Source organism: Curtanaerobium respiraculi (assembly GCF_024609215.1).
GTDB lineage: Bacteria > Actinomycetota > Coriobacteriia > Coriobacteriales > Eggerthellaceae > Curtanaerobium > Curtanaerobium respiraculi.
This window is the reverse complement of sequence record NZ_JANIPD030000042.1, coordinates 1-57,671: the sequence shown is the minus strand read 5'-3', so window position 1 is coordinate 57,671 and position 57,671 is coordinate 1. Positions and strand designations below refer to the sequence as shown.

The 57,671-nt window shown below is 58.9% G+C and carries 44 protein-coding genes and 1 tRNA gene; 26 read left to right on the top strand and 19 right to left on the bottom strand.

What is annotated here, in order from left to right; genetic code table 11:
• Positions 1 to 248: 248 nt before the first annotated feature.
• Together mazG and NOV21_RS10120 are read right to left on the bottom strand one after the other, a co-directional pair.
• A complete protein-coding gene (gene mazG / locus NOV21_RS10125; protein WP_283170931.1) occupies positions 249 to 1,160 on the bottom strand; it encodes a nucleoside triphosphate pyrophosphohydrolase in 912 nt (303 codons plus the stop codon).
• A 532-nt stretch (positions 1,161 to 1,692) separates the two neighbouring features.
• Positions 1,693 to 1,866, bottom strand: coding sequence for a DUF362 domain-containing protein (locus NOV21_RS10120; protein ID WP_283170930.1), 174 nt, complete (start codon positions 1,864 to 1,866; stop codon positions 1,693 to 1,695).
• A 219-nt stretch (positions 1,867 to 2,085) separates the two neighbouring features.
• On the opposite strand from NOV21_RS10120, the gene NOV21_RS10115 reads away from it, so the two are divergent.
• Positions 2,086 to 2,355: a hypothetical protein gene (locus NOV21_RS10115; RefSeq protein WP_283170929.1), complete on the top strand. Its 270-nt coding sequence runs from the start codon at positions 2,086 to 2,088 to the stop codon at positions 2,353 to 2,355.
• A gap of 1,406 nt (positions 2,356 to 3,761) precedes the next feature.
• Here the strand turns inward: NOV21_RS10115 and NOV21_RS10110 are convergent.
• Positions 3,762 to 5,111, bottom strand: coding sequence for a hypothetical protein (locus tag NOV21_RS10110; RefSeq protein ID WP_283170928.1), 1,350 nt, complete (start codon positions 5,109 to 5,111; stop codon positions 3,762 to 3,764).
• Between the two features lie 381 nt (positions 5,112 to 5,492).
• Here NOV21_RS10110 and NOV21_RS10105 point away from each other — a divergent pair, with 381 nt between their 5' ends.
• Both NOV21_RS10105 and NOV21_RS10100 read left to right on the top strand, forming a co-directional pair.
• The gene (locus NOV21_RS10105; RefSeq protein WP_283170927.1) at positions 5,493 to 6,329 is read left to right on the top strand and encodes an XdhC family protein; all 837 of its coding nucleotides are present in this window, start codon (positions 5,493 to 5,495) and stop codon (positions 6,327 to 6,329) included.
• 355 nt (positions 6,330 to 6,684) lie between these two features.
• Entirely contained in the window at positions 6,685 to 8,226 is a 1,542-nt protein-coding gene (locus tag NOV21_RS10100) for a sodium:solute symporter family protein (RefSeq protein WP_283170926.1), read from the top strand.
• 97 nt (positions 8,227 to 8,323) lie between these two features.
• Here NOV21_RS10100 and NOV21_RS10095 read toward each other — a convergent pair whose 3' ends face one another.
• The 5 genes from NOV21_RS10095 to NOV21_RS10075 all read right to left on the bottom strand — a co-directional run bounded on the left by NOV21_RS10095 (position 8,324) and on the right by NOV21_RS10075 (position 15,572).
• On the bottom strand, positions 8,324 to 9,289 hold the full coding sequence (locus NOV21_RS10095; RefSeq protein WP_283170925.1) for an XdhC family protein: 966 nt from the start codon (positions 9,287 to 9,289) through the stop codon (positions 8,324 to 8,326).
• Positions 9,290 to 9,367: 78 nt separating this feature from the next.
• Positions 9,368 to 10,750: a selenium-dependent molybdenum cofactor biosynthesis protein YqeB gene (yqeB, locus tag NOV21_RS10090; protein WP_283170924.1), complete on the bottom strand. Its 1,383-nt coding sequence runs from the start codon at positions 10,748 to 10,750 to the stop codon at positions 9,368 to 9,370.
• Positions 10,738 to 11,454: a selenium cofactor biosynthesis protein YqeC gene (yqeC, locus tag NOV21_RS10085; RefSeq protein ID WP_283170923.1), complete on the bottom strand. Its 717-nt coding sequence runs from the start codon at positions 11,452 to 11,454 to the stop codon at positions 10,738 to 10,740. The genes yqeB and yqeC overlap by 13 nt, the downstream gene beginning before the upstream one ends.
• Before the next feature lie 176 nt (positions 11,455 to 11,630).
• The gene (locus NOV21_RS10080) at positions 11,631 to 14,501 is read right to left on the bottom strand and encodes a molybdopterin-dependent oxidoreductase (RefSeq protein ID WP_283170922.1); all 2,871 of its coding nucleotides are present in this window, start codon (positions 14,499 to 14,501) and stop codon (positions 11,631 to 11,633) included.
• 147 nt (positions 14,502 to 14,648) lie between these two features.
• The gene (locus NOV21_RS10075) at positions 14,649 to 15,572 is read right to left on the bottom strand and encodes a DMT family transporter (RefSeq protein ID WP_283170921.1); all 924 of its coding nucleotides are present in this window, start codon (positions 15,570 to 15,572) and stop codon (positions 14,649 to 14,651) included.
• Between the two features lie 609 nt (positions 15,573 to 16,181).
• On the opposite strand from NOV21_RS10075, the gene ettA reads away from it, so the two are divergent.
• The gene (gene ettA / locus NOV21_RS10070) at positions 16,182 to 17,870 is read left to right on the top strand and encodes an energy-dependent translational throttle protein EttA (RefSeq protein WP_283170920.1); all 1,689 of its coding nucleotides are present in this window, start codon (positions 16,182 to 16,184) and stop codon (positions 17,868 to 17,870) included.
• Between the two features lie 250 nt (positions 17,871 to 18,120).
• Here the strand turns inward: ettA and NOV21_RS10065 are convergent, their stop codons facing one another.
• Positions 18,121 to 19,419, bottom strand: a complete 1,299-nt coding sequence (locus tag NOV21_RS10065) for a molybdopterin-binding protein (protein ID WP_283170919.1) — start codon at positions 19,417 to 19,419, stop codon at positions 18,121 to 18,123.
• A 56-nt stretch (positions 19,420 to 19,475) separates the two neighbouring features.
• Positions 19,476 to 19,646 (bottom strand): hypothetical protein, encoded by a 171-nt coding sequence (locus NOV21_RS10060; RefSeq protein WP_283170918.1) that lies wholly within the window; start codon positions 19,644 to 19,646, stop codon positions 19,476 to 19,478.
• Positions 19,647 to 19,687: 41 nt separating this feature from the next.
• Between NOV21_RS10060 and NOV21_RS10055 the strand changes: the two genes are divergently transcribed.
• Positions 19,688 to 20,212: a DUF234 domain-containing protein gene (locus NOV21_RS10055; RefSeq protein ID WP_283170917.1), complete on the top strand. Its 525-nt coding sequence runs from the start codon at positions 19,688 to 19,690 to the stop codon at positions 20,210 to 20,212.
• Positions 20,213 to 20,341: 129 nt separating this feature from the next.
• Here the strand turns inward: NOV21_RS10055 and NOV21_RS10050 are convergent.
• Positions 20,342 to 20,417, bottom strand: a tRNA-Ala gene (locus NOV21_RS10050).
• A gap of 113 nt (positions 20,418 to 20,530) precedes the next feature.
• Here NOV21_RS10050 and NOV21_RS10045 point away from each other — a divergent pair.
• Positions 20,531 to 21,595: an AEC family transporter gene (locus tag NOV21_RS10045; RefSeq protein ID WP_283170916.1), complete on the top strand. Its 1,065-nt coding sequence runs from the start codon at positions 20,531 to 20,533 to the stop codon at positions 21,593 to 21,595.
• A 120-nt stretch (positions 21,596 to 21,715) separates the two neighbouring features.
• On the top strand, positions 21,716 to 22,888 hold the full coding sequence (locus NOV21_RS10040; protein WP_283170915.1) for an iron-containing alcohol dehydrogenase: 1,173 nt from the start codon (positions 21,716 to 21,718) through the stop codon (positions 22,886 to 22,888).
• Between the two features lie 677 nt (positions 22,889 to 23,565).
• Here the strand turns inward: NOV21_RS10040 and NOV21_RS10035 are convergent.
• Complete coding sequence (locus tag NOV21_RS10035; protein ID WP_283170914.1) at positions 23,566 to 24,399, bottom strand: Mrp/NBP35 family ATP-binding protein; 834 nt, start codon at positions 24,397 to 24,399, stop codon at positions 23,566 to 23,568.
• 304 nt (positions 24,400 to 24,703) lie between these two features.
• On the opposite strand from NOV21_RS10035, the gene fusA reads away from it, so the two are divergent.
• A complete protein-coding gene (gene fusA, locus NOV21_RS10030; RefSeq protein ID WP_283170913.1) occupies positions 24,704 to 26,767 on the top strand; it encodes an elongation factor G in 2,064 nt (687 codons plus the stop codon).
• A 381-nt stretch (positions 26,768 to 27,148) separates the two neighbouring features.
• Here fusA and rd read toward each other — a convergent pair whose 3' ends face one another.
• Both rd and NOV21_RS10020 read right to left on the bottom strand, forming a co-directional pair.
• Positions 27,149 to 27,316 (bottom strand): rubredoxin, encoded by a 168-nt coding sequence (gene rd / locus NOV21_RS10025; RefSeq protein ID WP_283170912.1) that lies wholly within the window; start codon positions 27,314 to 27,316, stop codon positions 27,149 to 27,151.
• 273 nt (positions 27,317 to 27,589) lie between these two features.
• Entirely contained in the window at positions 27,590 to 28,990 is a 1,401-nt protein-coding gene (locus tag NOV21_RS10020; protein ID WP_283170911.1) for a response regulator transcription factor, read from the bottom strand.
• A 266-nt stretch (positions 28,991 to 29,256) separates the two neighbouring features.
• Between NOV21_RS10020 and NOV21_RS10015 the strand changes: the two genes are divergently transcribed.
• From NOV21_RS10015 to NOV21_RS09985, 7 genes are all read left to right on the top strand, one after another.
• Complete coding sequence (locus NOV21_RS10015; protein WP_283170910.1) at positions 29,257 to 31,167, top strand: phytoene desaturase family protein; 1,911 nt, start codon at positions 29,257 to 29,259, stop codon at positions 31,165 to 31,167.
• Between the two features lie 75 nt (positions 31,168 to 31,242).
• The gene (locus NOV21_RS10010) at positions 31,243 to 32,454 is read left to right on the top strand and encodes an ATP-binding protein (RefSeq protein ID WP_283170909.1); all 1,212 of its coding nucleotides are present in this window, start codon (positions 31,243 to 31,245) and stop codon (positions 32,452 to 32,454) included.
• 142 nt (positions 32,455 to 32,596) lie between these two features.
• Positions 32,597 to 34,420 carry a glutamine--fructose-6-phosphate transaminase (isomerizing) gene (glmS, locus tag NOV21_RS10005; protein WP_283170908.1) on the top strand — a complete coding sequence of 608 codons (1,824 nt, stop codon included), beginning with the start codon at positions 32,597 to 32,599 and terminating at the stop codon, positions 34,418 to 34,420.
• Between the two features lie 112 nt (positions 34,421 to 34,532).
• On the top strand, positions 34,533 to 35,036 hold the full coding sequence (gene acpS / locus NOV21_RS10000) for a holo-ACP synthase (protein ID WP_283170907.1): 504 nt from the start codon (positions 34,533 to 34,535) through the stop codon (positions 35,034 to 35,036).
• 171 nt (positions 35,037 to 35,207) lie between these two features.
• Positions 35,208 to 36,077: an NAD(P)H-hydrate dehydratase gene (locus NOV21_RS09995; protein ID WP_283170906.1), complete on the top strand. Its 870-nt coding sequence runs from the start codon at positions 35,208 to 35,210 to the stop codon at positions 36,075 to 36,077.
• Positions 36,078 to 36,119: 42 nt separating this feature from the next.
• The gene (ligA, locus tag NOV21_RS09990) at positions 36,120 to 38,219 is read left to right on the top strand and encodes an NAD-dependent DNA ligase LigA (RefSeq protein ID WP_283170905.1); all 2,100 of its coding nucleotides are present in this window, start codon (positions 36,120 to 36,122) and stop codon (positions 38,217 to 38,219) included.
• A gap of 159 nt (positions 38,220 to 38,378) precedes the next feature.
• Positions 38,379 to 38,537 (top strand): response regulator transcription factor, encoded by a 159-nt coding sequence (locus NOV21_RS09985; protein ID WP_283170904.1) that lies wholly within the window; start codon positions 38,379 to 38,381, stop codon positions 38,535 to 38,537.
• A gap of 174 nt (positions 38,538 to 38,711) precedes the next feature.
• Here NOV21_RS09985 and NOV21_RS09980 read toward each other — a convergent pair whose 3' ends face one another.
• Positions 38,712 to 39,452: a TlyA family RNA methyltransferase gene (locus NOV21_RS09980; protein WP_283170903.1), complete on the bottom strand. Its 741-nt coding sequence runs from the start codon at positions 39,450 to 39,452 to the stop codon at positions 38,712 to 38,714.
• A gap of 105 nt (positions 39,453 to 39,557) precedes the next feature.
• Here NOV21_RS09980 and nagB point away from each other — a divergent pair, with 105 nt between their 5' ends.
• On the top strand, positions 39,558 to 40,289 hold the full coding sequence (gene nagB / locus NOV21_RS09975; protein WP_283170902.1) for a glucosamine-6-phosphate deaminase: 732 nt from the start codon (positions 39,558 to 39,560) through the stop codon (positions 40,287 to 40,289).
• A gap of 501 nt (positions 40,290 to 40,790) precedes the next feature.
• Here the strand turns inward: nagB and NOV21_RS09970 are convergent.
• Together NOV21_RS09970 and NOV21_RS09965 are read right to left on the bottom strand one after the other, a co-directional pair.
• Positions 40,791 to 42,155: a PFL family protein gene (locus NOV21_RS09970; protein WP_283170901.1), complete on the bottom strand. Its 1,365-nt coding sequence runs from the start codon at positions 42,153 to 42,155 to the stop codon at positions 40,791 to 40,793.
• A gap of 192 nt (positions 42,156 to 42,347) precedes the next feature.
• Positions 42,348 to 43,235 (bottom strand): LysR family transcriptional regulator, encoded by an 888-nt coding sequence (locus NOV21_RS09965; protein ID WP_283170900.1) that lies wholly within the window; start codon positions 43,233 to 43,235, stop codon positions 42,348 to 42,350.
• Between the two features lie 120 nt (positions 43,236 to 43,355).
• Between NOV21_RS09965 and NOV21_RS09960 the strand changes: the two genes are divergently transcribed.
• The 3 genes from NOV21_RS09960 to NOV21_RS09950 all read left to right on the top strand — a co-directional run bounded on the left by NOV21_RS09960 (position 43,356) and on the right by NOV21_RS09950 (position 44,204).
• A complete protein-coding gene (locus NOV21_RS09960) occupies positions 43,356 to 43,643 on the top strand; it encodes a hypothetical protein (RefSeq protein WP_283170899.1) in 288 nt (95 codons plus the stop codon).
• Positions 43,644 to 43,676: 33 nt separating this feature from the next.
• Positions 43,677 to 43,916: a hypothetical protein gene (locus NOV21_RS09955; protein WP_283170898.1), complete on the top strand. Its 240-nt coding sequence runs from the start codon at positions 43,677 to 43,679 to the stop codon at positions 43,914 to 43,916.
• Positions 43,917 to 43,985: 69 nt separating this feature from the next.
• Complete coding sequence (locus NOV21_RS09950) at positions 43,986 to 44,204, top strand: NAD(P)-binding protein (RefSeq protein WP_283170897.1); 219 nt, start codon at positions 43,986 to 43,988, stop codon at positions 44,202 to 44,204.
• Positions 44,205 to 44,281: 77 nt separating this feature from the next.
• On the opposite strand, the gene NOV21_RS09945 is transcribed toward NOV21_RS09950, so the two are convergent.
• Positions 44,282 to 45,058 carry a MerR family transcriptional regulator gene (locus NOV21_RS09945; protein WP_283170896.1) on the bottom strand — a complete coding sequence of 259 codons (777 nt, stop codon included), beginning with the start codon at positions 45,056 to 45,058 and terminating at the stop codon, positions 44,282 to 44,284.
• A 761-nt stretch (positions 45,059 to 45,819) separates the two neighbouring features.
• On the opposite strand from NOV21_RS09945, the gene NOV21_RS09940 reads away from it, so the two are divergent.
• Both NOV21_RS09940 and NOV21_RS09935 read left to right on the top strand, forming a co-directional pair.
• On the top strand, positions 45,820 to 46,437 hold the full coding sequence (locus tag NOV21_RS09940; RefSeq protein WP_283170895.1) for a TetR/AcrR family transcriptional regulator: 618 nt from the start codon (positions 45,820 to 45,822) through the stop codon (positions 46,435 to 46,437).
• Between the two features lie 50 nt (positions 46,438 to 46,487).
• The gene (locus NOV21_RS09935; protein WP_283170894.1) at positions 46,488 to 50,957 is read left to right on the top strand and encodes a 2-hydroxyacyl-CoA dehydratase; all 4,470 of its coding nucleotides are present in this window, start codon (positions 46,488 to 46,490) and stop codon (positions 50,955 to 50,957) included.
• 339 nt (positions 50,958 to 51,296) lie between these two features.
• On the opposite strand, the gene NOV21_RS09930 is transcribed toward NOV21_RS09935, so the two are convergent.
• A complete protein-coding gene (locus NOV21_RS09930; protein WP_283170893.1) occupies positions 51,297 to 52,109 on the bottom strand; it encodes a class I SAM-dependent methyltransferase in 813 nt (270 codons plus the stop codon).
• A 445-nt stretch (positions 52,110 to 52,554) separates the two neighbouring features.
• Between NOV21_RS09930 and NOV21_RS09925 the strand changes: the two genes are divergently transcribed.
• The 5 genes from NOV21_RS09925 to NOV21_RS09905 form a co-directional block, all read left to right on the top strand.
• Positions 52,555 to 53,328: an NAD-dependent protein deacylase gene (locus tag NOV21_RS09925; protein ID WP_428978396.1), complete on the top strand. Its 774-nt coding sequence runs from the start codon at positions 52,555 to 52,557 to the stop codon at positions 53,326 to 53,328.
• A gap of 421 nt (positions 53,329 to 53,749) precedes the next feature.
• The gene (gene rsmI / locus NOV21_RS09920; RefSeq protein ID WP_283170892.1) at positions 53,750 to 54,604 is read left to right on the top strand and encodes a 16S rRNA (cytidine(1402)-2'-O)-methyltransferase; all 855 of its coding nucleotides are present in this window, start codon (positions 53,750 to 53,752) and stop codon (positions 54,602 to 54,604) included.
• Positions 54,605 to 54,690: 86 nt separating this feature from the next.
• A complete protein-coding gene (locus NOV21_RS09915) occupies positions 54,691 to 55,242 on the top strand; it encodes a M48 family metallopeptidase (protein WP_283170891.1) in 552 nt (183 codons plus the stop codon).
• Between the two features lie 683 nt (positions 55,243 to 55,925).
• Positions 55,926 to 57,044 (top strand): coiled-coil domain-containing protein, encoded by a 1,119-nt coding sequence (locus NOV21_RS09910; RefSeq protein WP_283170890.1) that lies wholly within the window; start codon positions 55,926 to 55,928, stop codon positions 57,042 to 57,044.
• 227 nt (positions 57,045 to 57,271) lie between these two features.
• A partial coding sequence (locus NOV21_RS09905) for a hypothetical protein (RefSeq protein ID WP_283171800.1) occupies positions 57,272 to 57,671 on the top strand: 400 nt, incomplete at its 3' end.

Genomic DNA, 57,671 nt, shown 5'->3' with positions numbered 1-57,671 from the left:
CGCTGCTCGGCCACCTGTCGGCGATGCCGTCGCCACGCACCGATTTTCCGCCTTCGGTTCGACTCCGGGATTCCGCCGAGCGCTTGCGATGCGAAGGCGTCCCCGCCCCAGGTATCTAGAAACTCCTATCGATCTGTTCGAGCATACAGCGTATCGTTTCAATATGTTTATCGAAATACTACATGCCGTATGAGCAGCAGCCTCGGAGGGAGTTTCTAGACAGCCCGCCGAGCCGTTCTTCCTGACGGTTATCCGACCTCGCGCTTCGCCGCGTTCCAGAGCTCGTTCAGCTGCTCGGTCGAGTAGTCCTCGATGCGGCAGCCCGCGGCATGGGCGGTGGCTTCCATCTGCTCCCACCGCCGCGAGAATTTGTCGCAGCTGCGGCGCAGAGCGGTCTCGGCGTCGATATGCTCCCGGCGTGCGACGTTGACCAGAGCGAACAGCACGTCGCCGAACTCCATCTCGGCTTCCGCGCTCCGTTCGGGAGCGGCTTTGAATTCGTCGACCTCGCTTTTCACCTGACTCCAGACGTCCTCAGTCGATTCCCATTCGAATCCCACGCCTACCGCCTTGCGCGAGATGTCCTGCGCGCGCATCAGGGCGGGTTCTCCGCGGGGCACGTCCTCCAGCAAGCCGCGCGGGGCATCCGGATCGAGTCCCGCGGCGCGCAGCTTCTCCGTCCGTGCGGCATCTTTCTGCTTGCGTTCATGGGATTTCACCACCTCCCACAGGTCGAGCACCTCGTCGGCGGTGCGGGCGTTCTCCACCTCCGCTTCGGTCAGCCCGGCGGCCGCCATGGCGGCTTGCGCTCCGAACACATGGGGATGGCGGCGCACGATCTTCTCGTTCACGTCGTGCGCGACGTCGTCGATGGTGAATTCGCCGGCGTCCGCCGCTATCTGCGCTTGGAGAACGACCTGCAAGAGGACGTCGCCCAGCTCCTCTCGCATATGGCCGGCGTCGCCCTCCTCGATCGCCGCCACCGTTTCGTACGACTCCTCGATCATGTTCTTCGCGATGGAGGCGTGGGTTTGCTTCATGTCCCAGGGGCATCCGCCCTGCGGGCTGCGCAGCGCCGCAATCGTTTCCACGAACGCGTTGAATTCGGGATGGTCGGCCGCGGTGGCCGGATCCGGTACGGGGAGGTTGTTCTCTGCCATGGACAGCTCCTTTGAGGCTTTCGATGCTCGATGCTCCATGATAGCGAAGGAAAACGCTTTCGGAAAATCGCTTACCTCGAGAGCCAACTTCGCGGGTATTCAACTTTTGCGTTACCTGAATGCTCGAAAACGACCTCCCGGGCGCCAACTTCAAGGGTTTCCAGCTTTTTCCCAACCTGGATGTGCTGGCCTCTAACGAGAATAGTCTGCATTTTCGCAGGTCATAGCTGATAGCTTTCAATCCTGTCCGCTTGCGCAGCTTTCGAAAAGGCTGAAAACAAGCGAAGTTGGCCCTGGAGGGCTGTTTTTGAGTCATCCAGGCTTGCAGAAAGCAAGATACCCTCGAAGTTGGCTATCGGGGCGTTCCTCTCTCCCCGTATGCATGTCGCATGCCGAAACAGGCTCGTTTTGGGATGCGAGTTCGCTCTGCCTCATCCCCATGCAACCTGGCCGGGTCGGCTCCTGTCTCATGTCGATGCTGCAGGAACGTGCCGAACCGCCTTCTGCGGTTGCCGGCCTTTTATTGCACAAGCTAGAGCGTAATCGCCTCGGACGGGCATTCCTCGATGCACGACCCACACTCTATGCAGTCGTCGGGGTTGACAACCTTTGCCACATCTTCGACGACGATCACATCGTTCGGGCACACCTCTGCGCATGCTCCACATGCGATGCATTCTTCTGTGTTAATAGTTGGTGCTGTCATGATTTTTCCTCCTATATTCTTTCTGCCGCTTCTCGCGCAGCGGCCGCGCTCTTTTCCCATAAATGCAAATATGGGATAAAGGGCATGCATGGGTGGAGGGCACTTGGTGTTCGTTCCAGAAGTTCGGCTCTTCGAGAAAGGCAGGCGCCTCTGGCCCGCAGGCGGACGTGGATTAGGCAGGATGTCGTCCGGCGATGGATGTCTAATGAGGTTACGCCTGTGGAGACCAGAGGGGACCTTCGGCCTCGAGCCAAGCGGGCGTTCATGCAGGCCGCGGACAGCGTTCGCGGGCACGACCCCTACTTCGGCGACTACTACGACAAGAAGAAGAGGGTTGACAAAAAACACCACTACGTCGTCTTCTCCGGCGCGGCACGCAAGCTGATGGGCGTGTGCCTCGGGCTCATGAAGGAGGGCAGGCCGTACGAGCCGGCCCTGCCGGGAAACCACCGGCCGGGCCATCTCAAAGAGATCGGGCAAGCCGATTAGAACAACTGCATAAGCGTCGGCACGAACTCATGTCTAGGGCAGTGCCAGCATGCGTGCCCTTTATCCCATGTTCACTTCTCAAGGTTCTTTTTGATAATCTCGGGATTACCCCTTGATTTAAAAATGCAAGCCTCAAATGACGGACGATGGCTCTGACGGATTGAAGATGACGGATGTTTTTAACTTCTGTGCATTTTGAATGCCTCGGGGAAGAAGAGGGCCATGAAATCCATGCATCATTATGAATCAAATGACATCAACTGAATTCTCAAACCATAAGGTAATAAGAACGTCAGCTTCATTGAAGCCAGTGACCGGTCTGGTTAAACATTGGTTACCACGAGATAACTAGGTAGTGTCGTCATGAGATATGAAGCCATAGCGAAATACACTTGGCCTGGACAGCTGCGACGAAAGAATCCAGGCGCTCCGCTTCGCGTAATACGTCAAATCTTAGCAACAGGGCTTCTCGGGACACGCCCTGAGCGAACAAAAGTACGCACAGTCCGTGGCAGCGACCGTGGCCAGGATTCCTATCGCACACATCACGCAATCCTTCTCTTGAGCTCAATCGCCGTGAGGATGAACGCCTCGGCTTTCTCGGCGACTTTCGGTTTCGAGCGGCTTCGCACCCTCGCTCTTGCGTGCAATATCCTTGAGCGCGCCAGCAACTATGAAACTCATCGATCCATTCTCCATTCACTCTGATTGGCACCGAACCGACTGGCCGCATCAGCTCTTAAAGGACTGGAACATCCCGATCACCTTGCTGCAATGTCCTATCTCCTCGCTGACGCGCGTCTGAATATTGTTGAGTGCAGGTAAATGTGGTTGCTCGTACGGAAAGTCGAGACGCGTGAGCGCGTTCATTTTGACTTTGTCTTGCTATTCGAGGATCAGTCCCAAGTACCGCGCGCAACGTGCTGAGGCTTACAGGTTTGAGTACGTCGGTTGCATTGTCGACCCGGTGCATGGGTAATCCCCGCATCTAGAATCTAGACTTTTTTACGATGACAATCACTGTATGGTCGGCGCGGGAGTACAGCTCGCTTAACTCGTCAGGAAAACATGTTCCACCCCGGAACTTCGGGGTGGAACATGGCTATCTCGCCTACGATAGTAGCAGAGTTGTGCTCATAGCAGTCGTCGCGGCAGTTGCTCTCGCCAAGGATTTCGTCGGGTCAGATGTCCACAATCGTGTTCACTACCAGCTCAAGCTAGCGATGCAGAATCTGGTCAATATCGATCGTCTCAGACCTTATGGGCGGAGATATCTTCGAGTAGAGCGTCTAAAGGTAGTCGCTGCCCTTTCACCGAATCGTTTCGCCTCCATCAGCGATTCTAGGTAGCGGCCATTCCACGTATAACACCGCCAGTGACATCAACATTCGGTGCACAGTCAATGGCTACAGCAGACCCGCTTCACATTCGTCAAGATACTCGGAAAACATTTCTTCGAAATCGTATACAGTCAGGTTGTCACCTTTCCAAAGATTGGAGAACCCGTTTTCGATCGACTTGCGAAACCCCCTGTTCTTCACTTGGCAGACAGCCGATTGCTTGTCTACGGGAAATGTCAGAAAACAGCATCCTCGAGCATCGAATAGAACAACAGGAAGAAAACGATGCTTGACGTCGCGAACTATATAGTCCCCAGTTACCCTGATTTGCAGGTTCGGGTATTGCTGTATCATATTCCACATACCATAAAGATACTGCAAACGCTGTTGTGCGCCGAGCACGATGTACTTACCCCCTGCGAAAATGGACCCATCATAAACGAGCGAGTGCATCGCGTATCCATAGATCAAACACTGTATCTGCTCGCCTGCATCAAGCGCGCATACATGGCTATTACGCTGCGATTCACATCGTTGCGCCGTGTCGGCATCCATGTTATGTGTAATGTTTGCAAGCAGTTCGTCGCTGCAGAACTGTGTTCCCAACACTCCCAGCAACTGATAGCTGTACGCTCGCCAAAAAAGAGCGTCCGAGCACTCTACGGATTCGGTATGCCCGATTGGGATGCAATGGAACAGTTCGGTCGCCGTGGGCATGATTTCTCGATTTAGCGCGTTTACCGCCAAGGAGACATCGTCGCATATTGCCTCATGCAACCAGCACTTATGCGCCCAACACTGGGCAGAATATAAGAATTGGTCGCTCAACAAGACCATGCCGAACTGAGACACCAGGGCACAATAGCAATACAGCTTTACATGCGATTGGACCATAAACAGGTTGATAATGGCAACAAGGGTCTTTCCGTTCTCGATGCCGTCCAAACCGAGTTCCGGCAGCAGCACATAAATCCCACCGCTATCGAAACGCAAGTCGCGGATATAATTGGCGACGTCAATAAGGAAAATAAGCTCACCATTGTCCAGATTTTTTAAATCGACGAACATTGTCAACTTGCAGACATCGGTTGCCTTGCGGAGATCCTTCAGCCGGTCGAAGATGGCCGTCTTCCGATCGAACACTCCCCGTTCGGTAACGGGAACACCTCTCGTAGACCGCTGCTCATCCTCTTCGTATGCGTTGTACAGGTCATGGAACAACTTATCATGCTGTTCGTGTTTCTTATCATCATTCCCATCTTCGCAATCGGATGCCACTTTTGCAATAAGCGAGCAGATGTCTCTTGCCGATGCCGCGGCAGGCAGTATGTCGTTATTAACCCATTTGCTAATGTATGATACGTCGTATCCGACCGCATTTGCGATGATGCGATATTTCAATCCGTATTTGTTCATTATCTCCTTGCAGCATTTCCCGAAAGCGCCCATTGCACTTGCCCCCTTATCGCTCATCCCTTATTTCAAAGAGCAAAAGATACTTCTGCAACCCCTGATGCAATGCTCGTAAAACACTACTGAAATCTTCAAGATGTAAAATATACCAATATCAAGCAGGAGGATACGATAGCCCAAGACAGCATCGCAAATCATCGGTAAGCGATTTCCCCTACTGCTTCTCACTGATACCAGTTGCCGTTCCCTAGAGGATACAAAGAATTCATCTTTTGATTCAACTGGCATCTTTTTTCTTCATACGAACGTGGTTTTCACCTGATCCCACCTCATGGCATAGTTAGATTCCAATAGGAGGAACTCACTTAAGGATGGGGGCGCTCAGTGAAGAACAACGCCGCGTATCGCGCGTACGAGAAGCTGGAGAAAGGTTACGACGTCGTTGTCGCGCGGATAGTGGAGACAGTGAGTGCCAGGTCGTCGCCGCGCCACAATGGTGCCACAATGGCCTTCGTTGCCGATGGAAGGAACTGGGGCACCGTCGGTGGCGGTTTGCTCGAAGCGAAAACTACCGAAGAGTGCATGAAGACCTTCAAGACCAAGGAAAAAAGCCATCTTTGCCACTTCAATCTAGATGGACTAGACACAGAGGCGTTGGATATGGCATGCGGTGGAGAGGTTGACATCCTTATCGAATACTACTCAGCTGACAACCCCAATGCACTCAAATTGCCTATGCAATTAGAGGAAACTGCCCTTATCTTTGGAGCGGGGCATGTGGGATTAGCGCTTGACCCGGTTTTACGCTACATCGGGTTCAATATTATCGTGCTCGACGATCGAGAAGAATTCGCAAACCACGATCGCTTCCCTCACGCAAAAGACGTGGTAGTAATCGATTCGTACGAAGACGGCTTTCGCACTATCACGACAGACGAGAACACCTACATCATCATTGTCACGCGCGGGCATAAAGGAGACTACGCCATTTTGAAAAGCGCGTTGAAGCAAAATCATGCCTACATAGGCATGATTGGAAGCCATAAGAAAACTGCAACCATATTCGATATGCTACGCCGGGACGGAGTAAGCGAAGATGCACTGCAAACCGTATATGCACCCATCGGAGAAAGAATCTTCGCAGAAACACCTGAAGAGATTGCCATTAGCATAGCCGCACAAATGATTAGGGTTCGGTCGGGGCATGGCAATCGGTTGTAACACGGGCGCGATTCGATAAATAGTTGTGAAAGTCACAAGAACGGAAAAAATTTGGCTGGCAGCGGTTATCGTGTTGTACGCGGTCTTCAATATCCCTGGCCTACCTCCCTACGGCCAGGCTGTACCAACCATCATCTATGCTTTGGCGACCATAATCCCGTTATGGACCGCTGTTTACATTGGTCTTGTGAAAGTATGCCGTATCTACAAGTTAAAGGACAACGAGGTCCCGCACAAAGCGAAATAAGTGCTACGACATCATGATGTCGTAGATGCTGATGGTCAGACAATGTTTTCTTTCTCAGTTTAAACACAAGCACATGCGCACGAGTGCGAAGGTAATGGAGCATAGACCATGCTGAGTTCCACAACGATTTGGGTAACATTTGCTCTTTATATTTGTTTTCTCCTGAGCGTGGCTGCGTACGTCACTGTACGGGATAGGAAACGAAAGGACGGCGGCAATTTGCTTACCGCCACTGTCCCTTGGCCTGTTTTGATCATGACCTACCTCGCATCATTAATGAGCACTTGGGTTTTCTTTGCCGGCCCTGGTGCGTATTACCGCAACGGGTTAGGCTACTGGGTAGCGGAACTGAGTTACATATGTCTGTTCCCGGTAATCTCCCATTTCACTATGAACAAGGTATGGGCCTACAATCAGCAAAAAGGTCGAAAGCTTATCACCCCATCCGATTTTTATTACGAACGATTCAAAAGCCCAGCGCTTCGCACCATACTCGGACTGGTATTCCTCGCCTGCTCGTTTCCGTACATCGCCTCAGTGCTCGTCGCCATCTCTCAGGCGGCACAATATGCGACAGGCGGAGCCATTAGTTACGCAAATGCCGTCGTGGTCATTGGCATTACAATGACCGTATTTGTATGCATTGGCGGTATGAAATCCGCCGCGTTCGCCGATACCATTCAAGGACTGTTCTTCATAGCAGCCCTTTGGGTCATCGCTATCTCCTGCCTGGTCGTCGGTTTCCATGGCTCTCTCAACGAGGCGTTGCAAACGATTTGGCGCAACCCCAACACTGCTGGATTCTTCTCGTACCCGGGACCTTCAGGCACAACCACGTACGCATTCCGTTTCGGCTATCCGTTTTCCTGCGCAATAGGCTGGACCATCATGCTGCCGCACGTGTTCGTTCGATCAGGATACTTCGGCAACAGCTTGCATTCTCAGCGCAGGTTGTCCTTCGCCACGCCCGTATTACAGGTGTTCGTATGGACGGGAACCATGCTGATAGGGCTTATTGGCTTGGCGCTTGTTGACAGAATGACCAGCAGCGAAAGCGAACTGATAATCCCTTATCTAATCAACAACATTGTGTTCGATGCCAACCCGCCACTTGCAGTGTTCCTGATGTTGACGTTCTTCGTGGGGGCAACCGCCGTCGGTCTTTCCACGGCAAATGCGTTTTTAGGTGTTTCTTCGGCCATCGTAGAGTCAGATTTGCTGAAAAACACATTTCACCTGAATATCACCCCAAAAAGCGAGAAAATTATTGGACGTATCATCATTATCATTCTTGGCACGACATCAACGTTGATTGCTATCAATCCCCCACAGCTGATATTCACACTGATCATGTTTTCCATAGCCCTGGTAATGCCCCTATTTCCTGTCATGGTATGCGCATTGTACTGGAAGCATGCAACTAAACAGGCAGCGATTGCCGCCACCCTTGTAGGAACAGCACTCGTGATTATGACGTACGCTGTATGGGATATGGGCAACGTGTGGTATGGCACCATCGGGCTGCTCGCATCGACCGTCGTCATGATCGTGGTCAGCCTAATAACGTATCAAGACAACAAAGAGACAGAATCGTTCTACACGACGCTTGAGGACGCTATGAATCGGTTCTACACCATCGACGAAAAATAGCCCCGGCAATCGCTTCTCTAGCAGGAATACTGGAATGAATTTTCACTCCGATGAGGAAAACTTTCACTTCGTATAGTGAAGACGCATTCGACCTCAATCAATGCGAGCAGCCGTTCTGCAGAAGTTCGGCACGTACTCGTATGACCTCGGAAGCAATGCTGATTGCAATCTCCGCTGGCGTTTCCGCTTTAATGTAGTCACCTATTGGTGCGTGAACGGTCTTATCAGTGGAGACGTCGATGCCTTCCTCTTCCAACATCCGAAAGATCGATGCAACTTTCCGGCGGCTTCCGAGCAAGCCAATATAAGCGTGCGGCTTTTTCAGCGCAGCGCGCAAGAGACCAAGGTTCTTCTCCTGTTTGTAGCCCATCAGGAACACGTAGCTGAATTCATTGAGCTCAACCATATCCAATCCATGTTCAAGCGTAGGAACCTTCCATACCTGAGTCGCAAAAGGAAATTTGTCACGACTTACCATGCTCTCGCGATCGTCGACCATGACTATATCGAAACCGATACTCCGAAGAACAGGCTCCAATGCACTCCCTACGTGGCCACACCCGAAAATGTATGCTGTGGTTACAGGCAAAGGCATTTCATCGTACTCGAACGGGCGCTCCTTGCTGTAATATCTGACAAGGATTTTCACCGATCCACCGCTGTTGTCGCGCTGTCCATTGATATGCGAGCTGACGCCAACATCGTAGACATGCCACGATTCTCGTTCGCGAAACGTATCCCGGCATATACGTTCGATGAGCGATTCGATGCGGCCACCGCCTACGGTACCGAATTTCGATCCATCTTCCACAAGCAGCATCGACGTGCCTCGATGCCGCGGCACCGACCCCCTCGTCTCGATGATTCGAGCGGTTACGATATCCTGTCCTGAAACGAGCGCTTCACGTGCTCGTTGCTCTATGGGTTCGAAACTGCGCAAAGGCGCTGATCCGACCGCATTCTTATGTACGCAGCTATTAAGAGTCACGTACGAACCATGTCTGCCCGACCCAATCTGCATGAAATTCGAAGTCGTTTCCATGTTGCGAAGTTCAGTTGGCACGACACTCCTTTCGCAGCCATTGCGAACGGCCGGTCTTTCATCAACCAACATAGACATAGTGACTTTCCACTTTCCCAGTCACATCTTGCAATGCAGGAGATGCATGACCGCTTCGAGCGTTCCGCCGCCGATGCTTAAAGCTTTATCGGATATACTGAAGCAGTGTCCGTAGACGTCTCTCGGATCGATATCGGCCATCTTCAAACCTTGGCATACTTCGCTTCCATCCGCGATTATCCCGCGCAGATAGCCGGTAAGGCTCGCCGTCAACGGCGTATCGCCTATCATTGCTAGACATTCTCCACACTCGACATAGTCGCCGATGTCGTGCATCAAGTTCACAACGCCCGATGCAGGTGCATGCATCACCCGCTCCTTGGTGTATCCCCCGATATTCCCGGGGATACCGGTATCGGGAATGGCACTCCCGTCGTAAATAACTCTTCCGAGCGTGTGACCACGCATCGTCTCCACCACTGCATGGCAGTCTACGCCGGCGGTGAATCCGGGACCTAGTCCCACGACCACTGGCGCCATATCGATTGTCGTACCCAGGTTACGCTTGGCTAGTATTGCGTCGACAACAACATCCGGTCTCAGTTTTGTCACTAATACCGCATCAGGGTCGACGAACACGGGAATCTCACCCTGCCCGAACGCTTTTGCCATGTCGAAGGGTGTGGCGCACAGAACCGCCCGTTGCCCTTCAACGATGCACTCACCCGACAGCAGTGCTTGCGCATACGAAACTTTACGACGGATAACGGTCGGGTGCGCTATCTCCATCGCAGCTACTAGGAAACCAGCCTCGTGCAGTCGATGTATCGAGCCGGTCGCGATATCGCCCGCCCCCCGTACAAGCACCAGTTTACGGTGCTGCAACACTGCGTGTAAGTAGTCTTCTTGCGTGTCGATGTCCACATCGCCCTCATCATCCGCCTCTACGTACTCGACCGACTCAGGATAGGCTTTTAGGATCTGGCTCCCGCCTTTGTCGCCCTTCAAGGCCGCTAGCTGATTAAACCATGCAGCGCCGAATGCAACGGGATGACAAATTTTGCCATTGCAGCTCACTGCGATAATCGCGTCGTATCGACCTTGCAGCTTCTCCATTACCTCGTAAGCAACGTTCATTCTGATTGAAACCTCATCGGCTAAGAGCATGAGAACGCCCTCGCATTCTGGTGCGTTGGCTTTAAGCCATGCGATGCCTACGGTGATCGAAGACGCAAGTCCCGCCTCGGGGGTTTCATTGATTGCTACCTGAACGTTTTCCGGAAATGCAGTGTCCGCAGCGATTTTGGGCTTGGTCACCACAAGAACATTTTCGCAGAGCCGACTCGCTGTTTCCAACGACCTCTCGAGAATGGTATGCTCTTCGAGTGGCAACAGCAGCTTTTCCTCTTTCATCCTCGATGACAATCCAGCTGCCAACACCATCGCATACATCACGATTCCCACCGTCTTTCATGGAGCGATGTGACCAGACACGCATCAAAATAAGAGTGGCCGATGTCGCGCATGCAATACGCAGCTTCTTCACGACCACCATCGATCTTGTTGACAACGAGAACCTTGCGGCAATGAAACGGAGCGAGCTTGTTGTCTCTAAACCAGCGCAACTGCTCCGTAAACTCCGCCTCATCGAAAACTCGCCCCACCTTGTCGGGAGGGCAGCGATGGAACAAGGTATCATTCATTGCCTCCCCGAACGTCTCACACCCAATCACATGGATGATCAGCGTGGTCGATTGGGGAATGACCGGTTCGTTTGCCCTGTAGAATTTGTACGGTCTCATTGCTGCGCCATCTGCCTCGTTTAGTATGGTGGAGTTGTCAAGCACGGCATGCATCAGGTCAAGGCCGGGGCCATCGAACCCCTTCACCTTGCACCCGGCCGCACTCTCCGAGGCAGCAAACGTCCGTCTATTGCCGATAGCCCTGACCGCTACAGCTGCGGCAGCAGGGTTCTGTTCGACGACAACTGCACCCTTAAACTCCTTCGGGCGCTGCATATGGGTTGTCGTCGAAACCACGGCATTGCGGCCAGTTGTTGCAAGCTCGTCGCAAAGCAAATAAACCATAGTCGTCTTACCGCCCGCACCCGTCACGGAGACGAGATCGTGCTTACCAATTCCGAGCAGTTCATAAAGCGCCTTGGACATTGCATACCTCCTGCCTTTCTATGCCGCGAACACATCCAACGCATGCCCTTCTAGGCGACGGCATTCACCCCTTTGCACTATTCCTCGATGAGATGAAATGCCGTCGCAGCTCCGAACTGTTACGTATAATCGGCGTTTACGCAGTGCAAATAATCGCTAGCAATACGTAGTTCCAGCTATTTAACCGCTTTGGATTGGTTGTACGCGAGAATCTTCTTAGCGGCATACTTGATCTCCTCGAGATGGTCGTTAACTGGCAATGTGTTGATGCGGATGCCCACGGCATCGTGAATGGCGTTGCAGACAGCAGGGGCCGGTGTGAGTACTGCAACCTCTGCGATACCTTTTGATCCGAAAGGCCCAGTCTGGTCCGTCGCCTCGGTAAAGTGCACTTCGAGGTTCGGCGGATAGTTGTCGAAGCGGGGTATCTTTACCTTGCCCAGGCTGTTCGTGACATTGATGCCATTTTCGACTTTGAAGTTCTCCGTCATCGCGTAGCCTGTTCCCATAATGAGCGCGCCTTCAATTTGCTGCTTAGCTGCATCGGGATTGATGATGCGCCCGCCATCGACGACGGCACCCATGTAAGGAATCGTGACCTTGCCCGTCTCCGGATTGATTTCAACCACAGCAATGGTGGTATTGTACGAAACAGTCTGATGTGGGTTATACTCAGAAGTTGGGATATGATTGTCCTCGTTCGTGTTTTCGGCAACGGGATTGCTCTTGGGCAACTCGAAATCGACCGTAACCGAGAGGGGGTCTTTCAGCTTACTCGCAAGCTCTACCAAAGTCAGAAGCTTATCACCCGTCTCTGTGGAGACGAACGTGCTGTTCTCCAACTTCATGGCATCTTGCTCGATGTTCAACAGCGACGCTGCAGCTTCCACCAGGTCCTCGCGGAATTGCTCGGCAGCTTTTATGGTTGGATGACCCCACAGATACACGCCGCGAGATGCCATGACTCCTCCACCGTACGGCACTTTCTGCGTATCGCCAGCACAAATATCGAAGTCGTCCCAGCTTATACCCGTTATTTCTGCTGCCATCTGAGCCAAAGAAGTATGCGAACCTTGTCCCATCTCGGTGCACGCAATGCCAAAAAACACGCGACCGTCGGGTTTGAGCGTGAAGGTTGCACCTGCAACTTCTGCTGGACCCAATCCACCTGCAACGCTTCGCCAACCGCTGGCGATGCCCAACCCTACGATTTTTCCTTCTGCGCGCATTGCTGTAAGCTTCGGATTGAGCTTTTCGATGAGGCGATGGGCTCCCTTGATCGTATTCTTGTAGTCAATGCCCTGCGTGTTGGGATATTGGCCTGTCGTCATGGGCAGATTGCGATCGAGTGCGTTCACGCGGCGCAACTCCAACGGATCCATGTTCAGTTCTTCAGCGAGTTTATCAATCGCCGATTCTGCGCCAAAATGACTCTGGATGGCACCGAACCCGCGCATAGCGCCAGCGATCATATTGTTCGTATAGACACCCTGGAGATGGAGATTTAAGTTCGGAACATAATACGGACCTGTACAGTAGCTGAGCCCCTGCTCGAGAACACGCGGACTCCAGCTTGCGTACGCTCCAGCATCGGAGGTGATCTCCACGGTCATCGCTTTTATTTTGCCCGTTTCGTCCGCACCAATTTTGTATGTCATGTTGTAACCATGCCGCTTGGGATGAGTGCGCAGAGAATCCCTACGGGAAAGAACCATGCTCGCGGGTCTGCCCGTCTTAAGCGTTGCAATGGCACAGGGTGCATGCGTGGTCAGCTCCGTCTTGCCGCCAAATGCGCCGCCTGCGGGCATATGAATGATACGCACATCGTCCACGTCCATTCCGAGGATTGCCGCGAGCTGGTCGCGATCGGCAAATGGGCTCTGGTTCGGTGCATACACCGTGATCTTGCCATCCTCATCAATCGTGGAGATGGCACCATCCGTTTCTATCCACGCATGCTCCTGCCGCTGGGTAACGTACGACTCCTCGACAATGGCAGCACAATTCGCAAACTCCCCGTCAACATTTCCACGGTGCAATTTCACGTCTTTGCAGATGTTACCCCTCTCACCGCTGATAAATGCCATGGGATGCGGGGGATTGTCGATGTCGGGAATCAGCACAGCATCCGGCGCCAATGCTTCTTCGATACTGCCGATAACAGGCAGTTCATCGTATTCGACTTCAACTTTCTTTACGCCCTCTTCGGCAGCTTTATTCGATTCGGCGAACACAACCGCTACGGTATCGCCAATATATTTCACACGTTTATCGCAAAACACCGGCTGGTCAGGGCAAAGCACTCCGAAGCGGTTCTTCCCCGGAACATCCTTCGCTGTCAGAACCAGCACGACGCCGGGAACATCGTACGCGGGTTTCGTATTAATAGACAGAATCTTCGCATGTGGGTATTCCGCATAGACGGCTTTTCCATACAGCATGTTGTCGAATTGCATGTCAGCATAGAATCTCGTACGGCCCGTCACCTTGTCGGGAAGATCGCGACGAGGAATGGATTTGCCGATGAAGCTCTCCTTACTCGTCGAAAGATCAAACGGATGATACACCGGCGCTTCATCCCCGCGCATGACTGCAGCTGCCTTCTGCACCGCCATGACGACACGCGGATACGTACCACAGCGGCACAAGTTCAGCCGCAGAGCCTTTCGAATCTCATCCTCGGTTGGATCGGGTTTTTCATTGAGTAAGCCCTTCGCCGCCATTAGGATACCAGGCGTACAGAACCCGCATTGCACTGCATTATACTCGATAAAGGCATCTTGTAGCGGGTCGAGCGTACCGTCTGCAGCTTCAAGCCCTTCAACAGTGACGACGTTCTTGCCGTCCATGTCCTTCATGAATGTAGCGCATGATTTTTTTGCCTTCCCATCGATAAGAACGGTACAGGCGTTGCAGACTCTCTCTTCGCATCCGCGCTTTGTTCCCGTCAGATGCAAGTCGTTACGCAGATAATCGAGCAAGCTGAGTTTCTCATCCTCTGCTGGTTCATAACTGTACGATTCTCCATTGACCGTAAACATTACCATTATTCGATCCTTCCACTCAGCAAACGGATTGATTGCGCCTTCATGAACGGGTGTACTTGCTTTGGAGTCCAGATGTGCCCGTTGCCGATACCTTTTAGATTTATTTGTTCACGTCGGAGAACTGCTCTTCCCCATCAGATGTCAGAGTCAACTTTTTTCCATCAACTTCTTGATAACGGTGCCATCAGAAACCATGACGCCTAAGAGAATAAGCACCGTACCGCCAATCATGATGCCAGTAATGACGTCACCCAAGATAAAAGCCGACCCGATCATAGTGGCGATCGGCGTAATGTAAGTAAATTGGCTCGCCCAGACTGAACCTTTCTTGCGAGCGACAAGTCCCCAACCCACATGGCAGAATGTCTGCGCAACCAAGGCAAGGAACAACAAGTTGAGAACGGCTTCGGGATTAAAGAATGCGTTTGTATCGATAGGAACGCCCTGAATCAGCATGACGGGAATAACGGTGATAACGCCATAGCCCATAACGCGACGTGTAATGTAGTTCTGCGAGTAATCGCACTCGTTCTTCAGTAGACGCAGGATGTTTGTGTAAATGCCCCAGGAGGCTGCACTTCCTATTGCAAGCAAGCAACCAAAGAGCTGGGCATCGAATTCGAAATGTCCGCCTGTCGACACGATTGAGGCGCCCACCGTTGCAACCAAGAATCCGAAGATGACACGACCGGAAATCTTCGAGCCACGCATAAACAGAGGCACAAACAACGCAGTAAATATCGGCGACAGAGAAGACAAAACCGAAACGTTCGACGTCGCCGTGTACAGAAGCGCGGTATTGCTCAAACATACGTACAACGTGGTTCCGCACAAGCCTGCGGCCAACAACAACAATTCGATCTTGAGTTTCGTATGCCGGTGAAAATGCGGATATACAATCCACATCGAGAGATATGCGATACAACACCGTAAGAACAATATTTGCGCTGGGGTGAAATACCTCAGCGTTACAGTGAACGAGACGAACGTAAGACCCCACAACGAACAAACGACTGCGGCTAAAATTCCGATGCCAAGAGACCCCGATTTACTTCCGGTTCGTTTTTCCACTTCAAACCCCTCTCATCTGCTCTGCCGAGATGAATACCAAGGACTCATTTACCGTTAAGTCACACTTTGGATCACAGAGAAATAGCTGGAGGCGTGAATAGCTGGCTTCATCGTGAATCATTGGGAATTCAATTGAATTCCAGCAGGTTAAGATGAAAAAGGAATGCAACAACGAAGAGGCGGCAAAGCCTACGGTAAAGCCTATCGCATTGATTGCAGCTGGACTCGCAAAGTACGCCTATCGCGTGGGCCTGCGGGTTGGTATCGTCTGCCATGGAGGTCTCATCTCCTTCTTTAGTTCTAGGCAAACCAAGGAATAAGGGATCTTCTTTCGTTTTCCTCCGATTTCTCGGATGGCCCTACGGGCCACACTCCAAATCGGAAGACTTCGTCATACTCCCAAAATCGTTATGTTAGGATCGCGGCGATCAAGCGTTGATTCTTATACAGAGTTCCGTAAGAAACCGCTTAGGGCGCTTCCTTCAGCATACAGAAGAAGGGTAGTCGGGTCGTCGAGTGCTTCGATGCTGAAGGCCGGTCATGCTTTTGCGGTTGCGGGCGATTCCCGTACAATGCTCTCAAGGCATTCCAGTATATAAGGAGCAGCAAGTGGCGGAATTCATCTACCAGATGCACAAGGCACGCAAGGCGCACGGCGACAAGGTGATCTTGGATGATGTGACGATGGCGTTCTATCCCGGCGCGAAGATCGGCGTGGTGGGCCCCAACGGCATGGGCAAGAGTACGCTGCTTGCGATCATGGCCGGGCTGGAGGACGTGAGCGCTGGCGAGGCGCGGCTGACCCCGGGGTACAGCGTGGGTATATTGAGGCAGGAGCCCGAACTTGACGGGACCAAGAACGTGCGCGAGAACATCGAGATGGCGTTCGGCGACGTGCTGGCGAAGATCGCGCGTTTCAACGAGGTGTCGGCGGAGATGGCAGACCCGGAGGCGGATTTCGATGCGCTCATGGACGAGATGGGCAAGCTGCAAGATGCGATCGATGCTGCGGGCGGCTGGGATCTGGACAGCCAGCTTTCGCAGGCGATGGATGCGCTGCAGTGTCCCGACCCCGACGCTCCCATCGATATCCTTTCCGGCGGCGAGCGCAGGCGCGTTGCCTTGTGCCGCCTGCTTCTAGAGGCGCCCGATCTGCTGCTCCTGGACGAGCCAACCAACCACTTAGATGCGGAGAGCGTGCTATGGCTAGAGCAGTTCCTGAAGAACTACGAGGGGGCCGTGCTGGCGGTGACGCACGACCGCTATTTCCTGGACAACGTCGCGGAATGGATCTGCGAGGTCGACCGCGGCACGCTCTATCCGTACAAGGGAAACTATTCCACCTACCTGGAGACCAAGGCAGCGCGCCTGGAGCTGCAGGGCAAGCAGGATGCCAAGCGCGCGAAGAAGTTGAAGTCGGAGCTGGAGTGGGTGCGCAGCAGCCCGAAGGCGCGCCAGGCGAAGAGCCGTGCCCGCCTGGAGCGCTACGAGCAGATGGCGGCCGAGGCGGCGCACGCGAAAGTCGACTTCGCCGAAATCCATATCCCGGTCGGGCCGCGTTTGGGGTCGAAGGTCATCGAGGCGGAGCATTTGCATAAGTCGTTTGGGGATCGCGTGCTGATCGACGACCTCTCGTTCAGCCTGCCGCGCAACGGCATCGTCGGCGTGATCGGCCCCAATGGCGTCGGCAAGAGCACGCTGTTCAAGATGATCGTGGGCGCCGAGGGCGTGACCGGCGGATCGCTTGAGATCGGACCGTCGGTGAAGATCAGCTACGTCGACCAGGGGCGCGCGGGGCTCGACTCGAAGAAGAGCGTGTGGGAGGTCGTGAGCGGCGGGCTCGACTACCTCAAGGTGGGGGAGGAGGAGCTTCCCAGCCGCGCGTGGGTGGCGGCGTTCGGCTTCAAGGGGAGCGACCAGCAGAAACCCTCCGGGGTGCTTTCCGGCGGCGAGCGCAACCGGCTGAACCTGGCGCTCACGCTGAAGCAGGGGGGCAACCTGCTGCTGCTGGACGAGCCCACGAACGATCTGGACACCGAGACGCTCGAAAGCTTGGAGGAGGCGCTTTTGGCGTTTCCGGGGTGCGCGGTTGCCACGAGCCACGACCGCTGGTTCCTCGACCGCGTGGCGACGCACATCCTCGCCTGGGAGGGCACGGATGAGGACGCCGGCGCCTGGTGCTGGTTCGAGGGCAACTTTGCCGACTACCAGGGGAACCGCGAGCAGCGCCTGGGACCCGATGCGGGCAAGCCGCACCGCCTGCACCGCAAGCTCACCCGCGATTCCACGATGAGGTAGCGCGGCTCCGCCGTGTGAAGGCCGGAACGTTGCAGCGGGTTGGCATGTGCGTATATGCGCCCCGGCGCGGCGAATGGCTGATGCTGGGAAGGGGGCCTCTTCCATGGCACGATGGTAGCGGACCCACTTTCGACAGGCTTTGCTACTTTGGCAGATCCCTCGTTCCCATCGATGAGTTCGAGTTCGCAGAGCGGGATGAGCCTGCGCCGATGGAATGCACGGTGCTGCCACGTGATGGCGGCTGCGCGCCTCAGCGGTATTCGATTGCGATAACGTCTCCGGCGTGCGGGGTTCGCCCGACGTCGTCGGTCGGTACCAGGGTGTAGGCGTTTGCCGCCGCTGCCTCCTTGCTCCCGGGGCGCCCGGGCAGAGGGGTGGCGTGCAGCATGCCGTCCGCTCCTGCCTCGACCTTCATCATGCGGATGGCGAAGAACCCCTTGGGCCTCGCTTTGGACGGCCGCTGCTCGCCGGCCGCCTTCGCCTTGCCGGCAGCACCAGGGGATTTTTTCGCGGGCAAATCGTCGGTCAGGATTGCGGGGGTCTTGGACAGAATCGGGTCCAGCCCCAGGTAGGCGCGCATGAGCGGTCGCAGATAGAAATCAAGCGTGGGGCTCGCCCCGCCCGAGGGCCCGCTGATCCCCACGACCACCGTGCCGTCGACCACGGCGAAGCTGCTGTGGTGGCCGGGGCCGTGGTTGGTTTCGTGGCAGATCACCTCGCCCAGTTCCTCGAGCACCTCGCACGTCCAGTCGTCGCTGCCCTTGGACGATCCTGCGTTGACGACCACGATGTCGGAGATCCGCGCCGCGCGCTCGATCGCCGCGCGGATTTTGGAACGTACGTCGGGTACGATGTCGAACGGCACGTACACGCCGCCCCATTGCTCCACTTTGCCGCGCACGAGGAGGCTGTTGGTCTCGAAGTTCTTGCCCGTTTCGGCGAACTTGCCACTTGCGGGTTCGAGCGCGGGGGCGCCGGCGGGCACGAGCTCGTTGCCGGTGGGGATGAACGCCACGCGGGGCTTGCGCGCCACGGCGGCGGTCGCATGGTTGCCGGAGGCGATATGTGCGGCGACGTCGGGCGTGATCACGGTTCCAGCGTGTTCCAGCAGGTCGCCGACTTGCAGCCTGCTCCCCGCAGGATGCGTGCCGGCTCCTCGGGCGCTCGGGGCGGCATCGATGGCCACATGCTGCTCGTCCTCGCTTACCCGCACGTGCTCGACCACGATCGCGGTATCGAAGCCAGCGGGCATGGCGACGCCGGTGTTCGCGAATTCCCAGTCGACTCCCCTCACCCAGCTGCTCGTGTCGGGCATGCCGTTCTCGAAATCTGCCCAATGCACGGCGATCGAGTCCATGTTGCAGGTGAGCGCGCTAGGGACGGGGGATAGCGCAACCACATCTTCGGCGAGCACACGCCCGAAGCTTTCGGCGAGCGGCACCAGATCGATGGGCGGACGCCGATCCTCCGCCGTGAAACCGCTTGCTTCGAGCGACTTTCGCACCGCTTCCTCGCGCGTGAGTTCGATGTGTCCGGAATGGTCTCGCATGTGGAATCTTCCTCTCGGGTCGGGTTTTCCGCCTATTATATCCAATAGAAGATAAATTAGAGAAACTCCGAGAACATGATCACGAACGGAGTCGGATCGCCTCTGTTCAGTTTGCGCTCGCATGTCGAGAAACCTGTGTAGTACTCGCGGATCTTGTTCTTGATCGAATATGAAAGCCTGAAGCCGACGAGCGGATCGTAAGCGTTCGCCAGCGCGTAGCTGCTCACGAATCTGCTCGTTCTACAATGCCACGGCGGCACATTCCGATTTGCGGCGGCGTAATTTCTTCACTTATTGGTACCGCTTTGCGAGTCCCTATACAGATGCGGTCGAGCGCGGGGCTGGCGATGCGGTGGCGGCATCCGCATGCGAGGCCGGGGCGCTCGAAACCTACGCTGGTGAGCAGTTCGAGGCCATCTGCATGCAGTGGGTGTTCAAAGAGAACGCCCATGGGCGCTTGGGATTCCTGGCCACCAAATTCGGGAAGTGGTGGGGAGGAGATCCGCTGCTCCATGAACAAGTCGACATCGATGTGCTCGCGATGGGGGCGCATGGCCACGACATGTTGATAGGAGAATGCAAGTGGCGCGACAGCTTTGACGAGACCGAGGCGATCGCCACCCTCGAGCATCGGGCGGATATTGTCGCGCAGGATGCGAAAAGGCACTACCTCCTGTTCACGAAAAGGCCTGTTTCGAGCGGAACCAGGGAAAAGCTCGCCAAACGCGGTGATTTCGCTGTAGTTACCTCGGCAGATTTCTTGTCCGCTCGAGAGGATGCACGCGGGTTGTGATGTCATCTTGTGTATGTTTATAGAAGGCCCCAAGCCTTGAAATCTCGGCTTGGATCTGCTTTGCCTATTGGCAAAGGCCTGCTCATATTCAGCAAAAAGGCCAGCGACAAGCCGCTGACCTGGTATTATTGGTGGAGCATAGGGGGATCGAACCCCTGACCTCATGACTGCCAGTCATGCGCTCTCCCAGCTGAGCTAATGCCCCAAAAGCACGACGGATATAGTAGCAAACCCCCTGCGGCGGTCAAGCCCGCAGACTGGTTTCTCCATAAGTTATCGAGCGGGTCGGCGCAGTGCCGATGCCCGCCAAGCGCTAGAATGGAATCCGCTGAGTTCGACGGCCGGCAGCCAGATTGCACGGCGCTGTCGATCACGCCATCGGAACGGAATTCGGTCGGATTCGCCGAACGGCATCGATCGAGGCAGGGGAGGGGGGGAAAGACCACGCAAGCGTTCGATTTGGCCTTAGGCGCGGTTGCCCCGCTCTTTTTCCTCATGGTGCTGGGCTATTGTCTGCGGGTGGCGCATATCTGCTCCATCGAGGTCTTCAACGGAATTAACAAGCTGGTTTTCAAGGTGTTTCTGCCGACCATGCTGTTCTGGTCCGTCTACACGTCGGATTTCGAGGCATCCTTCCAACCTAGGCTTCTCCTGCTGGCCGTCGCCCTGGTCACCGCATCCTGGGGCGTCGTATCCCTGATCCTGTGGAAGGCCGTGCCCGATCCCGCCCGCCGCGGGGTCATGATCCAGGGCATGTGCCGCGCGAATTACGTCATCTTCGGCATCCCCATCGCCACCGCCCTGTTCGGAGCGGAAAGCATCGGCGTCACGGCGGTGCTGATCGCCGTGATCGTGCCGTTGTTCAACGGATATTCGGTGGCGGTCCTGGAGGTGAATGGAGGCGGCTCGGTCAATATGCGCGGGCTGATCCTCGCCATCTTCACCAATCCCCTGATCGATGCCACGATACTGGCGCTCTTTGCGGTCTTTTCCGGGGTGCGCCTGCCCGGCGTCGCCGAGGTGGCGATCAAGGACGTGGGCGGCATTGCCACGCCGCTCGCGCTCATCGTTATCGGCGGCACATTCAGATTCTCCCGCGTGGGGAAGAATGCCCATGCCCTTTTCGCCACGGTGTTGGTCAGGCTCGTGGCGATGCCAGCCGCCTTCATAGGCATCGGGGTAATCACCGGATATCATGGCGTCGAGCTTGGGGCTCTGCTCGCCATGAGCGCCAGCCCTACGGCGGTGAGCAGCTACCCCATGGCGCGTGAGATGGGTTGCGATGACGAGCTTGCGGGCCAGATGGTGGTTGTCAGCACCTCGCTCTCCGTGGTGACCATGTTCCTGTGGATATTCGGCTTGAACCTTGCCGGCCTGCTGTAGGGGAGCGCATGACCCTTCCGGCGGACGGCGTCTTTTCGCCCGGTCGTGCCGACTGCCAAGGGGGTTTCGGGCTTCGCGTCCGCTATACTAGCGACATCATCTCTTCGAAAGGACGGCATCATGCAGGATTTCGAGTTCTTCTCTCCCACCCATTTCGTTTTCGGCCGCAACGCGGAGCAGAAGGCGGGCACCATGCTCGCCGAGCGCGGCGCTTCCAAGGTGCTGGTGCATTTCGGCGGGAACAGCGCGCGTGCGAACGGCACGTTGGACAGCGTGGAGGAATCCTTGAAGGAGGCCGGCGTTGATTTCATCGAGCTTGGCGGCGTGCGGCCCAACCCCGAGATCGGGCTCGTGCGCGAGGCCGTCGATCTGTGCAAGAAGGAGGGGGTCGACTGGGTCTTGGCTGTCGGCGGCGGATCCGTCATCGACAGTGCGAAGGCGGTGGCGTTGGGCGTCCGCTACGGCGGCGACGTGTGGGACTTCTTCGGCACCGGGAAGGACCCCGAGTCCGTTCTGCCGATCGCGGTAGTGCTGACCATCCCCGCCGCCGGAAGCGAGGGAAGCCCCAATACGGTGATCAGCAACGATGAGCTCGGCCGCAAGACCGGCTACGGCAGACCGATGCTGCGCCCGCAGCTCGCCTTCATGAATCCCGAGCTCACGTTCACGCTGCCGCCGTACCAGAGCGCCGCCGGCATGGTGGACATGTTCGCGCATCTGCTTGAGCGCTTCTTCGATGATCTGGGCGCGGTCCCCGTGACGGACAACCTGTGCCTTTCGCTGATGAAGACCATCCGCGCCGAAGCGCCGCGCGTTATGGCAGAGCCGGACAATTACGATGCCCGGGCCAACATCATGTGGGCGGGCATGCTGTGCCACAATGGGGTCGCCGGCGTCGGCCGCCATACCGATTGGGCGACCCATGGGCTCGAGCACGAGCTTTCTGCGCTGAATCCCCAGATCACCCATGGTGCGGGGCTTGCTGTGATGTTCCCCGCGTGGATGGAGTACGTCTATCCCGAGAACCCGGCGCGCCTCATCCAGTACGGAGCGGAGGTGTTCGGACTGACCCCCACGGGCGATACGGATGCCGACGTGTACAACGCCATCGACGAGACGCGGTCGTTCTTCGCGAGCTTGGGCATGCCGACGTCGCTCGAGGAGCTGGGCGTGTTCGAGGATGATATCGAGAGCATGATCCCCACGCTGCTGGAGAACAAGGGCGAGCCGTTCGGCAGCTTCATGAAACTTTCGATGGACGACGCGCGGGAAATCTACCGCCTTGCCCTCTAACTCGTAAGAACAGAGCGATTTTTTGAGCGCTTTTCGAACTTAGGAGCCGAAATCCTTCGTTTGCGGCGCTCGGCAATGGCTTTCGGGCGTGTTCTTCCGCGCGCTTATCGACGTTTTCCCAGGTCGTGAAATATCGAGAGTTCGAAAACGAAACGCGAGCGCGGGCAAATGGCTCCCAAGTTCGAAAAGCGCTCAGTTTTTCGAGCTTTTTCTCCGAGTTGGGGTGGGGATGTGCCGAAGAGCGAATCGATTGCTTGTTCAGGTGCCGTTGCGGGAGTTTTCGGTTCCAAGCGTTCCACGTGCGCTGCAGTTGCATCGGTTGTGCAGCTGTGATCGCTTGGGGGATTCGAAGCATCCGAAATCCGATCGGACGCTAATCCCAGGGGTTGCGCTCGAACAGGGGCTCGTGCCAAGGTCGGTCGCGCGGATCGGCTGCATGCGCTTTGCGGTTGGTTTTCGCGGCGGAGGTGCTGGACTGCTTGCGTTGTCGAGATGTGGGGCGCGCTGCTCCTCCTGCTCTCCTTGCGAATCCGTCTCGTTTTTGCCCGGTTTCAATATCGCAGCGACGTTGCCGGGATCATTCAGGCGTTGCAGGCTCCCTTTTGCTTCGTTCGGGCGAGGGGAAGGGACGCCCTCGGGCGTCCCTTCCCCGTCTGGACGGATATCGTCCGTAGCCGTCATGCGCGCGCGGGCACGGCGGCGAGGGCGTCGATCACGGGGTCGAGGGCGCCCTCCACGTCGTATTCCTCAACCTTGCCGGCATCGCAGAGCTTCGCGAAGTCCGGGTCGATGGGGAGCGTGGCGTACACGGGGATATCGTAGCGCTTGGCCACCTCGGCGCCTTGCGGCATGCCGAAGATGTAGTGCTTCTCGCCGCAGTTCGGGCAGGTGAAGTACGCCATGTTCTCGACCAACGCGAGCACGGGCACCTTCATCTCGTTTGCCAGATGCACCGCTTTGCCGACGATCATGGCGACGAGCTCCTGCGGGGCGCTCACGGTGACGATGCCGTCCAAGGGCAGGCTCTGGAACACGGTCAGCGCGACGTCGCTCGTTCCCGGGGGCATGTCCACGAACAGGTAGTCCAGCTCGCCCCAGTTGGTCTCGTTGAAGAATTGCTTGACGGCGTTCGATACCACCGGACCGCGCCAAGCGACGGGCATGTCGTCGGCGGGGAGCATCAGGTTGGTGCTGATGATCTTTATGCCGCTCTGTGCTTGGGCGGGGAAGATGCCGTCGGCATCGGCGGTCAGCGGGTTGGTGATGCCGAACGTCCGGGGGATGCTGGGGCCGGTCACGTCGGCGTCCAGGATGCCGACCTTCTTGCCGCGCTTTCGCGCTTCGGTGGCAAGCAGGCTGGTGACCAGGCTTTTGCCGACGCCGCCCTTGCCGGATACAATGCCGATGACGTGGTGGATCCTCGAATTCTTGTTGGGCTCCAGGATCGCGGGTCCCTTGTGCCCGTTGAGAAGCCGCTTCTCAGCTTCCGTCAATTCTGGTTGATCAGCCATGTCGTACCTTCTCTCTTGACTAACGAAAGTTGTTTCACGCGAGCATCCTATCACAAGGAGCCTGCCGGCGACCGGTTGTCCGCATGCGCGCTCGGAACAGGGCCTCACCGGGCCTGGAAGGGCGTGCGCCCGCTCCCATCGAACGCGAGCTGCCGATAGGGGCCGCCACATGCCGCATGCCTTCGCTTCGGGCTCCGACCCTAGTTCGAGCATCCCTGCAGGCCAAAATGTGGAGGAATTTTGCAAGCGTTGCGCTAAACTGGAGCAACGTAGCAGTTTCCTTCGCGAAAGTCAGGTGGTTCTTATGGCAGCTCCCGCTACCGAGCATGTACGAAACATCGTCCTGGTGGGCCAAGACGGCGCCGGCAAAACGTCTCTCGGCGAGGCCATGCTTCACATTTCGGGGAAGACGCCTCGCATGGGCACGACGCACGACGGCAAGTCCTATCTCGACTACGACCCCGAGGAAATCAAGCGGAAGTTCACCCTGGGCACCAGCATCGCGCCCATCCCGTATAAGAACTACAAGATCAACTTGCTGGACACCAGCGGCCAGCCCGACTTCATCGGCGATACCCTGGCGACCATGCAAGCAGCCGAAATGGCCATGTTCGTCATCGACGCCGTGGCCGGCCCGCAGGTCATGACCACCCGCCTGTGGCGCGAGGCGCAGAAGATGCGCATTTCGCGGAGCATCTTCATCAACCATATCGACCGGGAAGACGCGAATTTCGAAATGGCGATGGCTCATCTGCATGCGCGCTTCGGAAGCCGCCTGGGCGCCGTCACCGTGCCCATCGGGGAGGAGGAGAACTTCAAGGGTGTCATCGACATCCTGCGCATGAAGGCCCGCTATTTCGTGGAGGGCGACGAGCGCATCGAGGATATCCCCGAGGAATACGCCGCCCAGGCGAAAGCCGCCCGCGACAAGCTCTGCGATCTGGTCGCCGAGGCCGACGACGAGCTGATGATGAAGTATCTGGAAGGCGAAGAGCAGCTGACGCAGGAAGAGCTGGAGCGCCTGCTAGACAAAGCGATCGCGCAGGGCATCTTCATCCCCGTGTTCGTGGGTTCCACCATCATCGAGCAGGGCATCCAGGGACTGATGGAAGATATCTGCACGTATTTCCCGCACCCGCGCGCGCACGGTCCGATCATGCTCGCCGACGGCGGCGAGACGTTCGTAAACGAGCATGGCGAGCCGGCGGCGTTCATATTCAAGACCATGGCCGACCCGTACGTGGGGCGCTTGAGCTTCCTGAAGGTCTTCAGCGGCAGGCTCGAGCCGGGCGTCGAGCTCACCAATGCGCGCACGAACAAGCGCGAGCGCCTGTCGCACCTCTATATCATGATGGGCAAGACCACCGAGGACGTGAAGAGCGCGAAGGCCGGCGACATCATCATCGTACCGAAGCTGGAATCCCATACGGGCGACACGCTCAGCTCGTCGGGCGAGATGCGCGTCGAGCCGATGGAGATGCCCGAGCCGCTGTATCCGGTGGCGATCGAGGCCGATAACCGCAACGACGAGGACAAGCTGGGCTCGTTCCTGGCTCGCGCAACGGAAACCGATCCCACGATCAAGATCGAGCGCAACGAGGAAACGCATCAGACCGTCATCCACGCCCTCGGCGAAGCCCAGATCGACACGCTGCTCTCCCGCTGCGAAGCGCAGACCGGCGTGAAGGCCAGGACCGTTCCCGTGCGCATCCCGTACCGCGAGACCATCCGCAAGGCTGCCGAGGCGCAGGGGCGCCACAAGAAGCAGACCGGCGGCAGCGGGCAGTTCGGCGATTGCTGGTTGCGCCTGGAACCCAATCCTGGCGGCGGGTACGAATTCCTCGATGAGATCGTGGGCGGCCGCATCCCGCGCAACTACATCCCGGCGGTTGACAAGGGGGTGCAGGAGGCCATGGAAGAGGGTTTCCTCGCAGGGTATCCGATGCAGGACATCAAGTGCGCGGTGTTCGACGGCAGCTACCACCCGGTCGATTCCAACGACATGGCGTTCAAGACCGCGGCGCGCATCGGATTCCGCGCGGCATGCGAGAAGGCGAAACCCGTCCTGCTCGAACCCATGGCGAACATGCGCATCAAGGTGAGCGAGGAGTACGCCGGCCCGGTGATGGGCGATATCAGCACGCGCCGCGGGCGCATCGTGGGAACCGACAGCGCCGACGACGGCGACACCATCATTCTGGTGCGCGCGCCTTACGCCGAGGTCATCACCTATACGAAAGATCTACGCAGCATCACGCGCGGCACCGGCAGCTACGCGCTCGAGCTGGAAGGATACGAGCAGGCGCCGGCGGATGTGACGGAGAAGCTGGTCGAAGCGTACAAGGCCGCTCGCGAAGAAGGCCGATGAACCGCTTCTGGGAGTGCTCCGGTACTCGGATCGTAATTCCTCGGCTGCGTTCCGTTTCGGTGGTGCGAAGGACGAAGGGGACCGCGCCGATGAAGAGGTGAACCTCGATAGCCGGACCGGGAATACAAGTTCCCGGTCCGGCTTTTTACGGGATGCCCTCGGCGAAGATGCGTCGAGCGAGGGCGGCCGGAGGTCTCCGCATGAAGCAGCAGGCCTTCTTTCGAGCGTTGCAGGCCAGAACCCGGTATGCCATGCCGGCTGAAGGATAACTGGGAGTATATGGGTATGCCTTGACCTGCGACTGTGATTCAGGGTAGCGTGCGACTCGCAGAGACCCGCCTTCCTGCGGCTCGATTGCCTGCGCGCCCGCTCGCTCCAGGGCTATTCGTCTTCGATGGGCTTGAAGCGGTCCTTCTTGACGCCGCAGTACGGGCAGCGCCAGCTGTCGGGAAGGTCTTCGAACGCCGTGCCGGGCTCGATGTTGCGGACGGAGTCGCCCTGCTCGGGATCGTAAATGTAGCCGCATACTCCGCAGACGTATTTCTTCATGGGGAATTCCTCTCGTCGCTTTGGACCCATGCGATCATTCTACCCGGTTACCGCGGGGAAGGGAACTTGCGCCCCACCTGCAGCGGGGCGGGCAGGGCGTGTCTGCATTTAAATCGGCTAGGGTAACGTGTCTCTTTCCAGCCTGATGCATCTACAACACGTATCTCCCGCGACGCTTGTCCGAGGCCGTGAAACTGATGATGGCGGTTTGATCCGGGTTGGGATCTGTTGTTCGATTCGCCCTGCATGGAGAGCTGTTTACGAAGATGATCCTCAAAGATCTAGGCGGATGTCCAGTTCGTGTTGGGAATGCACGTTTAGTTTACTGTAGATATTCCGAATATGCGTCTTCGACGTAGCGGGCGAGATGGTAAGAGCCTCAGCGATTTCGTCCTTGCTCTTCCCTTCGGCTAGTTGCTTGAGAACTTCCAGTTCCCGGTTGGTGAGGCTGCATTCTTCGGCCAATTCGTTGCAACGTCGTCGCATACGTTCCTTCGGAGCCTCTGCGGGAATCAAGCTGGAGAATCCCCATGGCCGCTGTCGGGTACGGCTGTTGGGCGAAAAGGTGCATGCGATGAACAATACGCATAAGACCGCAAGCAACAGCAGACGCGAATCGGCTGCGGAGGAGTCCCGAAACATTGATTGCGATACAGCGGATCCTCCAATCATTCCTAGCGCAGCAAAAACTTGGCATATGCCGGGGAATCGCCAGTATGGTTTTCGCACGCGAGCTTGGGTGTCCATGAATATGACCACTGTATAAAGAATTAAAAACACTACCGAAGGAGAGACGATTGAGGCAACAGCGTCTTGTGGTGGGTGCGCCAAAAGCACAATCGCTGCAATGACGATTGCAAACAGCATGCTGAACCCACGCTGTACGGCACCAACCCCCGCTCGTTCTGGTATATAGGCGAACACAGCAAAAAACGCCACCGCGGCTACGAGGAAAATTAAAGATGACTCCAAGGTATCGAAGCGAGCGTAATACCACAGTAGGGTGCTGATCATCGCTCCGAATATGAAATTCGCTACGCAGAATAGACATACCGTGCGGAGGGGTGCCTTGTCGCTTTCCTGGCTCACCGGACCCTCGTTTGCGATTCTCCTGCTTGCAAGCAGGCATCCGATGCTGCTGATTACGGGGCAGATGGTGAGGAAAGCAGCAGGAATAAATTGAGGAGCTCCTGTGCTGAACAGCAATACCGCTCCCTCTGCGATTGCGTACAAGATCAACGCCGAGGACACTGCCGCGCCGATGAGGTTGCTGTCCAAATGGATGAGCACCTCCAGCCAGCTGATGGTGAGGATGCCGTAGAATAGGCCACGGGAGAGAGCGCCGATGTAGAGCCAGGGAATCGGCAACATGCCAAGTCCGACAAGCGAGCCCGAAAGCATGCCGAACGCACCTACCGCAGCAGCGGTGATCGTAGTCGCTCGATTGGTTCCCATCGATCGCTGCCGACATCGTTCTCCTGCGAGCGCCATGAATGCCATTGCGATTCCGTAGGCGAGGAGGTTGAAAAAGCGGGAGAGAAGGATTTGGTCCGGGAGCGATGCCAATGAGGGGAACGCGACCGCCTCTGACGTGCCGAACATCGGCGACCAGATGAGGGAAAGCCCATAGAGGGAGAGAAGGCCCATCTGCTTGTAATCTATCTTGGCAGACAAAGGCCCCTCTTTCCCTGGTTGCTTCTAGCCTCTTTTCCCGGGCTTCTTCAAATCGCAAAAGCTCGGCTTGAAACAATCTATACGCCTACCACTTCGGTGGTAGGCGTATTTTACTACCGAATCAGTATTGAAAGCTGCTGCCGGTGGCTGGTAGAAATTTTCTAGGCGGTCAGCCAGTGGGATGGATTGTTCCGGAAAGGGAGGAAAACTCTCGCATGCAGTTCCCCCGGTGTTGATCAGGCTTCTTCTGCTAATAGGAGGTAAACGTGACTAAATATGATGTTGTTGTCGCAGGTGCCGGACAGAACGGCCTTTCCACTGCGGCGTACCTTGCCAAGGCGGGCATGAAAGTATGCGTGCTGGAAGGCAGGGAGTTTCTGGGCGGAGGCGTCGTTAGCTTCAAAGACGAACTGGGAGTTATTCATGATGCTGCTTCCACCGTGCATACCCTTATCCAGCTGAATCCGCTTATCGCCAACGATGAGTTGGGTCTGATTCGCGACTACGGGCTGGATTACGTGTATCCCGAAGCGTCCACCACGGAAGTTTTCATCGATGACGAAACTGGCGAACAAAAGGCTATCACATTGTACTTCGATATCGACCGCTGCTGTGAGGAGATCGCTACTAAGCTGGGCGATGAGGAAGCCAAGGCATACCGCGAGTTCTATGAGTTCGTTCAATCTATCGGTCCCATGCTGACTCTGGGGATGTTTGCCCCTCCGGTTTCTGGTGAGCAGATGGTGGCGGCGCTTTCCGGGTTTGGCGAAATCGGCCAGCGCCTCATCCACTATCTGGGTATGAGCGCCTACGAAATAGTGTGCGAGGTGTTCAAGAGCGAAGAACTGCGCGAGGTTACCACCCGATTCGTGTCTGAGTCCATGGTGAGTCCGTTCGACCCCGCTACCGGTGGTAGCTTCTTGGCGGTCATGTATATGATGCATGCTCCCACGAAGTACCATATGCCCCACTGCGTGGGCGGATCCCAGAAACTCACCGATGCCCTGGCGGCATTTATTCGCGACCATGGCGGCGAGATTCGGACCAATGCGAAAATCGCCAAGGTCAAGACCGAGGGCAAGGTTGCCAAAGCGTTCGTATTGGAGGATGGCGAGGAAATCGAGGGTAAGAAGCTCATCAGCACGCTGAATATCAAACAGCTGTTCAGCAGCGACGGCATGGTCGATCCTGCACTGATGGGCGAAGAGTTCACCGCCAAGGTCGATAACTTGCGCCCCAGCTACTATGTGGGATTCCTGCAGAACAACACATTGAAGGAAGCTCCGCTGTACAAAGCGCTCGGTGGAAAACCCACCCCGGGCCTGATCACCGAGCAGAGCCACGGCCACGACCACTATGTGAAGGTGTTCGAGGATCTGAAGGCCGGCCATCATAGCCCCTATGACTCCGCAGCCACCTGCAATTCCACCCTCATCGATCCGTCACGTGGTGGTGAAGGCGGTTATCAGACGCTGTATCTGTACAATTACGAGCCGTACGCGCTCGAGGGAGACCCCGAAAACTGGGACAAGATGGGCAAAGAGATCGCAGACAAGAATTTCGAAGCATGGTGCGAGCTGACCACCAATATCAAGCCCGAGGATGCCCTTACCCGCACGATTCACAACCCACTAGATTACGCCCGTTGGGACGATTCCTGGATTGCCGGTGATTTCTGCCACATCTCGCAGGAAGCAGATCAGGGAAGCAGCGATCGTCCGTTCCCGGAGATGGCCCGTTTTGCGACTCCGATTGAAAACCTGTATCTGGGCGGTGCCTCTGCGTGGCCCGGGCCTACCGTATCCGGTGGCGGGCGTGCGGTTGCTCAGGTTCTGTTCGAGGACATGGACATCGATTTCGATGCTGCGATTAACTGGGTAGTGATGAACATGGCAAAGCAGACGCTCGATATCATCAACGCGCAGGGCACCAAGCTCATGACCGCGAAGAAGATATACATCCGCGATGGCAAGGTTGCGATGGATGGAAACATCATGGGCACCATGCCGGGGCAGTTCTACATCACGCCGCTGAACTTGTACACGGCGGTAAAGATGATCGATTTCAATTTTGTCGTAGACGCCGCAAAGCTGCTCTGGGCAGGTCGTAAGGAATTCAAGGCGAAAGAGGCGGAGGAAAAGGCGAGGACCGCATCAGTGAGCGTGCACGCAAATTAACACGCCGATACGCAGATGACATAGAGGGCTTCGATCGGCGATCGGAGCCCTCTTCTATTCGAGGAGCACACGGATATGAAAGCTCTGAGCCCGGAAATTAGAAGCATGATGGAAGCGCTTGTTATCGATGGCGACGAGGGCAAAGCAATGCTTGAGGCGTATCGACTGGCAGTAAAGGGTGCGAAGGAGGATGGCCCCAACAAAGGCTTCTTTGGCGATATTGTCCGAGCATATGGTGCCAATGGGGGCGTGCGCGCAGACGATAGCCTTCCCGTTGAAGTGTCGTCTTTGGTGTACGTCGAGCATCCCGAGGAGGTGTTCGACGAGTCGCGATATTATGTGACCGACCAAGCTCGACGCATCGTCGAGCAAGTTCATTCGATGCGCGCAAGCGCTCCCAAACTCCGTGCACTTGGCCTTTCTGCCCGAAATACCACATTATTCTATGGTCTTCCGGGAACGGGGAAGACCGAACTCGCGCGTTATATCGCGTATAAGGAGGGCTTGCCGCTGGTGTACATGAACATGTCCAATGCTGTAGACAGTTTGATGGGGCGGACGGCGAAGAACATCTCCGAAGTCTTCCGATACTCGCATAAGGGATCATGTGTGCTGATGATTGACGAGCTGGATTGCGTTGCGAACGTCCGTGCCGCCGCAGTGCGCGCTGCCGATGGCGAGCTGAATCGCACTACCATCACGTTCATGCAAGAGATCGATCGACTGCCCTCGGGGGTGGTGTTGCTTGCCGCGACAAACCGCGATGACATGTTGGATCCAGCATTGCTTCGCCGTTTTGTGCAGGTGGAATATATCGAACGTCTCCCCGAGCAGGCTGCCCGTGGCATGATACGGAATTGGGTGCATGGCGTGGAGCAACGAACCGAAGACGGTGTTAAATTCTCCGAAAGGGAAATCGAATCGCTGATGGCGGATTACGAGAGCGATTCTTCCATCACGCAGGCAACCGTGGTGCAGCGCGCTACGTCGCTTTTGGCGCAAAAATTGCGTGAGGTGCCGAAGTTCCGGACGGAACGCGAGAGGAGGCATCTACGGACTTTTCGCGTAATCGATCCCGAGGACAATACGGACGTTACGCGGGACAAAGGGCGCTGGAGGGAATACGTGGAACGTGAGGAATGGGCGCAGCCGCTGCGTTTTTCCACCGAACCAGAGGGTTTCCTGCTCGATGATTCTGGGCGATTACGGTTGGCGAGCCGTAATTCATTTGTCATAGCTCCCCGCGAGCGTTTCGAAATCCTTCTTTCCCGCTATTCGAAAGATTAAGTGGAATGTTCCCTGAGCTGGTATGTGTTGCGAACGTGTTTTGCGAGCACATCCTTTTGTGAGCATACGGAAAAACTTCGAACCGGGTTTTTCTCTGCTGGTAAAATTGCCCGGAATCTCAAACGGAACGAAAGGGCTGCGCATGTGCGGCATTGTGGGTTATACCGGAACCGAGCCGGCGGTCGATATATTGATCGAAGGCCTGAGCAGGCTTGAGTACCGAGGATACGATTCCGCGGGAATCGCCGTGCAGGAGGGCGACTCCCTGTCCGTGGTGCGGCGCGTGGGCAAGGTGAGCGAGCTCGCGCAGGCGGTCGAGGGGCTTGCCCCGAAGGCGACCTGCGGCATCGGCCACACCCGCTGGGCGACGCACGGCGCGCCGAGCGAGCGCAACGCGCACCCGCATCGCTCGTGTCACGGGGGCATTGCCGTCGTGCACAACGGCATCATCGAGAATTTCGCCGAGCTGCGCGACGATTTGAAGGCGAAGGGCCATTTCTTCGCAAGCGACACCGACACCGAAGTGGTGGCGCACCTTATCGAGGAATCGTACGAGGGCGATCTTCTGGAGGCGGTGCGCGCCGCCGCCGTCCAGCTGGTCGGCAGCTACGGCCTGGCGGTCATGAGCGCTGCCGAGCCCGGCAAGATCGTGGTCACGCGCCAGGACAGTCCCCTGGTCCTCGCACATGGCGATGGCGGCAGCTTCGTGGCGAGCGACATCATCGCCGTGCTGCGCGCCTCGCGCGATGTGGCGGTTCTGGGCGACAAGCAGCTCGCCGTCATGGCGCCCGATTCCATCCGCTACTACAATACCCGTGGGATCGAGATACAACCCCAGGTCATGCATGTCGATTGGGATCTGGACGTCGCGGAGAAGGGCGGCTACCCCGACTTCATGATGAAGGAGATCCACGAGCAGCCGCGCGTGGTGCGCGACACGCTCGCCGGCCGCATGACCGACGGTGTGCTGAAGATCGACGAGCTGGGCATGTCGCTCGACGAGCTGCGGCTGATCGATCGCGTGTACGTGATCGCCTGCGGCACCAGCTACCATGCCGGCCTGGTCGCCCGCCAGCTGTTCGAAGGCTGGGCGCGCATTCCCACCAAAGTGGAGGTGGCGAGCGAATTCCGCTACCGCGACCCCATCATCACCCCCACCACGCTGGTGGTCGCGGTGTCGCAGAGCGGCGAGACCGCCGACACCCTTGCCGCGATCCGGGAGGCCCGTATCAAGGGCGGCAAGGTGTTCGGCATCACGAACGTCATCGGCAGCCCGTTGGCACGCGAGTCGGACGGCGTGATATACACGAAGGCGAACAAGGAGATCGCGGTCGCCAGCACGAAGAGCTTCTTGGGGCAGATCGTGAGCCTGACCCTGCTTGCCATGGTCCTTGCCCAGGCGAAGGGGAAGATGACGCAGGCGCACACCCGCCTGCTGTTCCGCGAGCTGGCGGACACGGCCGAGCAGATCGAGTGCATCCTGTCCGACACCTCCGCCATCGACGAGGCGGCCGAAGCATGCAAGGACGCTCAGAGTGCATTCTTCATCGGGCGCGGCATGGGCAGCGCCATCTCCTACGAAGGCGCGCTGAAGCTGAAGGAGATCAGCTACCTGCACGCCGAGGCGTATCCCGCCGGCGAGATGAAGCACGGCCCGATCGCGCTGCTGCAGGACGGCTTCCCCGTGATCGCGGTGGCCACGCAATCGCCGGTGTACGACAAGGTGATATCCAACATCCAGGAGAGCAAGACGCGCGGTGCGATGATCGTTGCCATCGCCACGCAGGGTGACGAGGAGATTCGCAAGCACGCGGACTACGTGATCTACGTGCCGAAGGTGCGCGATTGCTTCAGCGCCATCACGGTGACCGTGCCGCTGCAGCTGTTCGCCCGCGCCATCGCCGTGGCACGCGGATGCGACGTCGACCAGCCTCGCAACCTCGCGAAATCCGTGACGGTCGAATAGCGTCCCTTCGGCGGCGGGTCTATCCCGCCGCGTGCCGACTTGACCCGAGCTTGCGGCGATGCACGTTCCGCCGCGCAGATGCGGTATCATCTTCCCAACCAAGGAGGTGGCTGTGCCGGATAGTGGAAGCAAACCCCTGCCGATAGAGGGAAGCGTGGGGCTCGGGGTGGATATCGTGGCGATATCCCGCATGGAGCGCATCATCGCGCGGTCCCCGGCGTTCTCGAAGCGCGTGTTCACCGAGGACGAGCAGGAGTATTGCAACGGCACCGTCCAGCCGCACGTGCATTACGCCACGCGGTTCGCCGCCAAGGAAGCCGTGCTGAAGGCGCTGGGGACGGGCTTTTCCCTCGGTATCGCGCCCCGCGATGTGGAGGTGGCGCGCAACGCGGCCGGCAAGCCGTTCGTGCGCTTGCATTGCCGCGCCGCGGAGGTGGCGGAGGAGCTGGGCGTGCGCGAGATCCCGCTTTCCCTTTCGTACACGCACGAGGAAGCGGTGGCGTGCGCGATGGCGATCACCGAGGAGAGCGTGCAGGCCCAGGCGAAGCGCATCGACCCGATGGAGGAGCTCGCCCGGCAGTTCAAGGAGACGCGCAGCCTGCTCGACGAGATTTAGGCGGGTCGCGGCCGGACTCCCCGGGAGCTCTCACGATTGCAGGTGCGATCGCGGTGATCGGAAGCGACCGTGGGAAGGCGATGGGGGCATTTCCGGGCTGGCTGCAATTAGGCCGGCGATGCGGTGGGGCTGCATCGGTTCGGAGGCCCGTCGGAAGGAAGGGATGCGAAGATGAAACGTTTGGACGGTGCAGCGCTGGCGAAGCTCGTGCCCGTGCTGGACGAGGGCGCGAACAAGTACACGCGGGGGAAGCTGCGGTTGTTCGCCGGCACCGCCGCCTATCCCGGGGCGGCCTGCCTGGCGGCGGTTGCGAGCCAGCGCGCGGGCGCGGGATACACCGAGGTGTTCACGGACCCGCCGATCGTACCGTTGGTGCAGGCTCATCGCGCCTCGCTGGTCGTTCGGCCTTTCGACGCATGGGACCGTGCGGCGGAGCGGCCGAGCGAAGCGCGCCACCCGCATGCGTATGCGGCGGGGAGCGGCTTCGACCCGGCGGACGAGGACGCCTTGAGGATGGTCGGCTTGGTGCTGGACGCCGCCCAAGCGCCGGTCTTGGTGGACGGAGGCGGGCTCCAGGCGCTCGTCGACGACAGGATGCGCGAGGCGTGCCTTCGCCGCGGGCAAGCGGGCTTCGCAACGATTCTCACCCCGCACGGGGGCGAGGCGGCGCGCCTGGCCGCTCCTCTGGGCATTGCCGTCGAGGATCCGAGCGCCTTGGCGACGGATCTGGCGCAGGCGTATGCGGCGGTTGTGGTGCTGAAGGGCCCCGATACGTTCATCTCCGACGGCGGCGACCTCTATCTCATGGACGAGGGGGGGCCGATGCTGGCGAAGGCGGGTACGGGGGATGTGCTCGCGGGCATCATCGGCGGCCTTCTGGCCCAAGGCGTGCGGCCGTTCGGCGCATGCGTGCTCGGCACGGTGCTGCATGCACGCGCGGCGAACGTTGCAGCCGAGCAGCTCGACGAGCTTTCGGTGTGTGCGGAAGACGTGATAACCTGCCTTCCGGAAACCCTCCGCGCGGTGCGGAATTGCGGATAGAATCGCACTTGGAAACGATTTCGGTGCAGGAAGAGGAGCAAGATGCCTGATCAGCAGCAGAGCCTATTTGAGAACCCCGAGGAGCGCATCGAGGCGCTGCGCCGCGAGATCGAGCACAACAGCTATCTGTACTATGCGAAAGACGCCCCTGCTATCAGCGATGCCGCCTTCGACTCGCTCATGCGCGAATTGCGCGAGATGGAGGCGGCCCATCCCGAGTTCTACGATGCGAACAGCCCGACACAGCGCGTCGGCGGATACGTGGGGGAGCAGTTCACCCCGGTGGTGCACGCCAGCCGCATGTACTCGCTCGACGACGCGATGGGCCTGGAAGAGCTGGATGCCTGGATCGACCGCACGATCGAGGCGCTCGGGGGGTTCGTTCCCCTCTGCTGCGAGCTGAAGATCGACGGAAGCGGCATCGCGCTCACATACGAGGACGGCCGCCTGGTGCGCGCAAGCACGAGGGGTGACGGAACCACGGGCGAGGATGTGACCGCCAACATCCGCACGATCAAAGACGTGCCGCTGCGGCTGCGCGAGCGGTCCGCGGAACTGCTCGCCGATCCCGAGGCAGCCATCGAGCTGCGCGGCGAGGCGTACATGCCGAAGAGCAGCTTCGACAAGCTGAACGCAGCGGCGGAAGCCAATGGGAAGGACGGCTTCGCGAACCCGCGCAACGCGGCTGCGGGCAGCCTGCGGCAAAAGGACCCCGGCATCACCGCGCATCGCGACCTCTCGACGTTCATATACGCGACCGCGAGCAATTCCAGCTTCGACGTGTCCGGTCAGTGGGAGCTGCTCGAGTGGATGCGCGAGGCGGGCTTCCACGTGAACCCCGACGTCAAGCTGTGCGCAACGCGGGATGAGGTGATGGAGTTCTGCCGCAGCGCGTTGGAGAAGCGAGGGAGCCTGCCCTACGAGATCGATGGCGTGGTGGTGAAGGTGAACGAATTCGCCATCCAGGACCGCATGGGGTTCACCGCCCGCGCGCCGCGCTGGGCCATCGCCTACAAGTTCCCGCCGGAGGAGAAGACGACGCTTCTGCGCGACATCACCGTGCAGGTCGGCCGCACGGGTGCGCTCACCCCGGTGGCTGAACTGGAGCCGGTGCGCGTGGCGGGCAGCACGGTCGCCCGTGCGACGCTGCACAACGAGGACGAGGTGCACCGCAAGGACGTGCGCGTGGGGGATACCGTCATCGTGCGCAAGGCGGGGGACGTGATCCCCGAGGTTCTGGGTCCGGTGCTGAGCCTGCGGCCCGATGGCGCTTCCGCATGGAGCATGCCGTCCGCCTGCCCCAGCTGCGGCAGCCCTGTCGTGCGCGAGGAGGGCGAGGCCGCCTACCGCTGCGTGAGCATCGACTGCCCGGCCCAGGCCCATGAGCGCCTCGTCCATTGGGCGAGCCGCGGGGCGATGGACATCGAAGGTCTGGGCGTCGAGGTCATCGGGCGGCTGCTGGAGTCCGAGCGCGTCGCCGATGTGGCCGATTACTACAACCTGACGGAATACGATCTGGCGACGCTGGACATGGGACGCATGAACAAGGAGGGCGAGGCGATCCACCTCGGCCCCGTGATGGCCAAGAAGATCATCGCCGAGCTCGATGCCAGCAAGCGGAGGGGATTCGCCCGCGTCCTCTTCGGCCTGGGGATCCGCCATGTCGGGAAGACGACGGCGGAGGCGGTCGCACGGGAATTCCCCGATATCGAGAAGCTCCGCGCGGCATCCGAGGAGCAGCTCGCCGCCATCGACGGCATCGGCGGCATCATCGCGCACAGCATCTACCTATTCCTGCGCACGCCGCAGAACGAGCGGGTGATCGATCGCCTGATCAGCATGGGCGTTTCCATGGCCGAAGAACAGCGCGGCGAGCAGAAGCCTCAGACGCTGGCGGGCATGACGTTCGTCCTCACCGGAAGCCTGGTGCAGAGCGGCATGACGCGCACCGAGGCAGGGGATGCCTTGAAGGGGCTCGGCGCGAAGGTAAGCGGCAGCGTCAGCAAGAAGACCAGCTACGTGGTGGCGGGAGAGGCAGCCGGCAGCAAGTACGACAAAGCCGTCGCGCTCGGCGTGCCCGTTCTGGACGAAGCGGCGTTCCTGCACGTGCTCGAAACGGGCGAGCCGCCTGCGAGCGAGTAGGGTTGCAACGGGCCCTATCCTCTGCGCGGAGCGGACGCGCGCCCGAGCGGCAACGTCATCGAGACCGAGCCGGAGCTATCCTCCGCGCGGAGCGGACGCGCCCTCGTACCTGCGCAGCTCTTCGAGGATGGCCACCTTATCTCCGCGCATGGGGCGGACGTGCTTCGGCTGCTGTGCGTTGGCAGGTCGCGTCCGTATATCGCCGAAACGCTGTTCCTCTCTGAAAACACTGTGAGATCGCACGTGAAACATATCTATCAGAAGATGCAGGTGCATACCAGGCAGGAATTGCTCGACATGGTGAACGAGGCGGGCTAGATGCAGAAGACCGCGTAGAGGGGGACGGAGCGAAGCTTTCCGGATTTTCCGAAGTTGCTGCGGGAGGCGATGATGCCGTAAGGGCATCCGTATTTTTCAACGAAACGCCTGAGACTTCCTCCACGGGAAGTACCGTTTTTCGCGTCGATGGGCACGCCGGAACGATCTCGTCGGCTAGCGAAACACGGCGCGGACGAGATATTCAACATTGTGGGACTTGCGGCCGGTGATGGGGCTCTCCATGCAGCCGGTCACGGCGAAGCTCGCCGCGGCAAGAGCATCCTGCACCTCCTGCACGGTGCGGGCGCGCACGCTGGGATCGGCAACGTAGCCGGCGCCATCGGTTTCCTCATGCGCGCTTTCGTACTGGGGTTTCACCAGGCCGATGAACACGCTGCCGTTGTGGGAAAGCCGTGCGAACACAGGTGCGAGGCTCGCCAGGCCGATGAAGCTGAGGTCTGCGACCAGCAGGTCGAACGGGGCGCCCAGCACGGCAGGCTCGACGGTGCGGATGTTCGTTCTCTCGAACACGTCGGTGCGCGGGTCATTGCGCACCTTCCACGCCAGCATGCCGTAGTTCACGTCGACACAGGCAACGTGCGCCGCGCCCGCCTGCAGCAGGCAGTCGGAGAACCCTCCGGTGGACGATCCGATGTCGATGCACTTCATGCCCGCCACGTCTTGCGAGAACTCTTTCAGGGCGCCTTCGAGTTTATATCCGCCGCGCGACACGTATTTCGGGGCGCCTTTCACCCAGATATCGGCATCGGGCGAGATGGGCGCGGCGGCGCTCGTGGCGTAGGAATTATCGACCTTCACCTCGTGGGCGAGGACAGCGCGCTTCGCCGTCTCTTCGTCGGGGAACATGCCGCGTTCCACGAGTACTTTGTCAAGTCGCTGTTTTTTCGCGATCATGCCCCCTTCTTCCCCTTGAATTCTCGTACAGGCCAGTACGATTTTCTATAATACCAATCTGATGCGCCCTTGAATCTGCGCAGTTGATGTGGGCAGGAGACCCCTATGAAAATTATTGTCACGGATACGTATGAGGAAATGGGCAGCGTCGCCGCTCAGGTCGTCGAGGCTCAGATGGAAGCCAAGCCCGATAGCATCCTCGGCCTTGCGACCGGCACCACGCCGATCAGCCTGTACGATACTCTGACCGAAGATTGCAAGGCCGGCAAGATCAGCTTCGCCGACATCACCACGTACAATCTGGACGAATACCGGGGGCTGCCCGGCACGCATGACCAGAGCTACCGCTACTTCATGGACAAGTACCTGTTCGACCGCGTCGACATCGACAAGTCGCGGACCCATCTGCTGGACGGCACGAACCCCGATGCGGATGCGGAATGCGCTGCGTACGAAAAGGAGCTTGCCGATGCGGGGTATGTCGACTTGCAGCTGCTCGGGTTGGGGCACAACGGGCACATCGGCTTCAACGAGCCGGCCGACCATTTCCCCGTGGACACGCATCTGGTGGATTTGACGGAGAGCACGATCACCGCGAACGCGCGGCTCTTCGATTCCGTGGAGGACGTTCCCACGCAGGCATACACGATGGGTATCGGCACGTGCATGAAGGCGCGCAAGATCCTGCTGGTCGCCAATGGGGCGAACAAGGCGCGCATCGTGCGCGATTCCTTCCAGGGTCCGGTCGTTCCGCAGGTGCCCGCCAGCATTTTGCAGCTGCATGCCGACGTGACGGTTGTGGTGGACAAGGAAGCCGGCAGCCTGCTGGACCTGTAGGGCGGCCTTCTCGCCTCTCTACGCCAATTTCTCCAGTTGCCAATCTTTCCGTGTGCTGGAGGGATAAAAAAGGGAGTCTATGCGCCAAATAACCCGGTTGTCAGCTTTCGAGCGACCTGCGAAAAACAGGACAAATTGCGAAGGTGTGCGTTTATCTGGGGGAATGCCAACCCGGTTATTCGCGATAGCGAAATGCAGCTTCGAAAAAAGCTGACAACCGACAATAGTGGCGCAGCGAGGTGCGAAAATCGGGTTTCAGGGCTGGAGAAAGCTGACAACCGGGTTATTTGGCGCAGCGACTTCTGAAAGGCCGATTTCGATTTCAACGTGGCATCGAAACGGGCGTGGACTTGCCTGCCGCTTTGCGATCTTCGGTGCCATGTCCGTCTCGCGCGCTCCCTCGATCGCACGGTCGAGGGAGCGGATTGCCCGGACGTTCTCAGCCCATCAGACCGAGCACGTGCATCGGAGAGGATCTCCTTCGCGTCGGTGAGGGAGATGCTAGTTTTTCAGCGAGTTCAGGGGGGCGGGGAAGCGGCCGCCGCGGTGGGCGAACACGGTCCCGGCGGTCCTCCCCACTTCCATGATGGGGGCGCTGCCCAAGAGGCCGCCGAATTCCAGCGTCTCCCCGGCTTTCTTCCCGATGGCGGGGATGACGCGCACGGCGGTGGTCTTCGCGTTGATCACGCCGATGGCAGCCTCGTCCGCGATGATGCCGAAAATCGTTTCCGGGGTGGTGTCGCCAGGGATGGCGATCATGTCGAGGCCGACGCTGCACACGCTGGTCATTGCCTCGAGCTTCTCGATCCGCAGGGCTCCCGATTGCGCTGCGCGTATCATGCCGGCATCCTCGGATACGGGGATGAACGCGCCCGAAAGCCCCCCGACGCTGCTGCTTGCCATGACGCCGCCCTTCTTCACGCAGTCATTCAGCAGGGCGAGTGCCGCTGTGGTACCCGGCCCGCCGGTCTGCCCCACGCCGATCGCCTCGAGGATGTCCGCCACGCTGTCGCCTTCTGCGGGGGTGGGTGCCAGGGAAAGGTCGAGGATGCCGCGTTGCACGCCCAACGCCTCGCTGGCCTGCCGCGCCATCAGCTCGCCCGCGCGGGTGATCTTGAATGCGGTCGCTTTGATCGCTTCGGCGACGGTGGTGATGGAGGCGTCCTCCGGCAGGTCAGCCAGCACGGCGCGCACCACGCCCGGTCCGCTGACGCCCACGTTTACGACCTCGCTCGCCTCGCCGGAGCCGAGGAACGCGCCGGCCATGAACGGGTTGTCCTCCACGGCGTTCGCGAACACGACGAGCTTCGCAGCCCCGATGCAGTCGCGGTCGGCGGTCGCCTTCGCGGTTTCGAGCACGATGTTCGCCATCTTCCAGGCGGCATCCATGTTGATACCGGCGCGCGTGCTGGCAATGTTCACGCTGCTGCACACGTTGTCCGTGACCGCCAGCGCATGCGGAATCGAGTCCATCAGCTTTTGGTCGGCATCGGTCATGCCCTTTTGCACCAAGGCGCTGAAGCCTCCCACGAAATCGACGCCGACCTCCTTGCCGGCCTTATCCATGGCGATAGCAACAGTGGTGAGGTCCGATGCATCGGTGGCGGCGGAAATCTCCGCGATTGGCGTTACGCTGATGCGCTTGTTCACGATGGGGATGCCATATTCGCGCTCAAGCTGCTCGGCGGTGGGCACGAGGTTTTCCGCGGCGGCGGTCATGCGATCGTACACCTTGCGGGCCATCACGCCGATGTCCTCGTGGGTGCATGCTCGCAGGTTGAGGCCGAGTGTGATCGTCCGGATATCCAAGTGCTGTTGGGCCACCATGGCCAGGGTTTCGGCGACTTCCGCCGGCGTGATCTGCATGCGTACCCCTTTGTTCGAGCGTGAAAGTGCATCGATTATAGCGTTTCGAGCTTATATGTCGCATTGTGGCAGGCAGCCAATCGTGATAACACGCATGACAAAGGGGTCGTAGACTTTTGTCTTATTCGCAGACAAAGGGGTCGCAGACTTTTGCCCGTCAATAGTTGCCCGTCAAACTGGTTGCCGTCACGCTCATAGTATCCGAGCAAGGTGGCGAGCAACGATGCGAATCGATTTCAAGATTGCAGAGGAATCCCCTTCCCGCAATGTGAGCCCGTAGTCCACACTGACTTCGGGGTCGGAGAGGGGTACGTAGCTGACCTCGTCCGGAAACAACCTTGCCATCGAGGTGGTGACAATGGTGAACCCAAGCTCCGCTGAGACGAGTCCCAAAAGAGCCGTGTACGTTTCTGCTTCGTGCGATATCGAGGAGTCGGTGCCTGCATGTGTGACGAGTTTTTCCATGAAACAATTGGGCGATTCACCATTGGCACCGGCGTATCCGAGAAACGGGACCTCATCAAGGTCGGCAAGGCTCAATTCCTTGCGCGAGGCAAGGCGATGTTCCTTTGGCAAAGCGATTACCGCACGGTCTTCCAGGATGGGCAGATATTCGAATCCTTTTGGCAGATTGGAATATCGTGTAATCAGACATGCGTCCGTATCGCCGCTCGCTAGTGGATGCAAGCCGTCCTTGTTGTGCTCGACGAGGCGGAGGGAGATCTCGGGGTATTCTGTTCGAAAGAGCCTCACGAAATCAGGAAGAATCGATACGACGGTGGCGGATTCGTAACCTAGGCGCACGACACCCGCTTTTCCTCCCGCGATAAGGCGTGCAGATTCCACAGCTTGTTGCTGCTGAGCCACGATGCGGCGGGCATTCCCTTCGAACGATGACCCCGCAGGGGTTAGCCGTACCGACCGTGTTGTTCGGTCGAAGAGCTTAAAACCCAGTTCATCTTCCAGTTTGCGAACGCGATATCCTAGCGGTTGCTCCGCGATATGCAGCTTTCTTGCCGCTTGTCCGAAATGAAGCTCATCGGCAACCGCGAGAAAGCATTCGAGATCCCATGTATCCACTGTGTCTCCTTTATATAAAATTTTATTTAAATCATACATTATATAGTTGGAATAATCATGTAATTGCAGAATACCATGTCAATAAAGAAACATCCGGATACGCAGGAGGAGGTGCAAAGAATGAAGCTGCTTCTCAATGGCGACCAAGAGCTTGCGAATATCGATTTGCAGGTCGATCCTGACACGAACATTTGCAAACCTATGGTGGAAGGCTTGGGGTATCGCATCAGCGGGCCATCTGCCGTGATGAGCCTGACGAAAGCCGACGATATGGACGGACTCAGGTTGAATCTTGAACTTCCGGGGGTTACCGCCGCCGCTGTGATTCTCGAAAAATCTGACGTTAAAAAGATGAAAGGCATCATGAACAAGGATGCCATCAAATTCATGGTGAAGGCGCTGATGTAGCGCAAGTCAAACGGGATTGAAAGGAGGGTTCCGATGGATGGAAAGACCTGCAAAATCGTGAACGAAGATGGCGCAACGATGATAGAGCTGAAGAACGTGCGCGTTCAAGACGGAAAGCTCACCGTGACCGGTGCGCTCATGGGGGCATGGGATACCGATATGTTCATGGATGACGAGAGTATCAAGGCGGCGGTCGGCATTGTCGATATCCCGGCTGTGCTGAAGTACCTCGCCGACAATGTATTGGGGGTGACAATGGAGAAGATCTCGTAAGGTAAGCGTAGCGGGTTCGAAGCATCGAAGGCTTCAACATCGATATATGATCGAAGAGAAAGGCAAGCAATGGCGGATTATGATGCCATCATTATAGGCGGCAACACCCCTGCACTCGTCACGGCAACGTACTTGGCGAAAGATTCCGACATGAAGGTCGCGATTCTTGAGCGCAGCCAGTGGATTGGCGGAACCGCGATGACCGTGGAGATGAAGCCGGGGTACAAGTTCAGCCCGGCAGCGACGGGCGAAAGGGGTCGACAAAGGGGTCGTAGACTTTTGTCCTGAAGTGGTTCGACCCCTTTGTCTGCACGGACAGGACAAAAGTCTACGACCCCTTTGTCTACGACCCCTTTGTCCGTCATCTACACGGTTGTCGAAAGATTCCCCAATAACGCTTTTACGAGAAATTCCGTGGCACCTTTTCCAGCTGCTCCATCATAGTAGTCGATAAAACGGCTGTCATCGAGATAGGCGCATGCAAGCGAACGGTGGGCCTCGCGCGTGTAACTTTCGCCCCAGTGGAGGCGGATCCATCTTTCATGCATGCGAGCCAACTCATGCGAATCGTCGCCGGCGGGATCCCCTGTTGCCATCGCAATCCGAAGTTGCACCTTGATTGAATCTTCCAGCAGCTCCTTGGCTTCCCATTCGTCTTGCGTGAGCGACATCATCCTCTCGTTGGTCGCATCTATCGCCTCGGAACCGTATCGTTCACGCGCCTCGGTGCCGTACCTTTTCTCGAACTTCTCAAGCTCTTCTGCTTTGATCTGCTCGAATGCGGTTTTCTCATCCATGCTTTCCATCCTTTCCGTTGCGGCGATAGCCTTTTTCGTGCGAAGCATCGCCTCGTCCAGAGATTCTCTCTGCTTACGCAGGGAGAGGAGATGGGAGCAAAGCGCGTCGTGCAGCTCAATTTCGGGATTGCCGATGATCTTGCGAATAGTCGGGAGCGGTAAGCCACACGCTCGCATGGAAAGAATTTGAGCGAGGCGCCGAACGTCGGCGTCCGAGTACGATCGGTATCCGTTGGCCAGGCGCCGCGGGGCGATGATCCCCATGTCCTCGTAATACCTGATGGCTCTGGGGCTTGCTCCCGAAAGTTCTGCAAGCTGGCCGATCGTGTAGCGTTTCTTCTCCATTGCTCACCTCCTGCATGGCATTATCGGGCTTGCCGCGGCGTTAAGGTCAAGCGGGCTCGCAACCGCATCGCCACGTGACAAGCAACCGTATTGTCCGTCACATCGCGTTGCTTCTTTACCTGAAATAGTGGTATCGCTTTTTGCGCGGTCGGGCGATGTTCTGCCCGCCTCGCGCGCCTTCCATCATGGCGAGCTTCTCGAAATCGGATTTTCATTTGGCGAAATCGTAGGAATTCTCGTGATTACGGGCAAGCGACTTGTGGTTGACCCCAAGTGATTGTCTTGGTTGCAGGGAAAACCAATTGCCTTTCCATTACCGTGCGCTTCGCAATTGAATGTGGCAAACAATACGGTTAGTTGTCACTCGGTTGTCTGTCGCTTTTCATCGTGGTGGAATGACCGCTAGAATCCGCCTGGTTGCCCGTCACGCATGTGACAAACAATACGGTTGCCTGTCACAGTTGCCTGTCACAGATGAACATATCGTCAAGTTGCCTGTCACAGTTCTGCTTGCCGAAATTTGACGGTTCGGTGCACGGGTTGCGGCGATGGTTTCGCACTGCTACCATGCTTTTTATACACATTGTCAAGTAATGTGTAGGCTGTATAAAAGCTCCGAGGCGCCTTTACGGCGTGGATGGGGCGAAGGGTATCTCGCAGGCGGATCGACGCGAGCATTTCGGCTCGATGTACCTTGGCGGGATCGCCCCGTGCAGCTCGAACATCATGCGGGGAAACCGCACGAGCGGGAAGGAGAGCGTGTGGCGGGTTCGATGTCAAACACCTGCGATCGACGCGTGGCGAAAACCCAGGCGGCACTGCGCGGCGCCCTCACCGCGCTCATGGAGGAGCGCGGGCTGGACGCGATCTCGGTGGGGGATCTGTGCTCTGCCGCCGATATCACGCGCGCCACGTTCTACAACCACTTCAAGAGTAAGGAAGACCTGGTCGAATCGGTCGAGGACGAGATATTGGCGGAACTTGAGGCGATCCAGGCTCGCCTGTCCACCTTGAACATGGTGGAGGCGGCGTCGTGCGTGAAACGGAAGAGGCCGCTGCCCATCCTGGTCGACCTGTTCGACTACCTGCGCAGCCAGGGCGATTTTCTGTGCGCGGTCATGGGTCCCGGCGGCGACGCGCGCTTCGAGCGCCGTCTGCGCGACCGGGTCTGTACCACGCTGGTGCAATCGGTCCTGCACAAGCGGTACCGCGAGCACCCCACCGCGTTCGTGAACTACTACGTGGTTTTTTACGCCAGCGCCTACCTGGGCGTGGTCGAGCAGTGGCTCGAAACGGGTATGAGGGAATCGAGCGGTCAGATGGCGCGCGTCGCCCAGCGGCTGCTCTTCATCAAACCGGGCGAATCGATCGAACTTTAGGAAAACGATGCTGGGTCGAGCGCGGCTTGGCATGGGGAAAGGGCAAGAACATGAGCGATGGAAACCTGCGCATCGGCGTGGACGTCGGCTCCACGACGGTGAAGCTGCTGGCCATGGACGCGCGTGACGAGGTTGTCTTCAGCGTGTACCGCCGCCATCATTCCGATATCCGCGCCACGATCGTGGAGATCGTGGGCGAGGCGCTGGGGAAGCTGGGCGATGCCCCGGCGACCATGGCAATCACCGGCAGCGGCGGCCTGCTGCTCTCGCAGTGGCTGGGCGTGCCGTTCGTGCAGGAGGTCATCGCCAACAAGACCGCGATCGAGCGCCTGATCCCCCAGACCGACGTCGCCATCGAGCTGGGCGGCGAGGACGCCAAGATCATCTACCTCGACGGCGGCATCGAGCAGCGCATGAACGGCACCTGCGCCGGCGGCACGGGCGCTTTCATCGATCAGATGGCGACCCTGCTCGACACCGACGCGGCGGGCCTGAACGAGATGGCCGCGCGCCATACCATCATCTACCCCATCGCGAGCCGCTGCGGCGTGTTCGCCAAGACCGACGTGCAGCCCTTGCTCAACGAGGGCGCCAAGAAGGACGACATCGCCGCCAGCGTGCTGCAGGCCGTGGTCATGCAGACCATCAGCGGCCTGGCATGCGGGCGTCCCATCCGAGGCAACGTGGCGTTTTTGGGCGGTCCCTTGCATTACCTATCCGAGCTGCGGCAGCGCTTCATCGAGACGCTGGAGCTCACGGATGAAACCGCCATCGTGCCGGAGGAATCGCATCTGTTCGTCGCCCGCGGCGCGGCGTTCGCTTCCGAGGGGAACAACGAGGCGGTCACGCTCGGACAGTTGAAGGATCGCATGGCCAACTTGGGCGACCTGCAGGGGAGCGAGGTCCCGCGCCTCGAGCCGCTCTTCAAGAACGAGGCCGAGCTGGAGGAGTTCCGAGCGCGCCACGCCAAGGCGTCCGTGCCCCAAGGCGATCTTTCCGCCTACCGCGGCGAGGCCTATCTGGGCATCGACGCCGGCAGCACCACGCTGAAGAGCACCCTCATCGGGCGCGGCGGCGAAGTGCTGCACAGCTTCTACGCCAACAACAAGGGCGACGTGCTGGGCACCGCCCGCCGCATGCTGGGCGAGTTGGAGGATCGGCTCCCGCGCGACGCTGCGGGCAACCCCTTGGTGACCATCGGGCATGTGACCACGACCGGCTATGGCGAGGCCCTGTTGCTGGAGGCGATCCAAGCCGACAGCGGGGAAATCGAGACCGTCGCCCACCTGCGCGGTGCGCGCGAGCTGAATCCGGACGTCGACTTCATCCTGGACATCGGCGGCCAGGACATGAAATGCATCACGGTGAAGAACGGCGTGATCGAGCACATCATGCTCAACGAAAGCTGCAGCGCCGGGTGCGGCAGCTTCATCGAGGCGTTCGCCACCAGTTTGGGCCTTTCCGTGGAGGATTTCGCGGCGGAAGCCCTGAAGTCGACCGCTCCGGTCGACTTGGGCAGCCGGTGCACCGTGTTCATGAACAGCCGCGTGAAGCAGGCTCAGAAGGAAGGTGCCAGCGTCGCCGACATCAGCGCGGGCCTTTCCTATTCGGTCATAAAGAACGCCCTGTTCAAGGTCATCAAGCTGCGCGACGCCAGCGAGCTGGGCGAACATGCCATCGTACAGGGCGGCACGTTCCTGAACGATGCCGTGCTGCGCGCCTTCGAGAACATGGCCGGGCACGACGCGATCCGTCCGGATATCGCGGGCCTCATGGGCGCGTGGGGAGCGGCCCTTCTGGCGCGCGATCGCGCGGCGGCGGGCGGCGCCAAAATGCTCACACCCGAGGAAATCGACAACCTCACCATCAAGCACACGGCGGTCCGTTGCGGCAAGTGCTCGAACAACTGCCTGCTCACCATAAACGATTTCGGCAAAGACCCCGAGACCGGCCGCCGCCGTCGCTTCATCACGGGCAACCGCTGCGAGCGCGGCGCAGGCGCGAAGGCGAAGAGCAAGGACGTTCCGAACCTGTTCGAATTCAAGAACGACCTGCTGTTCGACCGCGAGGTTCTTCCCCGCGAAAAGGCGCCGTACGGCACGGTGGGCATCCCCCGCGCGCTGAACATGTACGAAAACTACCCCTTCTGGCACAGCTTCTTCACCACGCTGGGCTACCGCGTGGAGCTTTCCAGCGCCAGCACCAAGAAGACGTTCGAAGCAGGTATCGAGAGCATGCCCAGCGAGAACGCCTGCTATCCCGCCAAGCTTTCCCACGGCCACATCATGGAGCTGCTGGAGCGCGACGTCGACTTCATTTGGATGCCCTGCATCCGTTGGGAGCGCCAGGAGGACGCCGGAGCGAACAACCATTTCAACTGCCCCATCGTCATGAGCTACTCCGAGGCGCTGAAGCTGAACATCGATGAGCTGAAGACCAGCCGCACCGACTTCCTCAACCCGTTCATCCCCTACGATGACAAGGAGGCGCTGAAGAGGCGCCTGTACGAGCACCTTTCCAAGAACCGCAAGAAGGAGCTGGAGGCGCGGGGTGAGAAGAACGTCGCCGTCCCCTCTAAGCGGGAGATCGAGGCCGCTGTCGACCGCGCGTGGCAGGTCGACCTCGACTTCAAGAGCACCATGCGCGCCAAGGGCGAGGAAACGCTGCGCTGGCTCGAGGAGCACCATGGCCACGGCATCGTGCTGGCAGGCCGCCCGTACCACATCGATCCCGAGATCAACCATGCCCTGCCCGAGCTTATCACCGGCTTCGGCATGGCGGTGCTCACCGAGGACAGCGTGGCTCATCTGGGCAATCTGGACCGCAACCTGCGCGTGTACGACCAATGGATGTACCACACGCGCCTGTACAATGCCGCCCGCGTGGTCACGCAGCGCACCGATTTGGACCTGATCCAGATGATGAGCTTCGGCTGCGGCTTGGATGCCCTGACCACCGACGAGGTGGAGGAGATATTGGAAGGCAGCGGCAAGGTGTACACCCTGCTGAAGATCGACCAGATATCCAATCTGGGCGCCGCACGCATCCGCATCCGAAGCCTGATGGCCGCCCTGCGCCAGCGCGCGGACGAAGCGGAGGCGGCCTCGCGCGCGGAGGCTGGCATGGACCCCGCCCTGGACGAGGCCCAGGCGAATGCGGAGGCGACCGCCGCCGAGCTCGCCGCCAGCCGCCGGGCATGCGTGACGGACGGCTTCGAATTCAAGGCCGATCGCCGCTCGGCCAGCACGGAGTTCCCGCGCGTGGAGTTCACCGAGGAGATGCGCAAGACCTACACCATCCTGGCACCCCAGATGAGCCCGATCCACTTCGAGCTGCTCGTGCCGATCTTCCGCCACTACGGATACAACCTGGAGCTGCTGCCCGCCGTGGACCATGGCGCGGTCGATGCCGGTCTGAAGTACGTGAACAACGACATTTGCTATCCCAGCATCCTGGTGACGGGCCAGATCATGGAGGCAGCCACCAGCGGGCGCTACGACATGGACAAGACGGCCTTCATCATCACGCAGACCGGCGGCGGGTGCCGCGCCACCAACTACATCGCGCTCATCCGCAAGGGCCTGCACGACGCGGGACTCGACCAGGTGCCCGTGATCTCATTGGCGCTCAACGATACGGGCGAGTCGAACTCGGGGTTCAAGATCACGGGGAAGATGCTGCTGACCGCCATCCCCGCGCTCGTCATCGGCGACCTGCTGATGCAGATGCTGTACCGCACGCGCCCGTATGAGGCGAGGGAAGGCAGCGCGTACAGGCTGTTCCGCACATGGATGGACTATATGAAGGAGCACGAGTGCTCCATGAGCCGGTCCGACGTGAAGCGGACCGTGGACGCCATCGTGGAGGACTTCGACAATCTGCCGTGCGTCGATTTCGGCAGCAAACCGCGAGTGGGCGTGGTGGGCGAGATCCTGGTCAAGTTCCACCCCACGGCGAACAATCAGATCGTCGAGACGATCGAGGCGGAAGGCTGCGAGGCCAATGTGCCCGGCCTGGTGGACTTCTTCCTGTTCGGCATGCTGAACCCCGCGGTGCGCCACAAAGAGCTCACGCCCGATTTGAAGAAGTACCTGGGCGCCAAGGGGTTGGTCGCGTTCTGCGAGGCGCAACGCAACCCGGTGCGGAAGGCGCTGGCCAAGAGCAGGCGCTTCGAGCCGATCTCGCGCATCGAGGAGATCGCCGCCGGCGCGAGCGACATCATCGATCTGGGTAACACCATGGGCGAGGGCTGGCTGCTCACCGGCGAGATGGTGGAGCTGGTGAATGAGGGCGTGCCGAACATCGTGTGCACGCAGCCGTTCGCGTGCCTGCCGAACCACGTGGTGGGCAAGGCCGTGATCAAGGAGATGCGCCGCCAGTATCCGCAAAGCAACATCGTGGCTGTGGACTACGACCCGGGCGCCTCCGAGGTGAACCAGCTCAACCGCATCAAGCTGATGATCGCGGTGGCGAAGGAGAACCTGAGGGAGCAGCGCGCCTTGGAGTCGGCTTCGGCATAGGGGGCTGCATAGGGGATGGCGGCGCCTCTGCGTAAGAGCGCCGCTGCGACGGGCAACCGGTGACAGCCAACCGTATTGTTTGTCACACGGAATCGCGTGACAAACAATACGGTTGGCTGTCATTCATGTGGCAAACAATACGGTTGCCCGTCAATACGGTTGCCCGTCACGCAGATGATGGGAGCGAAGCTCACGCGCACCAAGGCAATCGGCGGAGGGGATGTTGTCTGCGACTTCCGCTACGGCCCGACATCGTGACTGATTTGCCCAAAAGCCCTTTGAACGCAACGGCACTCCGAATCGGGCCTCCCGTCTCGGATACGCTCTTTCCGCCCATTGTCATTTCGACCTGCTTGTCGCGTTCTCGTCTTTGCGGAAAACCAAGATCTTCTCGGCGGCTTTCTTCACGAACGGAATCCAGTCTATGAGCCTGTAAGCCGGGTAAAGCTGTTCCATGCCGCGCAGGATGTCGTCATCGGCAACCCTTGCGAACCCTTTCGCGAGTTCCCCGAGATCCTCGAAGCTATCGCACCCCCAGGTGAACTTCGATCCGGTCTCCTGCACGGATTTTTCCACGCCTTGCTTGCTCACCCAGAAGGGCGAGGTCGTCTCCATCATCACGAGGGCGTTGTCGAAGCTGTCGCGGATGATGGAGAGCATCTGCGCAACGTCGCCTGCCTCGAGATACATCGTAAGGCCCTCGATGACGAAGAGCATGTCCCCGCCGCCGCCGACCCGGTTCGCCCAACTCGGGTCCATCGCGGAAGCTGCGATGTTGTGCTCGCGTTGCACCGGCGGGAGGATCTCGTTCCGCACCTCCATCGCGTCGGGGAGATCGACGTTGTACCAGCCGATTGCGCCGTTGCCGATTCGGTAAAACCGCGTGTCGAGGCCGCTGCCGATGTTCACGACGATCGCTTCGGGGTGCTCGACGATGAAGCCGCCGACGAGTTCGTCGAAAACCAACGTGCGGGCAATCGTTCCGCTGCTCATCGCGAAGTCCTTCGAAGCCGCCGCGAAGTCGTAATCGAGACGGTCCACCACCTCCTCCGCCTTTGCGTCGCGGAAGAGCGCCTTCTCTCCCTTGGAGTAGTTCGCCCGCGCATACAGCGTGAGGAGCATCGTCTTCGAGACATCCCGCAAATCACCCATGGTCTTCCCTTTACTGGCCGGTTTCCATTCGACGGCGCCGGCGGAGCGCAGCTCCTCACGCCCGCATACCGCAGGGTGCTTCGCCGTCCCCCGCACGTCTCAACGCCTTGTATACCGTAATAGTTAGGCTCGGGTAACATCCTACAACAAACCTTACCGCGATGACGTCTGTAGATGCCGGGAAAATGAATTTCCACTGATGAAGGCGGATGGGTTCTCCACAGCGAGAGGGAAGAGGCCGATATGAGCAAGGAAGAGGACCGCAAGCACGATTCGGGGAATTACCACGATGACCATCATGGACGCGTCATGGCATGCCACGGGTATTGGACTTGGGACTACCTCGCAGGGCGCGCTTGCGGCACCATGGCGTCGGTTCCGATGCTGTGCCCCGCATCGCTCCGGCGTACAATAGGGGGCGCGAATTCGTCGAAAGGGGCGCGGCATGGCATTGGATGAACATGCAGCAAGGCAAACCGACCAGCTGTGGGAGTGGATTCGTGCGTGCGAACCGAGACGTATGGTGTTTTTCGGCGGCGCGGGCGTCTCCACCGAAAGCGGCATCCCCGATTTTCGCAGCGCAGATGGCCTGTATCGTCAGAAGTACGGGGCTGTCCCGCCCGAGCAGATGATCAGCCGCAGCTACTTCGATCGGCATTCGCGTGAATTCTTCCGGTTCTATTTCGATCGCATGATCGCCAGGGATGCGAAGCCGAACCGCGCACACCGGACGCTTGCGGAGTTGGAGAAGCAGGGTGTGCTGGATAGCGTGGTGACGCAGAACATCGACGGATTGCACCAAGCCGCCGGCAGCGTGCGTGTGCACGAGGTGCACGGCAGCGTGCTGCGCAACCATTGCATGGCGTGCAATGCCGCGTACAGTCTCGATGAGATGATGGAGCGGCGCGAAAGATCGTCGGACGGCGTCCCGCGCTGCCCGACGTGCGGCGGCATCGTCAAGCCCGACGTGGTCCTGTACGAAGAACCGCTTGACGAGCGTACTATCGCGGCGGCGATCCAGGCCATCGCGCAGGCCGACTTGCTGCTCGTCGCCGGCACGAGCCTGGTGGTCTACCCGGCCGCCAGCTTTATCGATTTCTTCAAAGGTGACCATCTCGCTATCGTGAACAAGGGCGCAACTCCACGCGACCAAGCCGCCGACCTGTGCGTGCAAGCGAGCATCGGCGACGTGCTGGACCCGCGCTTCCTGCGGTCTTGATCATTCGGTATCCATCCCGTCCTCCGTGCGAAGCATCAAGGTTGCAGCGGCCATCGCGCATCGGGTGTCAGTATGACAGGCCACATAGTAGAGTGGCAGGGGCAACCGGTGACGTGGTGACCGGTGACAGCCAACCGCGGTGACAGCCAACCGTGACAGCCAACCGTATTGTTCGTCACGCGAAAGGTATGGGTTGCTACGGTTGACAAGGGACGTTCCGGCAGGCTGCGGTATCATCGATGCGATGCGATGCGATGCGATGCGATGGGTGGAAGCTCGATGCGAAACGCGGCCTCGCCCGGCTGGCACGGCCGGACCGAAGCGGAACGTGGCGTCAAAGGCTTAAGCGCAATCGGCTCTGCGCGGAACGCAGCAGCTGTCGGCTCGTGCGATCGCGCCAACGCAAACAGAAAGGACGGCGATGGCCGGAACGCTGTACATCTGCCCCACGCCGTTGGGCAATCTTGGGGATATAACGCTGCGCGCGCTTGACGCGCTGCAGGAAGCGCGAGCCGTGTATGCGGAAGACACGCGCGTGACGGGGAAGCTATTGGCGCTGTTCGAGATCCGCACGCATGTGGAACGGTGCGACGAGGCGAGCCTGCCCGCCCGGGCCGATGAGATTATCGAACGGGTTCTGGCTGGCGATACGGTGGCGTATTGCAGCGATGCGGGCATGCCCGGAGTATCCGATCCGGGACAGCGCTTGGTGGCGGCGGCACGGCGAGCGGGCGCTCCCGTGGTCGTGCTTCCGGGGCCGACGGCGGTCGCGACGGCGTACGTTGCAAGCGGCTTCACCTGTCCGCGGTTCTACTTCGGCGGGTTCTTCCCGCGCAAGGCGGGGGAGAGGCAGCGGGCCCTGGAATCGCTCGCTCCGCTCGACGCCGCCCTGCTCTTCTACGAGAGCCCCAATCGCGTGGCGGGTGCTCTCGAGACGATCGCACTAGCGTTTCCCCAACGTCAGGTGGCGGTGTGCCGCGAATTGACGAAGGTGCATGAAGAAGTGTACGTGGCATCGGCGCCCAGGGCGGCTGAGGAGTTTTCGCGCCGCAAGGATGCGGGGACGATCAAGGGCGAGATAGTCCTCGTCGTGGATGCGCCGTCGGCAGAGGAGCATGCGGCGGCCGAAGAGGGTACCCGTGCCGATGCCCGTCGTCGCGCCGAAGAGCTGTTGCATGCCGGCTCGCTCACCAAAAGGGACATCGCAAAGCAGCTCCAGCGGGAGTTCGACATCAAACGCAACGACGCTTACGCGATTCTGCTCGAATTCACCTGATCATGTAGCAGAATTCCGAATGTCTGGCCCTTGGGTGCATGGCTGCCCGGCCCCTTGATTGAGAAGAAAAGGACAAGTCCATATCAATGGTCGAAGACAATCTGATATTCGTCGATGAGTTCGAGGTGCGCATCACGCGCAAGAAGGTGAAGAGCCTTCGCATCCGCGTTGCAGCGGACGGCCATATCGAAGCGAGCGTTCCGCAGCGTATGGCGCGCACGCATGTTGAGGATTTCATCAGGCTTCAAGCGCATTGGATCCGCGAGCAGCAGGAGCGCACGCGCCGTTCGCCGCTTTCGCAGGCGGAGCTCGCGTCAAAAGAGGAGATCGAAGCCTGGCGCGCGGTCATCAAGTCTGTGGTTCCGCTGCTGGTTGCGAAGTGGGGACCGATCATGGGCGTGCACGTCGGCAAGCTCGCCTATCGCAACATGCGGAGCAGGTGGGGCAGCTGCCAGCCGGAAACCGGGCGCGTGTGCATCAACATCCGACTCGCGCTCTATCCGCCCGAATGCCTGGAATACGTGGTGGTCCACGAGATGTGCCATCTGCTCGTGCCGGGGCACGGCCCGAGGTTCTGGGCCGCCGTCGAATCATTCCTGCCTTCGTATCGAGAAGCGGTCGCGAAGCTAGCGCGATAGTCCTTGCGCGCGCCGGACCGGTTTCGCACGCCGGGTTGCTCGAGCGGGAATCGATGCCCTGGACGCTCCAGCTCCCCGCCGCCTAGGAAAGCACCGATTGGGCCGCATTGCGCCCCCAAGCGATGCCCCGACCCGGTGTCGCATGGGCTGCGGCACGCGGCGGTCGGGGCGTCGCTCGGAGCGTGGGCGATCGGTTCGGCTGCTTGGAAAACGCCCCCATCGGGGTTTGGATGGGCAAAGCCGGAAAACCAGCGCTTCTCCGCGACGTGCGGTGCTTGAAACCGTCGTGCGAGCCCAGCGTGGCAAGATGGCGCGCTGTCGACCGGATCGCATATCTGAGGGCATAGCGGAGTTGAAGAGATGGCGCTGGGGGTAGCGGAAAACGCGGGCGCCATCCTTCGGTTCGATTCACTAACAGAATCAATATGTTGGGGGTGGCCGCTTTACGGCCACAGATGGGTTCATAGGGTCTTCATTCGATGTTTTCGCAGTTCAGATAATAGATTCATATAAGATTCTCCACGCCGCGCCCCCAGCTGCGGTGCCCCCGATTGGCGGGCGAAGACCCCTGTCCGATATAATATCCAGGATTTGCGCTGCGGTGCTCCAGGTGTTTTTCGGGGGAATCCGCGGTGGAAACCGACGGCGGATTCGCGGGAGCGCTCCGCTGGAAAGGCAAGGAGATGAAACAGGAAACGCAGATTTCGCTCCATGCGAAACTTGCCATGGCATTGGGTGCGCTCTGCGTGGTCATCGCGTTGTGCGCGGTGCCCCGCGCGGCCCAGGCCGAGGGGGATGACCTTTCCGAGCTTCAGCAGAAAGTCGAGGCGACGGCGCAGGAGTACGACAATGCCGAAGCCCGCATCGCCGAGCTCGAATCGGACATCGCCGAGAACCAGGCCAAGATAGAGGAGATCAACGCCCAGCTGCCCGGCCAGACCGAGAGCGCTGCCGATTCGCTGCGCGTGTTGTATATCGTGCAGCAGGAGGGCGGCAGCCTTCTAGAGGTGGTTCTGGGAAGCGAAGACCTGTCGGACTTCATTTCGAGGGTCGAATACCTCGACCGCATCAGCAGCCACAACACCGCCCAATTGCAGCGGTTGGCCGACTCCAAGGCGGCGCTTGAGACGACCCAGGCCGAGCTCGATGCCGCGCTCGACGACGTGAAGCAGGAAGCCGCCCGCGCCGCCCGCGCCCTTGAGAGCGCCAAGGCGGCCCGCCAGGAGGCGGAGGAGAAAGCTGCTGCCAAGGCCGCCCAAGAAGCCGCCGCAGCCGCCGCGCAATCCCAAGCGGATCGGCAGCAGGCGCAGGCAGCTTCTTCGGCTACTGCGGCGGCCGAGGCCAAAGGCGTCGATTCCGAGAACGCGTCCGTGAACGTTTCCGAGGAACCGTCCTCGGTGGAGGGATCGGTCGATGCTGAATCGGTCGACTGGTCGGCGGACAAGAAGGCTTTCGTCAACCAATGGACTGGCCGTATCGACGACTATCTTGCCGGCAGCGCCCTCGCCGGCCAGGGCGAGGCCTTCGCCGAGGCGGCATGGGATTACGGCGTCGATCCCCGCTGGTCGCCCGCCATCGCCTACGTGGAAAGCAGCCTGGGCTCCTACTGCTTCCGTCCCCACAACGCATGGGGATGGGGGAGCAGCAGCTGGGGCAGCTGGGAAGAGGCCATCAACGCCCACGTGTCCGGTCTTGCCCGCCGCTACGGCAGCACGCTCACGCTGAGCGCCGCGCAGATGTACTGCCCGCCCAGCTACACCGATTGGTATAACAAGGTCCTCAACCAGATGAACCAGATTTAACCCATACCCCGCTGTCTGCCATTCCGCCGCACCGGGCATTCCCTGGCGCGGCGATTTTTATCGGTTCCCGACCGCGGGGCATTCCCCGCGCTGAAAGACGGGACGTTTTTGCCCATTTCCGAAAAGATGGGTAGTTTCGGACACACGACCACAGATGGTCATTGCTTTCAGCCCGTCCGTCCCGATACTGGAGGAAGGGAGTTTTTTCGAGTAGAAAGCGAGAGGACATGGGTCGTCCAACAATATTTCCCACCGGTACCACGATTTACAAACCTGAGAAGTGCTACAGCGGCTACACGCTGTTCACCGGCCCCGGAAAGGGCGTCATCCTCATCGACATGAACGGCAACTGCGTGCGCCACTGGAAGGATTTCCAGGGCTTCCCCTGCAAGATGATCCCCGGCGGTCATCTGTTCGGCAGTCTGGGAAGGCGTGCGAATGAATTCGCCTACCAGGATATGACGGACGTCACGATGGTCGATTGGGACGGCAACGTCGAATGGTCGTTCAACCGCAACCAGGAGATCGAGGACAACGGGACGAAGGAGTGGTATGCCCGCCAGCACCACGACTACCAGATCGAGGGCAACCCCGTGGGCTACTTCGTGCCCGGCATGGAGTCGAGCC

Excerpts from the sequence above, each read along its gene's own strand:
- mazG (WP_283170931.1), bottom strand. The coding sequence starts at position 1,160 with ATGGCAGAGAACAACCTCCCCGTACCGGATCCGGCCACCGCGGCCGAC.
- NOV21_RS10120 (WP_283170930.1), bottom strand. The coding sequence starts at position 1,866 with ATGACAGCACCAACTATTAACACAGAAGAATGCATCGCATGTGGAGCA.
- NOV21_RS10110 (WP_283170928.1), bottom strand. The coding sequence starts at position 5,111 with ATGAACAAATACGGATTGAAATATCGCATCATCGCAAATGCGGTCGGA.
- NOV21_RS10100 (WP_283170926.1), top strand. The coding sequence starts at position 6,685 with ATGCTGAGTTCCACAACGATTTGGGTAACATTTGCTCTTTATATTTGT.
- yqeC (WP_283170923.1), bottom strand. The coding sequence starts at position 11,454 with ATGTCCAAGGCGCTTTATGAACTGCTCGGAATTGGTAAGCACGATCTC.
- NOV21_RS10080 (WP_283170922.1), bottom strand. The coding sequence starts at position 14,501 with ATGGTAATGTTTACGGTCAATGGAGAATCGTACAGTTATGAACCAGCA.
- NOV21_RS10065 (WP_283170919.1), bottom strand. The coding sequence starts at position 19,419 with ATGCGAGACCATTCCGGACACATCGAACTCACGCGCGAGGAAGCGGTG.
- NOV21_RS10045 (WP_283170916.1), top strand. The coding sequence starts at position 20,531 with ATGGAATCCGCTGAGTTCGACGGCCGGCAGCCAGATTGCACGGCGCTG.
- NOV21_RS10040 (WP_283170915.1), top strand. The coding sequence starts at position 21,716 with ATGCAGGATTTCGAGTTCTTCTCTCCCACCCATTTCGTTTTCGGCCGC.
- NOV21_RS10035 (WP_283170914.1), bottom strand. The coding sequence starts at position 24,399 with ATGGCTGATCAACCAGAATTGACGGAAGCTGAGAAGCGGCTTCTCAAC.
- fusA (WP_283170913.1), top strand. The coding sequence starts at position 24,704 with ATGGCAGCTCCCGCTACCGAGCATGTACGAAACATCGTCCTGGTGGGC.
- rd (WP_283170912.1), bottom strand. The coding sequence starts at position 27,316 with ATGAAGAAATACGTCTGCGGAGTATGCGGCTACATTTACGATCCCGAG.
- NOV21_RS10010 (WP_283170909.1), top strand. The coding sequence starts at position 31,243 with ATGAAAGCTCTGAGCCCGGAAATTAGAAGCATGATGGAAGCGCTTGTT.
- glmS (WP_283170908.1), top strand. The coding sequence starts at position 32,597 with ATGTGCGGCATTGTGGGTTATACCGGAACCGAGCCGGCGGTCGATATA.
- NOV21_RS09995 (WP_283170906.1), top strand. The coding sequence starts at position 35,208 with ATGAAACGTTTGGACGGTGCAGCGCTGGCGAAGCTCGTGCCCGTGCTG.
- ligA (WP_283170905.1), top strand. The coding sequence starts at position 36,120 with ATGCCTGATCAGCAGCAGAGCCTATTTGAGAACCCCGAGGAGCGCATC.
- NOV21_RS09980 (WP_283170903.1), bottom strand. The coding sequence starts at position 39,452 with ATGATCGCGAAAAAACAGCGACTTGACAAAGTACTCGTGGAACGCGGC.
- nagB (WP_283170902.1), top strand. The coding sequence starts at position 39,558 with ATGAAAATTATTGTCACGGATACGTATGAGGAAATGGGCAGCGTCGCC.
- NOV21_RS09970 (WP_283170901.1), bottom strand. The coding sequence starts at position 42,155 with ATGCAGATCACGCCGGCGGAAGTCGCCGAAACCCTGGCCATGGTGGCC.
- NOV21_RS09960 (WP_283170899.1), top strand. The coding sequence starts at position 43,356 with ATGAAGCTGCTTCTCAATGGCGACCAAGAGCTTGCGAATATCGATTTG.
- NOV21_RS09955 (WP_283170898.1), top strand. The coding sequence starts at position 43,677 with ATGGATGGAAAGACCTGCAAAATCGTGAACGAAGATGGCGCAACGATG.
- NOV21_RS09950 (WP_283170897.1), top strand. The coding sequence starts at position 43,986 with ATGGCGGATTATGATGCCATCATTATAGGCGGCAACACCCCTGCACTC.
- NOV21_RS09945 (WP_283170896.1), bottom strand. The coding sequence starts at position 45,058 with ATGGAGAAGAAACGCTACACGATCGGCCAGCTTGCAGAACTTTCGGGA.
- NOV21_RS09935 (WP_283170894.1), top strand. The coding sequence starts at position 46,488 with ATGAGCGATGGAAACCTGCGCATCGGCGTGGACGTCGGCTCCACGACG.
- NOV21_RS09930 (WP_283170893.1), bottom strand. The coding sequence starts at position 52,109 with ATGGGTGATTTGCGGGATGTCTCGAAGACGATGCTCCTCACGCTGTAT.
- NOV21_RS09925 (WP_428978396.1), top strand. The coding sequence starts at position 52,555 with ATGGCATTGGATGAACATGCAGCAAGGCAAACCGACCAGCTGTGGGAG.
- rsmI (WP_283170892.1), top strand. The coding sequence starts at position 53,750 with ATGGCCGGAACGCTGTACATCTGCCCCACGCCGTTGGGCAATCTTGGG.
- NOV21_RS09915 (WP_283170891.1), top strand. The coding sequence starts at position 54,691 with ATGGTCGAAGACAATCTGATATTCGTCGATGAGTTCGAGGTGCGCATC.
- NOV21_RS09910 (WP_283170890.1), top strand. The coding sequence starts at position 55,926 with ATGAAACAGGAAACGCAGATTTCGCTCCATGCGAAACTTGCCATGGCA.